Raw genomic sequence first — 57,671 nt, 5'->3', positions numbered from 1 at the left:
TCCGCCACCTGCTGCCGGGTAGCGCCCGCGGGTTCGCCAGCGAGATGAACGACGTTCGGGAGCGGTTGGAGAACCGCGAGTCGTTCACCGCGGACGACACCCTGCGCGCACTCGACACGGCGGAGCGGCTGCTGCGGGCCGTGCACGCGGACCCTGCTCTCGTCGACCAGGTCCGGGACTCGCGGCAGACGCTGCACCGGCAGGTGACGGAGGAGGAGACGAAGAAGGCGGCCCGCCGTGCGCGTGCGGTGCCGAGCGTAGCCGCCGAGGGCCTGCGGCCCTGGCGTGATGTTCTCACCCCGCACGACGATGTGGCGCGCGGTGACTTCAACGCCTCCGAGTTCGCCGCCGACCTGTGGCGGGTGGCACACGGCAAGGGCGCCGCCGAGTACACCGAACCGGAGGAGTTCTTCCAGCGGACGTACCTCACCGAGGGTCTTGAGGAACTGCTTGCCAAGTCGCTGCGCCGGATCAGCGGTGACCCGAACGCCGCCCCCGTCATCAACCTCCAGACGAACTTCGGCGGCGGTAAGACGCACTCGATGATGGCGCTGTACCACCTGTACGCTCCGGGTCTGAAGGTGAGCCGGCTGCCGCAGGACCTACAAGAGCTGATCGCCGACGCGCCCGGGGGCGGGTTGCCCGGCGGAACGGTCCACCGGGCCGTGCTGGTCGGCACCGAACTGGGCCTCGCCCAGACCAAAGCCAAGCCGGACGGCACCAGGGTCAACACGATGTGGGGCGAACTCGCCTGGGGGCTCGGCGGCCGGCAGGCGTACGACATCATCGCCGAGGCCGACCGCACCAGTACCAGCCCGGGCACCGCCCTGCTCCAGGACCTGATCGCCGCGTACGCGCCGTGCGTCATCCTCATCGACGAGTGGGTGCAGTACGCCGGTCCGCTGCTCGGCAACGACAACCTGCCCGCCGGATCGTTCGAGACGCACTTCTCCTTCGCGCAGTCCCTCACCGAGGCCGTAGCCTCCGTCGACGGGGCCCAGCTGCTGGTATCCATCCCGGCTTCCGTCACCGGTGAGATCAGCGCCGCCGACCAGTACGACATCGGCGGGGACAACAACCGCATCGCGCTGGAGCGGCTGCAGAACGTCGTCCATCGCAAGGCCGAGGCCTGGCGGCCCGCCAGTTCCGACGAGTCCTTCGAGATCGTTCGCCGCCGTCTCTTCCAGACCGCCACCAGCGAGGTCCAGGCCGAGATCAACAAAGTGGCGCGGCTCTACACGCAGTTCTACGGCACCGAGAAGCGCGAGTTCCCGGCCGGCTGCGACACCATGGACTACGAGCGGCGGATCAAGTCGACCTACCCGATCCATCCGGAGCTGTTCGCCCGGCTCTACGAGGACTGGTCCACGCTGCCCAGGTTCCAGCGCACCCGGGGTGTGCTGCGGCTGATGAGCACTGTCATCTACGCCCTGTGGCGGGACCAGAACCAGAGCCCCATGATCATGCCGGGTGACGTGCCCATACATGACACCCGCGTCAACCAGGAGCTGACGTACTACCTGGAGGACCGGTGGAAGCCGATCATCGACGCCGACGTCGACGGGCCTGACTCCACCCCGGCCTCCGTCGACGCGGAGAAGCCCGTGCTCGGGCAGCGCGGCATGAGCCGGCGCGTGGCCCGTACCGTCTTCATGGGCTCCGCGCCCCGAGTGCACGCCGCCCGCAAGGGCCTGTCCGAGCCGCACATCCGGCTCGGCATGGCCATTCCTGGTGAGCCGCTGGGGAACTTCCGCACCGCGCTCAATGCCCTCGCCGACCGCTCCACCTATCTCTACGGGGATGGCGAACGGCACTGGTACGACACCCACGCCAACATCACCCGCACTGCCAAGGACGAGGCGAACAAGCTCCTCGACGACGTCGACAAGGTGTGGGCGGACGTGGTGCGACGGCTCAGCGTGGTCCAGGGCGTGCGCGGCCAGTTCCACGCCGTTCACGCGGCGCCGCTGCCCGCGAGCGACATCCCGGACAACGACAACGCCCGCCTGGTGCTGCTGCACCCCCGCTTCACCCACCGCAGCGCCCGGGACGTGCCCGACACCGAGGCCCTGAGCTTCGCCCAAGAAGCCCTCGACCAGTACCGCTCCAGCACCCGGCAGCACCGCAACGCCCTCGTCTTCCTCGCCCCCGACCGCAAGGAGATCGAGGATGTCGCGGAGGCCGTCCGCGAGTACCTGGGCTGGAAGCAGGTCCTCACCCAGCACGTCCAGCTCGACCTGACGGAGAACCAGAGGACGCAGGCCAGGACCCGGATGGAGAAGGCCGACGAGACGGTCAGCCTCCGGCTGGGCAAGGCCTATCGCTGGGTGCTGGTCCCCGAGCAGATCCCGGGTGCGAAGATCGAGTGGGTCAACTTCAAGGTCGACCTGCAGGCCATCGACGACGCCGCGATCCAGGTCGGTGACCGTCTCAAGCGCCAGGGGATGCTCTACGTCCTGCAGGCTCCCGCCGTCCTGTACCAGCGGGTCAAGGACGCGTTGGGTCAGGAGTGGGACCGGGATGGCCACATCTCCGTCGGCCGACTGTGGGAGCTGCACACCAAGTACCCGTACATGAACCGGCTGCGCGACCGCTCCGTCCTCGACCAGGGCGTCGAGGACGTCCTCACTCACGTCACCTGGGAGACCGACGGCTTCGCCCTCGCCACCGGCCACGACCCTGCCACCGGCCGCTACCAGGGGCTCGTCCTGCCCTGCCGGAACGGCTCCTTCGGCCAGATCACCGACTCCACCCTGCTGGTGCGGGCCGACCTCGCCGTCGCCCAGGAGGCCGCCGACCTGGCGGCAGCCGCCGCCCGGCACCAGGAACCGGCCGATCAGGACGAGGATGCCGACGACGGCACCGGCACAGGACAGGGCTCCAGCGGATCCTCGGTGCCGCCCCGCCCCGCGCCCGGCGCCTCTGTTCCGGAGCCGACCCCGCTGCCCCGGGTCCCGACCCGCTTCTACGCCCATGCCCGGCTGGACACCGAGCAGTACAGCAAGCACGCCACGAAATACGCCTTCGAGATCCTCCAGCACCTCGAAGCCATCGGGGCCGACGTCGAGATCACGGTCGAAATCCAGGCGACCGCGCCCGGCGGTTTCCCCGAGGACAAGGTGCGCACCCTGACCGAGAATGCCAACACCCTGAAACTGCAAGCCCAGTTCGAGGAGGACTAGGACCAACGGGCCGGGTCGGGGCGACACTTGTCTCGCCCGGCCTGATCGTTTCGGCATCCGCCGGCACTCTCGATACGCTGGTCGGCCAACGTCGTCCGAGACCGCCACGGGGGAGCGCAGGCATGGCCGCACGCAACCGAGACAGAGTTGTCCACTTCTACGAGATCGCCGACGCCGACGCTCCCGACGGCTCCCGCCTTCCGCACCGCGACTGGGGAGCGCACATCCGCCGTCTGTGCACCCAACCGCCCGCACGGCGAACCGTACCTGTGGGCGACGACATCCTGATCGGTGCCGTCGACCCTCACCAGACAACCCCGCACCTGCTCCTCGCCAAGTCCCGCCAGGACGTACCGCAGCTCATTGACCACGTCGACGGCACGCTCAGCCGCCTCCAACTCGCCGCCGACAAGGAACTCGTGGACGTCACCACGGTGTACTTCCTGCCCTTCGGTAACGTCGTCGCCACTATGACCGGCGGCATCTCTGCCCCTCGCGCCCAGGCGCTCAAGCGCTGGCTCGACGGCATGCGCGCCGCTGCACCCGAGGTCCGCAACATCGCGCTGCGGCCCGTGGTCAACGCCCGCTCCCGGGAGAAGCTCATGCACGCCGTCGCCATCGAGAAACTCACGGTTAAGATCGCCCCCGAGCCGCCCGACAGCCCCTCCGCGCTGCGCGCCAGCTCCGATCTCGGCACCGCCCTCAGCCGCATGCACGAGGACAACCCGGACATGGTCATCACCCTGACACTCGAGGTGCCGAAGAAGTCTCGCACCCTCTCGCCTCGCCGCCGCGCCCGCGGGCACAACCGACTCCTCGATTCCACACGGGTGTTTGCCAACGACATCGAAGACTGGCTGGACAACTCCGACGCTGTCGACACCGCCGCCGCCCAGGCCCGTATGGAGGCGTGGCACAGCGAGGCCGACGACGAGAAGATCGACTTCGTCAGCGAGCGCATCACCGCGAAGTGCGTCGTACCGTTCTCCTCCGGCGACGGCCACGCCATCGACCTCCAAGTGGCCCTCGAAAAGCTGGAGCGGGTCTCCCACGAGAATGAAAGGGTGCTGCGGGCCGCTGTCAGTGCCGACCTTTAGCCTGGAGGGCAGCTGGGGCGAAAGCCCTGGTGGCGGCGCGCGGGGGAGGGGCGGAAATGCAGAGGTTGGTGGAAACAGCACGAGGACTGCTACAGCGATGGCGGTCACGTCCGGCGGCGGACTGGCTGCTGACCGCGGTCGCCCTCTGCGGGCATGGTCTGCTGGTCGCACTGACCGGACGCGGCGACATCTTCGGTGCCCCCGACCGTGAACAGCGCTTGGAGATCTACACGACGGGCGCCACCGTCGTAGCCTTGGTCGGCAGCTTCGTCACCGCGGCAATCTCGCAGTACGCAGCCGCTACGGGAAGGCGCATGCACACGCTGCGCACCGCCGGACACTTGGCATCCCAATTCCGGCGGAACTGGGTCAGCATTCTGTCGGCGACCCTCTTGATCTCGGGTGTCTGCCTATTGGCCACGGTGCTGGACACCACGGAGGCCGATCCCGGCGGCGTCCACTGGATAGTGGAAGCAGTGCTTCTGCTTGGGGTAGCCCGGTCGTATCGGCTGCTCTGGTTGTTCGACGCGGTGATCAAGGCCACAGACCGAGACCTGGCAGATAGCCCAGAACGTCAGCAGCTTCGGACGTGAGGCGCAGCGAGAGCTGGTGACGTACGGGACGTCGGCCCCCAAGCCAAGCCTCCAAACAGAACGGCACCGGCCCACAAGGGCGAGCCGGTGCCGCATCTGAATCTCAGGCGTCGATACGGGCGACCTTGCGGCCCACCTTGAGGTACAGCTCGGCACCTTCGAGTGCACCTACCTCGCTCACGACTGCGCCGAGCGTCTGCTGGACAGCAGCCTCCGCGAGCGGCGTCGTCTGCTGGTCTCCGTCCGATTCGCGGATCAGGCGAAGACCCTTCTGCTGAGCCACACGCCGGACGGCGGAGATGCTGGGAGCGAAGTCCAGGGTGCGGCTGATCAGCACCCCGAGCGTCTCCTCGGCGTGATCCTTTAGGGAGACGACGGGGAGGTTCTGGGTGTCCCCGAAGGAGCGCTTGGAGAAGCGCGCCGTGAACTCCGCACGGGCAGCGGCAGCCGCGTCGAGGCCGTGCAGAGCGGCCACCACCTCGCCGGCCAGAATGCGCTTGATCGCCATCGGGTGCGCGGTTCCCTCCTCCAGGCGCTTGGCAACCACTCGGATCTCGTCGTCCGTCCACTCTGTGAGCAGCTGGAGGTACTGCTCGGTCAGGTGGTCGGGGATGGACATCAGCCGGCCGTAGACGTCATCGGGCGATGCCGTCAGGCCCACGTAGTTGCCCTTGCTCTTGCTCATCTTGGTGCCGGTGCCGTCGGTGCCCTCGATGAGCGGGGTGGTGATGACGACCTCGGGGGTCTGGTCGGAGATCTCCATGACCTTGCGACACATCTGGAGGTTCAGCAGCTGGTCCACGCCGCCGAGTTCGACGTCGGCGTCGATGGCCACCGAGTCCCACGCCATGACGACGGAGTAGACGAACTCGGCGACGGACAGCCCGTGGCCTTCGGCGAGCCGGGTACGGAAGTCCTCGCGCTGGAGGGACATGGAGACAGGGACCCGGGCGAGGACCCCGACGAGCTCTGGCAGGGTGACCTTGTTCAGCCACTCGCCGTTGAAGCGGAGACTGGCGCGCTCGAAGTCGATGAACGGCGTGACCTGCTGCTGGTAGCCGCTCAGGTTGCGGGCGATGTCCTCGTCGGTGAGGGGCGGTCGCTCCGAGGAGCGTCCCGAAGGGTCGCCGATCTTGGCTGTGACGTCGCCGATGATGAAGACGACGTGGTGGCCCATCCGCTGGAACCGGCTGGCGATGATGATCGGTACCGCGTGTCCGAGGTGGACGTCGGGCGATGTCGGGTCGATGCCGTACTTGACGACGAACGGCCGTCCCGCCGCCTGAGCGGCTTCGATCTTCTCGGCGAGCACCGCGGCCGAGGGGATCAGGTGGTTCGCGCGCCCCTCGACCAGGGCGGCCTGCTCCTGAGGGGAGATGTCGGAGAGGTCGAGGGAGCGCCTTGCTGTTGTCTCGCCGAGCAGTCTGCGCGAGGTGGCCCGGGCTGCAGGACTCGCGGTGCCGGCCGCCAACTTCCAGACTCTGTGGCAGCACGAGCAGGGTGAGGTCTACCCCGGACCGCACTACCGTCGCGCGTACTGCCTGCTGTACCGCGCCACCGAGCCTGAGCTCGGCTTTCGCAACGCTCTGCCCGACGAGGCCAGGAAGCTCGAGTTCACCGCGTCGAGCGAACCACACAACGGAGCCCACGTGCTGGCTGTGGAGCGCGCCTTGCTCCAGCTCACGCCCGGTACGGAAGACACGGACGGGCAGGGCGTACAGCAGCGCATCCTCGACGCCTGGAAGCGCCGCCACACCGGCGGCGACCCGAACAAGCCGACACTGATGCTGGTCGGCGGCTACGCGGGCAGCGGGAAATCGGAGTTCGCTCGCTTCATATCCCAGCTCACTGGCTGGCCCGTCCTCGACAAGGACCCCATCACGCGCCCCCTCGTCGAGCGCCTCCTTGTGGAGATGGGCAGCGAGCCGAACGACCGGCACACCGACCTCTACCGGGAGAAGGTCCGCCCACTGGAGTACCAGTGCCTGCTGGAGACCGCGTACGCGAACGTCGACTGCGCGATCAGCACCGTACTCTCTGCCCCGTTCATCGCCGAGGCCACCGATCCCCGGTGGATGCGACGCCTGATCAACCGCTGCGAAGCGCGTGGCGTCACCGTCGTTGTCGTCTGGATCAAGTGCGACCTCGACACGATGCACGAGTACATCAGCTTCCGGTCCGCGGCCCGGGACAGCTGGAAACTCCAGAACTGGGACACTTACGCCGCCGGGATCGATCTCGAACTGCGACCCGTAGTACCGCATTTGACTGTCGACAACCGGCTTGTGCCGCGATTTCGCTCACGGACCAGGTGCGCCAGGTCTTCGGGACGGTGTTCCAGGAGGCAGGGCATCCTGCTGTACGGGCCGCCAGCTGCAGGCAAGGACACGATCACGGGGGCACTCACCGAGCTCGACGCGCGGTACGTGACGTTCACCCGGCTGAAGATCGGGACTGGGAAAACCAAGGGCTACCGGATGGGCACACCGGAGCAGCTGGCCGACCTAGAGGCACGCGGCGATGTCATCTACCGCAACGACCGGTACGGCAACATCTACGTCGTCGACCGGCCCGGCCTCGACCAGGCCATGCAAGGCGGCAGGACGCCCGTGGTCCACCTCGGTCAGATGGCGGGGATGGAGCAGGTGAGCACCCTCTTCCCGGCGCACTGGGTAAGGGTTCTGCTGTGGTGCTCCAAGGAGACCACCGCCCTCCGCTCGCCACAGCGGGGCGACACCGACACGGCGGCTCGGCTGGCCGCGTGGGACGCCACTCAGGCCGATCTTGCGGCCTATCCGCAGGCTCAGTGGGAGCTGCGCGTGGACACGGATACGACGGCACCCCGTAAAGCAGCGAAGAGGATCGACGACATCGTCCGCACCACGTCATCTCGCGCCTGACCGACAGGGAGGTCAGTGACCCAGCGGAGCAATCTTCTCAACTCGGGTGGCCCAGGTCTCGCTCACCGCGCAGGGCCTCCAGCGCCTCGGCGATATCCAGCCGGTCGTCTTTGTTGCCGTCCCACCGCGCGAGCGTCGCGACAGCGGCGTGCATGAGGGAATCCGGTAGGCCGGCGTCGGCGAGCAGAGCCGCTGCATCCGCAAGCTCTGGGCCCCAACGCCAAGCGCGGGCAGCAGTCTTGGGGATGTAGTCGGTCTCCACGAGGTAGCTGCGGGAGCGCTGGGCCGCGATCACCAACAGCTCGTCCGCGACTCCGTACGATTCGGCCGCTCCGTATGCCACGGCAGCGAGGACTCGGGAGACCTTCTGGTAGCTCGAGTACGCGAGCTTGAGTGCGGAGGCTTGGCCGACGCTGTCGCCCAGGACGTGGGTCCGTACATCGGTTCCCGCGAAGAGTTCGGCGATCCGGTCGGCCTGCTTGCCGGGGCCGGACAGATAGAGCGTCGGGGTCTTGCCGCCTACCGGAGGCGATCCGACCACCGCGGCGTCGATGACTGGCATCGGGGTCAGGCGGTCGGCGATGCGCTGCACGCGTGCACGCGGAGCGGCGCAACGGCGTTCGCTTCGACATAGATCGTGTCCACGCTGACGCTGGCTGTGCGGAGCTCGGCCACCTGGGCGGCGACCTCCTCCGCGGCGGCCGGCGGGCACAGGGAGAGTAGTGCGTCGGAGCGGGAGACGAGCTCGGACAGTGGCTCGGGTTGGAGACCCGCCTGCTCGGCCCGACGACGAGTTGTGTCGCTACGTCCGTCGGGGCACCACAGCATGCTGTGGCCGCGGGCCCGCAGCTGGGTGCCGAAGGCAGATCCCATGCTGCCGGGGTGCAGAAGCCCGACGGTGTTCGTCATGCTGTGATCCTTGCGTGGTCGGCGGCGTACAGAAGCAGGAGGTCGATGGCGGCGCGTGCATGCGGCACCGTGTGATCGGGCCCGGGGTCGTCCGGCAGCCAGGAGCGGCCATTATTGACCCAGATGGTGCGCAGCCCCGCAGAGCGTCCGCCGCCGATGTCGTTGACTGGGTTGTCGCCGACCATCCAGCCGCCGTCGCCCAGCACACCGCCGCAACGGGCTGCGGCCAGGGCGAAGTGCCGGGTCTGCGGTTTGCGCGCGTCGGCCTCCTCGGAGACGAAGACGCCGTCCACGCGCTCGGAGATACCGGTGGCTCGCAGCTTGGTGCGCTGGATATCCACCGCACCGTTGGTCGCCACCCCCACTCGCCAGCCAGCCTCGCGCAGCTCGTCCAAGCCATCGAGGACCTCGGCCGGGCACGACACCATAGCCGCGATGTCGGTGCAGTAGGCGCGCCACAACCCCGCAGTCGATACGGGCAGCAGGTACCGGGTGCGGATCGCGTCAAAGGTGGACGGATAGGCCCGCTCGGACACCACACCCAGGACGTATGCCTGCTCCTTGTCCTCCAGACCGTGCCGCGCCGTGAATTCGGCGGCCCAGTCGGCGAGGGTTTCCCGCCGGTCCACGAGGGTGTTGTCGAGGTCGAAGAGAACGAGGAGGCGCTGCACATCTCGCACCCTAATGCCCGAGAGCCTTAGCCGGTCCGCCAGCCGTCGAAGCGGATGTCATTTTTGCGGCGAGCACTACGCGGCAGGCCGTCCATACGCTTGCCGCAAAGATCGCATGAAACGTAGCAGGTCACGGACATGATCGCCTCAGAAGGAACTTCAAATTTGAATAGAGAGAGAAACGGAGCCGGGGGCGGGGTCATCCGCTCGCTCTCGGCGACGTCGCCGCACCTCCCCCCCATCCGGCACGCTCGTGCTCACCCAACATGAGGTCTTTCGGCCTCATGTTGGCATGACCACCCTCGCGGAATTCCGGCACCCGGCCGGACCACCTCGCCGAGAATGACCGAGGGACGCCGTCGACTTCTCTTCGGTCGAGGAGAGGTTACCCGCCCGGCCTCGCCTTCACATCCATGTGGGGCCAGGGCTGCTAAGCGAAAGGTGACCAACGGGTCACACTCCGAGTTAAGGTCGTGCGACCTCACTTACCGACAACTTTGTCTCCACAACATTTCGGGGACGGTCACCAGCTCGATGGTGACAGCGACATCCATGGGTGAGGCGACCGTGACGACGACGGTGACCATGTCGGCGAGCTCGACGGCGACCGTGACGGACACTGTTACGGCGCGCAGTGTGCTCTGTCCGAGCCCTACGTCCACCGGACCGGCGTTACGCCGGAGCCCACATCCTCTTCGGCGACGGCGATGGGGAGGTGAACGGCAGGACCTTCCCCTCTACCGCCCACCTCGCCGCCCGCGCCACCTTCGGTCCCGCGACGAGCAGCTCAGGCTGCGCGATCCTTCCAAGCGCAGCCCTCGCCACTCCTATGCCGATCTCCTTCGTCAGCCCTTGGTGCGGCAGCCCAGATCATGACTGGTTCGGGGGCTGCCACAGCTAGAGCAGTAGCCTTCGGGGCCGAGAAGGCCACTCCGCTTCCCTACCGACAGGTCCGCTACCTCCGCTACCTTCGGTACGCCGCTGGTCGGGGCACAGTTGCTGGTAGCGGCCGAGGCAGTGGTAGCGGATACACCCGCAGTGGTAGCCGATGCGAAGAGGTCTTCCCCTCCCTCGTGAGCTATCTTGTTTCCGCTGGTCGGAGTGGAGGCTGCAGCATCGGTAGCGGAGGTAGCGGACTTCGGGCCGACCGCTGGAAGGTAGCGGGACCAGGCGTCGTGTAGATCCTCTGCGTGGTAGCCCTTATGTACTCCAGCTGCCGTCTTAATGTTGCGGGCCTTGATCGGCTTGTTTTCTGCGGTGGTGTACTCGCGGAGCCTCCGGGCAAGGCCGCGGGCATCCAGCGGCTTACCCCGGAGGTCCGCCCACGGGGAGTCGTCGAGGGAGGTTAGCTTCTCGATGATCTGCGCCGTGGACATGCGGTCAGCTCCGGCAAAGATCTCGCGCAGGTCGGCCAGGAGCTTGATGCCGAGCGACCCGCGGTCGCCCGCCTGAGAGGCCCTCACCAGCTCGACGCACGCCGCGCGGGCCCGCTCCGGCCACTCACCGCCAGCCGCATCCGCGACAGCGAGTAGCGGCTCCCACACATCCGCCGGGCGGTCGGTGATGCCCTCGGGCATGTCTGGGAAGGCGCCATCGACCTTGTTGCGCACAACGCCGACCCAGTGTGCGAGCCGATCACGGAGCTGGTGGCCTTCTGGCTCGTGAGTACGGGCCCGGTACGCTTCGCCCCTCTCGCCCGGGGCCCGGCGCCGCATTCGGATGACGATGGAGCGGGTGAGGATTGTGTCGGGGAGGTCGCCGAGGCCAGCCATGGCGACGGCGGCGTACGAGGGAAACGCCTGCACCTTCTGATTGGCGCCGTCGCCAACGCACCGGTACGCCTTGCCGGAGCGGCGGTGCCCGGCGTTGAGCAGACCGCGCAGCTCCTCGTTGTCCTTGGCCTTGGGGCCGAACACGGTATCGATCTCGTCGAAGAGGACAGTGGGACGCCCGCCGTCGAGGTCGGACACCGCGCGGAAGAGAGCGGCGGGGGTGCAGTTCACTGCGGCCATAGGGTGTGGCACCAGCGTCTCGCAGATCTCCAGGGCGCGAGTCTTGCCGCTGCCTGGCTCGGGGGACAGAAACGCGATCCGCGGGGTGGACTCGAAGCAGTCGAGCAGGTGCGTGTGTGCGTCCCACAGTGTCACGGCGACGTAGGCCGCCTCCGAGGGCAGGGCGTTGAACCGGCGGTGGAAGGCCTCCACATCGTCAAGCAACGCCGAGCCGTCCGTCTCCGGCGCCACGACTTCCACGAGGTCGGCGAGCCCATATCCGGCCTGGAAGTGATCGGTGAAGTCCTTGCCTTCCTTCGCCTCCACCACCTTGACGGAGGCCGCCTTGCCGGTCAGGTCTGCGACGATCGTCTCGGCATGTGCGCGTCCGGGAACATCCTTATCCGCGACGATGACGACGTGCGCGCCGCTGAGAGTGTCGCCGTACTCCGGGCGCCACTTCGCCCTCTGCCCGGCGTTAGCTGCTCCCTCGTAGTTGCAGGTGCCGACGCCGCCGGCCTTCTCGACCGAGTGCACGTCCTTCTCGCCCTCCACCACGTATACAGCGTGGCCATCGCGGACGGCTTCGAGGACTGCGGGCAGCCGGTAGAGGACCTTGCGAGAGGCGGCGCCGCCGGTGAACACGCTCTTGTACTGCCTCTTGCCGCCGGTGAGCGGCCGGTAGATGCGGAAGGCCTTCGGGGTCCCGCGCTCCTTCACGAACAGCACCGCGCCGCGCTCGTCGGTGTACTCGTATGAGGCGACCCAGTCGACCTCGGCCGTAGCAGCCTTGCCAACGCCGGGCCGGTGCCCGTTGGGCAGGCTGAGCGCAGCCCGGATCTCCTCCTTGGTGCATCCCACGTGGCACTTGTAGAAGAAGGGGTGGCCGCCGCTGCTGGACCAGAGAGACAGCGAGGGTTTTTGGTCTTCGTGGGCAGGGCAATTGGCCTTGTACATGGTGCCCGAGCCCGTGACCGAGCTGCCATGACTGCGGAGCTTTTCGAGAAAGTCGTCGAAGGTCACACCGCACCCCCGATCCGCTCTGCGGGACCGGTCCGGTTAGTCCGGAACTGAAGCCATAGCGGCGCCAGGTCTGCGGCGATCGCCGTGTCTGCAGCGGCCGTCAGAGGCCCGTGCGCGGCCTTGTAGATTCTCAGAGACCGCTGTCGCAGCTCCGCCCACCGGTCGGCTTCGACGAGCCGGTGGCAGGGCATGCACGCGTTCCAGGCACCTGCCACGACGACGAGGACGCCTGCGACACGGCGGGTGAAGGTCCGGCACGGGTACTGCCAGGCCACACTCTGACCATTGCAGAAGTCGCACACGGCCATGTGCTCTACAGTGGAGTTCGAAGCTTCCACCGCTTCCTGGATGGGGCCCTTGCCGGGGCCCTTTCCCCTGTTCACGCCACTTCACCATCCCGGCGTCCGGCGGCCTTGGCAGCGCGGGCCCTTGACGAGGCCAGGGCGAGCCGTGCGAAGTACGCCTTACGAGCATGCGCAGCTCGGCGCGCGCGCTCTTCCGTGGTGAGGGTGCCGTGAGGGTCTACCTCACGCTCGAAGCGGTCGAGGAATGCCTTACGAGCCGGAGCGGTGTGCGCTGTGGGGTCATCGCAGGTAGCCCAGAGCGTGTGGGCAGCGATCTGGGCCAGCATGGAGCGCTCAGCAGCGCTCGCATTGCGCGAGTTCATGACAGGAGGAAGTCCAATCCTTCTGGATCTTCCCGGCCCGTCATTCGGCCTGTTGTAGGCCGCCGGTCGAAGTCACTGCCGCGTGCAGCTCGCGTCGACGGTTACACAGCGCTAAGCGCCGGACTGCCGAGACTAGCATGCGCTGTGCGGGAGCGGCGTGATCTCGACCGCTGGCTGCTGCACGCCGGTCCTTCCGAACTCACGGTAAAGCGGCGCTACGCGCCCCTTCACGGAGTCGAAGTCGAAGACGCCGCAGGTTTCGTGGCGACCTCTACCCCGCCACCAAATCAGGCCGCCCGCGTCCGTGACGTAGGCCACCTTCCGCTTGCAGGTAGCGCAGCGCAGTATCAGCACGGTTTGGGTCGGTTGGACGAACGGCGAGCCCGGCGGTGGCTTGCTACAGGGCAAGGGACGGAGATACTTCACAGGTCCCCCAGGTTGAGTCGGCGGGCCTCCTCGGCGGCGCGGCGCTCGGATGTCGAACGGGTGTATCGGTCGATCATGTCGCGGCGCGACCATCCCGCCACGGCCATCAGCCCGCCCTCGGAACCACCTCGGGCAAGCCATCGCCCGGCAGCGGTGTGGCGGAGAACATGTGGGTGGAAGTCTAGGATCCCGGCCGCATCGGCGCGCCCCTTCAGTGCGCTGTACAACGCCTGATAGGTGAAGCCCTTGCTCCTGTCGCCCAGCCACAGGTCCGGGAGCCCCGCCAGCCGGTGTGTCCGGCGGGCCCGCAGGTAGCGGTCGATGGCCCGGCCGGTCTGTGCGCCGAAGGGCACGGTGCGGCTTTTTCCGCCCTTGCCGCGCCTGACGACCGCCATGCCCGCCTTGAGATCGACATCCCCGATGTTCATAGCCACGACCTCACCCGCTCGCGCCCCGGTCTCGATCATCAGCCGGACGATCGCCTCATCACGGCGGTCACGGAAGTCCGGCCCGGTACATGCCTTGATCAGTAGCCGGCACTGATCGTCGTCGAGCTCCTGCACCACCTTGTGGTCGAGCTGCGGCGGCTTGAGGTTCACGAGCTGATCGGCAGCGATCTCGCCCTCCTCGGCGAGCCAGGCCGAGAAGCGGCGCACGGCCAGTTGCCGTGACCGCGCCGTGGATGCCTCTGCTCCCCCGTCCAGCAAGGCAGCGACGAAGGCGTTCACGGTCGGCCGGTCGAGGACCGGGGAACGCTCCGTCACTTCGCACCAGCGCAGAAGGGCACGGACTCCGTCACCGTAGGTCTTGCGCGTCTGCACGCTCTTCCGCTCGGCGGAGAGGTGAAGCAGCCAGGAGTCGAGGAGCGAGGCTATGTCCGGATTTGCGCTCATGCCGCAAGCATATGCCAAGAGGTGTGATATCTGGACTAGGAGCGCTGCGCTGGCAATACAAAGCGCCCCTGACCGATAAAACCCGAGGTCAGGGGCGCCTTCGAGGATGCGACCTAGTCGAGGTAGTCGCGCAGCACCTGCGAACGGGACGGGTGGCGCAGCTTCGACATGGTCTTGGACTCGATCTGGCGGATCCGCTCACGCGTGACGCCGTAGACCTTGCCGATCTCGTCGAGGGTCTTCGGCTGACCGTCGGTGAGACCGAAGCGCATCGAGACGACGCCCGCCTCGCGCTCCGACAGGGTGTCGAGCACGGAGTGCAGCTGCTCCTGGAGGAGCGTGAAGCTGACCGCGTCGGCCGGAACGACCGCCTCGGAGTCCTCGATGAGGTCACCGAACTCGCTGTCGCCGTCCTCGCCCAGCGGGGTGTGCAGTGAGATGGGCTCACGACCGTACTTCTGGACCTCGATGACCTTCTCGGGGGTCATGTCGAGCTCCTTGGCCAGCTCCTCCGGGGTGGGCTCGCGACCCAGGTCCTGGAGCATCTGGCGCTGCACGCGCGCGAGCTTGTTGATGACCTCGACCATGTGCACCGGGATACGGATGGTGCGGGCCTGGTCGGCCATGGCGCGAGTGATCGCCTGACGGATCCACCAGGTGGCGTACGTGGAGAACTTGTAGCCCTTGGTGTAGTCGAACTTCTCGACCGCGCGGATCAGACCGAGGTTGCCCTCCTGAATGAGGTCCAGGAAGAGCATGCCGCGGCCGGTGTAGCGCTTGGCCAGGGAGACCACCAGTCGGAGGTTGGCCTCCAGGAGGTGGTTCTTGGCGCGGCGGCCGTCCTCGGCGATGATCTCCAGCTCGCGCTTGAGCTTCGGGGCGAGCTTGTCGGCGTTGGCCAGCTTGTCCTCGGCGAACAGACCGGCCTCGATGCGCTTGGCGAGCTCGACCTCCTGCTCGGCGTTGAGCAGCGGGACCTTGCCGATCTGCTTGAGGTAGTCCTTGACCGGGTCTGCGGTGGCACCGGCGGCGGCGACCTGCTGGGCGGGCGCGTCGTCCTCGTCCTCGTCGGACAGTACGAAGCCGGCGTTCTCCGTGCCCTCGGGCTCCTCGACGGCCTTGCCGGGAGCGGCCTCCTCGAGCACCTCCTCTTCGAGAAGCTCGGCGTCGTCCTTCTTGGCGCTGGTCTTCTTCGCCGCGGTCTTCTTGGCGGGCGCCTTCTTCGCGGCCGCCTTCTTGGCGGTCGTCTTCTTGGCGGCTGCCTTCTTGGCGGGCGCCTCTTCCTCGGCGGCGGGCTCGGCGGCGGGTGCCGCCGGCGTGGCGGTGGTCGTGGGCTTCCTGGTGGTCACCGTCTTGGCCGCGACCGGCTTGGTGGCGGTGCGCTTGGCGGGACTCTTCGCTGCGACGCTCTTGCGGGTGCGCTTGGGCTCTGCGGCACTGACCATCAGCGTCACACCCTCTTCCTCGAGGATCTGGTTGAGGCTGCGCAGTACGTTCTTCCACTGAGTGGCCGGAATCTGGTCAGCTTCGAAGGCCCGACGCACGTCATCGCCGGCGATCTGCCCCTCAGCCTTTCCCCGCTCAATGAGAGCCATGACAGAGACGGACTCGGCGATCTCCGGCGGGAGCGTACGGGATGTGCTGGCCGACACGAACAACCTCTCGGAACGTTGGAAAACGGCTTCCGGCCCCGTCCACAGTGGACAGGAGCCGACCGCCGGCTTGGAGGTGGGCCGACGGCGCGGGCGGGGGCCGGGAAGATTCACAGCGCCGTCAACGGCGTCCGTATTCCCTCCGCGGCTGTCACCTCTTAGGTCATCGCGTTCTTCCCGCGAGCGTTACGCCCAATCCGCGTGGCCCGAGTCACACCCCGTAAGCGAACAAAAGAGATCAGACGCGGGCAAAATAGGTCACACCTGGTTGATACCCGGCCGCTGCGGCGGATCATGCGGCCCTTTCGCGCCGTCGGACCCCGCAGGATCGCGGGGATCCTGCGGGGTCCGACGCGGGGCGGATCACCAAACGGGCACTGCCACAGGAGGGGGTGGCACACCCGGCCGCGCCGCCCGTGGAACGCGGTCAGTGCTCGCGGGGAGCGGGCACCACGCGTTCCACCTCGGGATGGACCGTGAGGAGTTGCCGCATCGCCGCCTCGGCCGCGGCTCCGTCGCCGCTGGCGAGAGCATCACAGATGCGGCCGTGATGAGCCAGCGATGTCTCGTTCGGCCGGTCACAGCCCGCGACCGGACCGCCCGAGACCTGGAGGGCCGCGGACACGATCCCGGAGAGGTGCTCCAGCATGCGGTTGCCGGCGACCTGGATGAGCAGCGAGTGGAACTCGGAGTCGGCGCGGGAGAAGGTGAGCGCATCACCCTGGGCCATCGCGTGCCCCATGATCTCGACCATGTCCGCCAGGCGCTGCTGGACGTCCTCGCGCCCGTGCCCGGCGGCGAGGCGGGCGGCGAGCGGCTCGATCGTCCAGCGCAGCTCGCTCAGCTCACGGCGCTGGTCGTCGCGCTGCGGCCCGAAGGCCCGCCACTCGATGATGTCCGGATCAAGAAGGTTCCAGTCGCTCACGGGGCGCACGCGCGTACCGACATTCGGGCGGGCGCTCACCAGGCCCTTGGCCTCCAGGACGCGGAGCGACTCGCGGACGACGGTGCGGGAGACCTCGAACCGCTGGCCGATCTCCTCGGGCACCAGCGGGCGGTCGGCGCCCAGGTCGCCGGAGACGATCATCTGACCCAGTTGCTGGACGAGTTGGCCGTGCAGCCCGCGGCCGCGGCTGCCCGCGGCGCGCCTGCCCACCCGGCCCAGCTCGGGGTCCCCGCCGTCCCAGGCAGGGGGACCGACGCGGTCGACCGCGGGGGCCTCCGCGAAGGGGTAGCGGTCGAGTTCGCCCGGGCTCGCGAGGCCGGAGTCAGCGGAGCGGGCGGCGGTCATCATGGTGTGCGCAAGGGTACTCACGCATCCTTTGTCGGCGCCGTCTCCAACTCCCTTGAGGTCTTTGGTGAAAAGCACACGAAAGGGTGATCGCTCACCCCGTCGCAATTGACGCCTTATCGGAAAGAAATGGGCGTTCCACGGGGAGTTGTGCGCATGGCCGGACTAAGGGTTACGGACAGTCGTCACCGGAACCGGCTCCGTAGTGCGGTGAGCAGGTACGCGCCGAGCAGTGCGGTCAGCGACAACGTCAGTGCGCCGCCGACGGGTTGGGAGATCACACTGAGTGCGGCTTCCAGGTAGCGCTCTCCTCCGAAGGGCCATCGCGGCATGAGAGCATCGCGCAGCCGCATGGGCAGTCCTGCCGCGGTCCGCACGGACGGTCCTTCCAGGACCTTGTTCACCGCGGGTACGACGAGGAGCGGTACGGCCGCCACGGCGGCGAGTCCAGCCGAGGTGGACCGGAAGACGCCTGCGGCCAGCACGCCCGCCCAGGCGCAGCCGACCACGAGCCCGGTCCAACTCGCACTCATGGAAAGCCAGTCGGCGGGAACCTGGGCGAGCTCCCGTCCGTAGACGAGATAGAGCACTTCGGCGTCGCAGCCGACGGTGAGGGCGGCCAGCATCAGCGCGGTGGCCGTGGCGACGAGCAGTTTGGCGGCCAGCAGCCCCAGCCTTCGGGGCACGGTGCCCCGGTCCGCGGCCAGGGCGGGGTGGCGGAACTCGTCCCCGAAGGCCAGCGCGCCGAGCAGTCCCGCGCCGAGCGCCGCGGGCGGCAGGGGCAGCTCCTGCGGCCAGGCGGCCAGCAGGCGCGGCTGCGAGGTGTGCCCGATACGGGCGAGTACGACGGCGGTCACGGCGGAAACGGCGAGTACGGCGGCCCCGGTGAGGAACCCGGTGCCGATCCCGGCGGCACGGCGGATCTCGTAGCGGAGGGGGCGGAGCGGACTGGGGGCGGGGCGGACGGAGATGGGAGGCGGCAGAGGGGGCAGGGCGTCGAGCGTGCGCGTCGAGCGTGCGCCGGCCCGGTGGAGCGGCAGAGGTGCCGTCGTCTCCTCAGGCCGGGCCTCGGCGCTGGACAGGTGGCCGGCCGAGGAAGCGTCCAGGCGTTGGCGCGGCTCTGCGGCGGGCTGAGCGGGCCCGTCGGAGGACAACGACCCGTCGGCGGCCGGCTTCGGCGCGTCAACGGCAGGTCGCGGCTCAGCCGGGCATCGCGGCTCGGCGCCGGCGGCCACGCCTTCGGCGGTCACCGGGGTCGGTTTCGGTGTGTTGAGGGCGGAGCGCGGCTCAGCCGCAGGCCCCGACTCGGCGCCGGCCGCCCCGGCTTCGGCGGACACCGGAACCGGCTTCGGTGCGTCGAGGGCGGGGCGCGGCTCAGCCAGGCGTCGCGGGTCGGCGCCGGCGGGCACAGCTTCGGCGGTCACCGGGGTCGGCTTCGTTGTGTCGCGGGCGGGGCGAGGCTCACCGGTCGCGGGCTGGGGCGCAACGGTCGTCCGGTGAGCGTCGGTGACGGGCCCTGGTCCGGCACTCGCGCACTCCGGCTCGAGGCCGAGGTGTCCGAGCATGTCGGGCGGCGTTCGCACCGTGTCGGCGGCCCTGTGCGAGTCGCCCGACGTCTGCCCTGGTGTGCCCGTGGCCGGGTCACCGCCGACCTGCGGCTCACCTGCCTGCGCTACCCCCGCCCCGGGCCCCATGTCGCCGATCTCGTCGGCGAGTTGGTGGACGACGATGCCGTGGTGGAACGCCGTCTCGCCGATCTCGGCGCAGGTACTGCCGTACACGGACAGGCGGTTGCCGCCTTCCCGAACGACTTCGACGGAGCGCCGCGCGGTGCGGGCCTGCTTGGTCAGGAGAGCCGCCAGACGTGCCGCGTGCGGGCTGCGTACGGCGACCCGGGGACGCAGGCGGGTGCGTGAGAACTCCGCGACGTCCTGGTCGGCCACGACCCTGCCCTGCTCCAGCGTGACGACACGGCCGGCGGTGCGGGCGGCCTCCTTGGGGTCGGCCGTGGTGAACAGGACCGTGCCGCCCTGGGCGGCGTGGGCGCGCAGCATGCCGTGCAGCCAGTGGCTCTCGCGGACGGACAGACCGTCGGCCGGATCGTCGAGGACGAGCGTGTGCGGGTCGGCCAGGAGGACGCAGGCCAGGCCCAGACGGCGGTCCATACCGCGCGAGAGGGTGCCGAGGCGTTCGTCGCGCAGGCTCACGAGCCCGACCGCCTCGAGGACTTCGTCGGCACGCCGGACCGGGACCCCCGCCGCGGCACACAGCATGCGCAGATGACCGCGGACCGTGCGCGCCGGGTGCCCCGGCACGTCGCCCAGCAGCACACCGACCTCGCGCGAGGGATGGGCGATGCGGTGCAGGGGGCGGCCCCGGAAGTGGGTGATGCCACGGCCCTGTTGGAGTTCCAGCATGAGTCTGAGGACTGTCGTCTTGCCGGCGCCTGGTGCACCGAGCAGCGCGGTGACTCGGCCCGCTCGCGCCTCGAAGGAGACGTCGTCGGCTGCGGGCGGAAGCCCTTTGCGGGGATTGCTGGTCAGTCCGAAGGCCTGGATCACCCGCAGCAAGATAGCGCGCTATGTCCGATTTTCCGGGCAGCACGAGGCCTGCCTCGGGCAGGACGATCACCCTTGCCCGGACAGCGGCCGCGTGGCGTTCCGGAACCGCGTCAGGTCCGCGTCAGACCTCGGGGCGCAGCATCGGGGGGTTGAGCAGAGTCGCACCACCGGCACGGAAGAGCTGAGCCGGGCGGCCTCCCTGGCGGGTGGTGGTCCCGCCCGTGGGGACGAGGAAGCCCGGTGTGCCGGTGACCTTGCGGTGGAAGTTGCGCGGGTCGAGCGCCACGCCCCACACCGCCTCGTAGACACGGCGCAGCTCGCCGACCGTGAACTCGGGCGGGCAGAAGGCCGTGGCCAGCGACGAGTACTCGATCTTGGAGCGGGCGCGCTCCACTCCGTCCGAAAGGATCTGCGCGTGATCGAACGCGAGCGGCGCGACCGGCTCGGCGTCCCGCCCGTAGCCGCCCTGCCGCAGCAGTTCCTCCACCGGGGCCCAGCGCGCGTTGCTGGCGTCGCCGCCGGCCCGGGGCGCGGGCAGGTCGGGGGCGAGCGCGAGGTGGGCGACACTGACGACCCGCATCCTGGGGTCCCGCTTGGGGTCGCCGTAGGTGGCGAGCTGTTCCAGGTGCGCCCCGTTGTCCTGTGCGGGGACGGACGGATCGTGGACACGCAGTCCGGTTTCCTCGGCCAGCTCGCGTGCCGCGGCCTGCGCCAGGTCCTCGTCGGCCCTCACGAAGCCGCCGGGAAGCGCCCAACGCCCCTGGAACGGCGGTTCCCCCCTGCGTACCGCCAGCGCACACAGGGCATGGCGGCGAACGGTCAGCACGACCAGGTCCACGGTGACGGCGAAGGGCGGAAACGCTGACGGGTCGTAGGGCATGCGGCGATCATAGTCGTCTGCCTGACGATAAACACTCCCTTCGCCGTTCGCATCGGCGACTGATCCACTTCGGTCGGACATGGACATCACGGTGGGCTCTGGTTGTCGGACAGTTGAACGTCGTACCAGGTCACACCCCCAGTTGAAGACCGTCGGCCGCTTCTTCGACCATGGCGAGGCCGAGCCGGCTGACCCGCACGGAGAACGGGGCGCCCGCGATCCGCAGGCTGGTCAAACCGATCTCGCCCAGGGGCGCGCTGCGCATGGGGCGCAGGGTGACCGTCCCGGCCGGAGCGTCGGGGCGGATGCCGACGAGCGTGGTCAGCAGCAGCACTCCGGCGGCCGCCGAAGTGGCCGCGGGGCGGCAGGCCGCAGGGTGCGGGAGAGGGGCGCTCCCCTCCGTGCGCTGTTCCCCCGCGTACATGTCGGGCAGCCGGTGGGCGAATGTCTCGGCGGCCGCCAGTACGCCGCGCAGCAGCGAGGTCGCCTCCTTCTCGTAGCCGGCGGCGGCCAGACCCGCGACGGCGAGTGCGGTCTCCTGGACCCGTACGGCCCCGGCGCGGTGGCCGAACGGATTGAACCCCGGTTCCTTGGCGCCCAGTCCGCGCATGCCCCAGCCCGAGTCCATGACAGGGCTGCCGAGCAGCCGGGCGAGCTTCTCGGTCTGCACCTTGTCGAGCAGACCTGGCGCCAGGGCGCCCTCGCCCAGCAGGCCGGTGTCGAGGAGGTGGGCGGCGGCCGCGCCCAGGTGAGGCACCGGCCTGCCGTCCGGGGCACGGGCTGCCGCGGGCCGTCCGCCCCCGAGGTCGTCGGCCCAGAAGTCCCCGCGGAAAGCGGTCCGTAAGGCCTGCGCCCACTGCCGGAGTGCCGGTCCGCCCGTGCGGCCGCAGGCATCGAGCAGGTCGGCGCCGAGGAGCGCGGCGCGGTGGGCATGGGCCTGTGTCTCGCAGCGGAGGGGACCGCCGGGATGCGGGTCGCGCAGGTAGGTGCCATCGCCCACGGTGGCTCGCAGCCAGGTCAGACAGCGCTCGGCGGCGGGCAGCAGTTCCTCCGTCTCCTGCTTGCCGAGGCCCCAGCGGCGGGCCTCGGCGAGCAGGACCGGGAAGAGCAGCGTGGCCTCCGTACCGGTGCACTGCGGCGGAAGGTGCGGGCCCGCGTCCCGTCTCGGGCCGGGAATCATCCCGGACTGTGCTCCCGGGCCGGTGAGTTGGGTACGGGCGAGGATCCGCAGCGTTCCCGCTGCCAGGTCCGTACCGAGCGGCAGGGCCATCCGGGCGGCCACGAGCGCGTCGGCGGGGGCCAGTCCGCAGCGCCAGGGTGCCCCGGCCGCGAGGTGGGTGTCGGCGGGGTTCGCGGAATCACGCAGCAGGAGGGCCTGGAGGTCCTCGATGCTCGTCCTCAGGAGTGCGGGGACTCTCGGGTCGTCGCCTTCCGCTCGCGCGGCGGCGAGGGGGCTGGTCGCCGTACGGCCCACCGCTCGGAGGGGACCGGCGCCGTCGGGCCGCACCCGCAGCTCCACGCTTCTGCTGCCGCCCGGCGGCAGGTCGAGCTCCCACCGCAGCAGTCCCGCTGAGGCCAGGGCGTCCGAGGGGGGCGGTGCGGCTGTGACGGACGCGTTGCCGGTGGCGCAGGACCAGCGCAGGCCGCAGTCGTGGACAGTGGCGGGGAGTTCGGGTCCGGCGTGGCCCGAGGCGATCGACCCCAGGTCGGCCAGGTCCGTGCCCAGGGACACCTCGACCGGCAGACGCAGCGGACGAGGAGCCGCGCTGTGCAGGGTGATCCGTTCCGTGCCGTCCGCGAAACGGTTGCGTTCCACGACCACGTCCGGATCCGGGCCTGCCTGCGGCGACGTGCGGAGCGTGCCCACGAACCTGGCACGGTCGGCCGCGGCCATGCGGGCCTGCACGGCGAGCGGTTCCCTTCCGGCCACGCGGACCTCGCACCGGGAGAGCACCCGCCGGCCGGCGCGGTAGAACCCTTCCAGTCCTTGGCCGGTCATCTGCCCTTCCTCCGTCGAGATGGCCAGGCCGGGAAGCGCTACACAGATCATCATGGTGTGGGCGGGCGGCAGGTCGGCGGACCAGCGCAGCCCGGGGATCGTGGCGCCCCGGGGCGGCGCGGCGCGCTGCCCTGTGGAGGACGGGCCCCGGCTCGGAGCCAGGGGCGGCGAGGGCGAGCCATACCCCGACGCCGAACCAGGGCGACGGTTCTGGCCCGCCCCCTGCGGCGACGAACGGCCCCGGCCCGGTGTCGAGGGCGGGCATGAGTCCTGACCGGTGGGCAGCGAGGCCGATAACGCGCCTCCAGGGAACCTGGGCCCGAATCCGGCGGCACGTGCCGCCGGCCGCGGAGGGGCGGTCTGGGCCCCCGGCCGTGGAGCGCCGGCCCCGGGAATGCCGGGCCCCGATCCACGAGGCGGTGGGGGCCCGCCCCGGGCGTGGCGGTCGTCGGCGGCGGAGGGCGGAGTCGGCTGATGCATGGGGAGGCTTCCTCTGCGCTCTGTGCGCCTGGATCGAGTTCGGCGCCGGTGCCGGAGGGTTCCGGCGGGGCAGGGGCGGTACGGCGTCACCCGTCCAGGCGTTCCGCCACTCAGGTGAACGGCGGGAACCTCCTTCGGGTCACGCCCGTGCCACCGCCCCGCGCGCGTCGCGGCCGCCAGGAGGACACTCACTCCTCCCCCTCCGTGCCCTGGCCGGGCTGCGCGCCTTCCTCGCCGGTGTCCCCGCACGGCCCGGCCGTCTTCCCCGACGGATGCGCGCGCGTGCCGCTCGTGCGCCCACTGCCGGAGCGCGCCGTGCCCGTGGTCGCTCGCCCGGTGCGCGTGCCGGCGCCTGCGGCATGGCCAGGGCGCGGAGGACCTGCCGGAGTACGCCGACGGGGAGCCCGGGCGCTGGGGGCTCGGGCTCCCCTGCGGGCATCACCCGGGGCGGTGCCGGCGGCACCGGCACGGGTACGGCGTCGACGACGTGAGGGGATCGCCGTGGACGCGGCTGCGGGCTCCGGCTCGAACTCGGACGTAGCTGCCTCACCGCCGGCGATATCGCCGGCGGCGGACCGAGCCGGGGAGGCGTCGGTCTGCGGCTCGGAGCCGGCCGCCCGTCCGGGCAAGTCGTCCACCCTGGCCCGGGAGCTGCCGACCTGCTCGACACGGTCCTCCCCAGCCGGGGAGCCACCCACCCGCTCAACGCAGTCGTCCGTCGGGACAAGGGAGTCCTCCGCCCGCTCGACACACTCCTCGGCCCGAGCCCGGGAGCCGTCTGCCCCGGCTTCCCAGCCGTCGACCCGAGCACCCAGGCCATCGGACCGAGCCGCCGATTCGGCGGCTCCCGAGCACCCACGACCGTCGCGCTCCGCGCGCAGGCAACTGTGGATCGACTCCGGGTCGAGGCCTTCGTTGCAGGCTTGGTGCAGGAGACGGGCGAAGAGATAGTCAGGGTCCGCACCGAGGGCCATGGCAAGGGCTTCCCTGGCCTCCAGTTCATCGCCCGTGGACCATGCGACCCATCCGGCGAGAGTGAGCGGCGCCGCGGCGTGCTCGCCGTAGGGTCCGACGCAACGGCGGGCCAGCGACCGCCAGAGGCGCAGGGCGAGTCCGGCCTCGTCACCCTCCATCCACTCGGCCGCGCGGTCACGGGTCGCACGGTCCTGGAGACCGAGGATCAGCCGGGCCGCCTCGTCGTGCGCGAGAAGTTCGTCGTCGCGGAGATCCGCAAGGAGCGTGCCGTAGACGGGCTGTGCCCCGGCGAAACGGTCCAGGATCCGCCCGGCCAGTCGTAGTGTCTCGTCGGCCACGTCGGCGCGGCCGGCGTCGTCCAGGATCCTCGGGACCAGCGCCAGGCTGGCGGTGTCCAGGGCGGTCTCCTGCTCGAGAGCGGCGGCGGTCTCCCAGGGGAGCAGCCGGGCCCGCAGCTCCCGCAGCGTGCCACGCACCTGGATGCCCGCGTAGGTGGCAGCGGCCGCCAGTACCGATGTGCCGGGCAGGCCCATGGGGGCGCCCTCGGGCGGGCAGCACACTGCGTTGTCACAGCAGAACGACCAGTAACGGCCGTCGGAGATGCACAGCGCCTCGACCACGGTCACGTCCAGGGAGCCGCACTCCACGCGCAGCCTGTGCGCCAGCGGCCTCAGCCGCTCCATGACCTGTCGGCCGGACTCGCCCTTCTCCGGTTCCTGGCAGAGGAAGGCGACCATCGACTCGGGGCGGGCCCCTCGGCGCTCGCTTCCTGTCACCAGCCCGTGGGCCAGCTGCCGGGCCGCCGACGGCCAGTCGTCCGCGTTCGCGGGGATGCCGAGGCGGGCCCGGCCCCCGAACCGGCCGCGCCCGTCCCTGTCGTGCAGGGCGACCAGGACGATGCTGTCCTCCGGGCGGTACCCGAGCAGATACGGCAGGGCGTCGGCCAGTTCGGCCGGGGTGCGCAGGGTGACCTGGTGCTCGCCGCCGTGCCCGTCGTACGGGGGGCTGGGGACATGCGGTCCGGCGACGTCGCCCGCCCCCTTCAGCGGTCCGCCGTCCTTGCGCTTGCCGTGCGCGTCGGGTCCGGTGATGTCGCCGTTCTCAGAGGATCCAGTCGCTTCGCTGTGGTTCGTCATGCGGAGACGATCTCGCGGAATCCAAAGCTCCGCTTGCCCCTGTGGATAACTCCGATCAGGGACACGTCACCGCAAACAGGGGGCGCCGGATTACCTCGTGCACCGCTCGCGCTGTCAGTGCCGTCCTGTTGTATGGAACGCATGGAGCACACGAGCAACGCGGATCTCCGGGCGGCGGCCGACACAGTCCTCGCTCGTCTCGTCGGGGACGTCTCGGGAACGGCCCGGCTGCGCGAGGACCAGTGGCGGGCGATCGAGGCACTGGTCGCCGACAGACGCCGCGCCCTGGTCGTCCAGCGCACGGGCTGGGGCAAGTCCGCGGTGTACTTCGTGGCGACCTCGCTGCTGCGGGCGCAGGGCAGCGGTCCGACCGTGATCGTCTCCCCGTTGCTCGCGCTCATGCGCAACCAGGTCGAGGCGGCGGCCCGGGCCGGCATCCACGCCCGGACCATCAACTCCTCCAACACCGAGGAGTGGGAGGCAGTTCAGGACGAGATCGCCGCGGGCGAGGTCGACGTCCTGCTGGTGAGTCCCGAGCGGCTCAACAACCCGGACTTCCGGGACCAGGTGCTGCCCCGGCTCGCCGCCGCCACCGGGCTGCTGGTGGTGGACGAGGCGCACTGCATCTCCGACTGGGGCCACGACTTCCGGCCGGACTACCGCCGCCTGCGCACGATGCTCGCCGACCTCCCGCCCGGTGTGCCGGTTCTCGCGACCACCGCCACCGCCAACGCGCGGGTGACGGCCGACGTCGCGGAACAGCTCGGCACGGGCGGCAGCTCGGACGCCCTGGTGCTACGGGGCCCCCTGGACCGGGACAGCCTGAGTCTGAGCGTGCTCCGGCTGTCGGACGCCGCGCACCGGATGGCCTGGCTCGCCGAACACCTCGGTGAACTGCCGGGTTCCGGGATCATCTACACACTCACCGTGGCCGCCGCCGAGGAGGTCACCGCCTTCCTCCGGCAGCGCGGGCACACGGTCACCTCGTACACGGGCAAGACGGAGAACGCCGACCGTCAGCAGGCCGAGGAGGACCTGCTCGCCAACAAGGTGAAGGCGCTGGTCGCCACCTCGGCGCTCGGCATGGGCTTCGACAAGCCCGATCTGGGCTTCGTGGTGCACCTCGGTTCACCCTCCTCCCCCATCGCCTACTACCAGCAAGTGGGCCGCGCCGGACGCGGCGTGGAGCACGCCGAGGTGCTCCTGCTCCCCGGGAAGGAGGACGAGGCGATCTGGGAGTACTTCGCGTCGCTCGCCTTCCCCTCGGAAGAACTGGTGCGCCGCACGCTCGACATCCTCGCGCACGCGGACAAGCCCCTCTCCCTGCCCGCCTTGGAGCCCCTGGTGGAGCTGCGCCGCTCCCGCCTGGAGTCCATGCTCAAGGTCCTCGACGTGGACGGGGCGGTCAAGCGGGTCAAGGGAGGCTGGATCGCGACGGGCCGGCCCTGGACGTACGACGCCGAGCGGTACGCGTGGGTGGCGCGGCAGCGCAAGGCCGAGCAGCAGGCGATGCGCGAGTACGCGTCGACGACGGACTGCCGGATGGAGTTCTTGCAGCGCCAGCTGGACGACGAGGCCGCCAAGCCCTGCGGTCGCTGCGACAACTGCGCGGGCCCCCGCTTCACCGCAGAGATGTCCGAGGAGACGCTCGACGCCGCACGCGTGGACCTGGGGCGTGCGGGTGTCGAAGTGGAGCCCCGGCGGATGTGGCCGACCGGGCTGCCGGCGATCGGAGTGGACCTCAAGGGACGTATCCCGGCCGGCGAACAGGCCGCGCCGGGGCGGGCGTTGGGGCGCCTGTCGGACATCGGCTGGGGCAACCGGCTACGACCCATGCTCGCGGCCCAGGCCCCCGACGGACCCGTGCCGGACGACGTGGCGAAGGCCGTGGTGGGGGTGCTGGCCGACTGGGCCAAGGGGCCCGGCGGCTGGGCCCAGGGCGTGCCGGACCCACGGCCCCGCCCGGTGGGCGTCGTCACCGTCGCCTCGCGCACCCGGCCTCAGCTGATCCACTCCCTGGGGGCGCGCATCGCCGAGGTCGGCCGGCTGCCCCTGCTGGGCGCCGTCGAGTACACGGGCGACGTGTACCCGGGGCCCCGGAGCAACAGCGCCCAGCGGCTGAAGGCGCTCGACGGGGCACTGGCCGTGCCGCCCGCCCTCGCGTCCGCCCTCGCCGAGGCCCAGGGCCCGGTCCTCCTCGTGGACGACTACACGGAGACCGGCTGGACCCTCGCGGTCGCGGCCCGCATGCTCAGGCGCTCCGGTGCGCAGGGGGTGTTGCCGCTGGTGCTGGCCGTCCAGGGATGACCGCACGTCGAGGGGCGCAGCCGCCACATCCAGGCCGGGCATCGGCCCTGCGACCGGGCACCGCCGCCTGCCCGGTCGCGCACACCTCTGGACACCGCGCACGCCCGTGACGTACGAACGTGTCGTGCTCGAACGCCCCATGGGTGGCCCGGCGACGCGCAGGGTGAGGATATTAGCCGCGCATCATCTGATAACGGTCGACTGCGCCAATTGCTCGTTGCCGCATTCAAGTTCGACAGGAAGAATTGAGGTCCGCTCCCGCACGGTACGACCGCCGATCCGGTAGGGCCTCGCTGCGGTGCGCGCTCCCCGATTCCGACCCCGCCCGCAGTGTGGGCGCGTAGCCGAAGGGAGGACCGTGACCTTCGGATTCGCTCCGGCCTCGGCAGCGGCGTCGACGTCCGCCGCTTCCGCCAACCGCTTGCTCGAACCCGCGGAATGGGCCGCCGCCGGGATCCCGTTGCTCCGCAACCCCCGTGAAGTCGTCAGCGGACTGCACGCCCGGCACCACCCGCAGCCGGCGACCGCTGTCATCGCCGTGCTCGATCCGGACGAGCGGCTGCGGGCGAGCGCCTCGTTCGTCCGCCGGACGGCCCCGGCCGACGGCTGGATGTTCCGCAACGTGCTGCTGGCGCAGCTGCGCCGGATCATCCCGCACGATCTGCGACGCCGCACACCGGTACGCACCGCCGTGCTGCTCTACTGCCGTGAGGGCGACGCGCGTTGGACCGAGGAGGACGGCGCGTGGATGTGGGGGCTGCGCGACGCCTGCACCCTGCACGGGCTGCGCTGCGGGGCGTACATCACGCTGACCCGCGACGGCTGGCAGGTGCTCGGCGAGGGCCGCGGCGGACGCCGCCCTCACTCTGCGTCGGCACCGGAGCCGTTCGACACGTCGGAGGCACCGCCACCGCTGCCGCGCACCGGTGGCGCCGCTTCCGAAGTGCTGCGCCGCGCTGCGGCGGCCCGCTGAGGTCCCTGGACCAGACCCCGGCCCTGGGGCAGGCCCTCCCTGGGACATGCCGCCCCTGTGCAGATCATTCCGCACAGGGTGGGATCCGTCCGGCTGAAGGGGCGTACCCCGTCGTACGGCACACCACGGTTCCTGTGACGGGCAGTCGGAACGAGCGTCCCCAACGGCAATGAGGCCATGCGGGCAGGACCGTGCGCAGCCACGGCGCCCAGCCCTCCGGGCATGCCGAACCACCCGACGTGCGGAGCCGCCGAAGCGGCGCCTGAGGCCGGCCCCCGGCGCCCGGCAGGGCGCCACGGAACCGACTCAGACGCTCGTGCCCAGCACCGAGTTGATCCGCTGCGGATCACCGCAGACGATCAGCAGGGCGGTGGCCCGGGAGTGGGCCACGGACAGGGCGCTCGCGGCTGCGGCCTCGACACCGCCGTTGACGGCGACCACGACCACCGGACGAGACGCGGCACGGTCGGCGACGGTGGCGTCCGTGTAGAAGACGTCGTCACCGGCGTCATGCTGAGCCCAGTAGGAGGTCTCGCCGAACGACAGCTCGTGGGCGGCCCACGGGTGCTGTTCGCCGGTCGTGATCACCAGGACGTCGCCGGGGGCGCGACCGGAGTCCAGGAGCAGGTCCACGGCCTCCTCGGCGGCGTCGAGCGCGCCTTCGGCGGAAGCCGGGATCAGCTGGATCTGCGGGGTGGCCGGAGCGTCGGCACCGGCTGCGGGACCCGACGGACCGGGCTTGGCGGCTGCGTCACGCGGGGTGCGCTGCACTGGCGGCGCGGGCCGCACAGGACCGGGACGACCGGGACGCGACGGAGCCGCGGGGCGGGGGCCGGGTACGGGGCGAGGGGTCTGCGCGGTGCGGCCGCTGGCCGGAGTGGCGCGGGGACCCTGGGCACTCTCGTGAATCTGAGGCTCCTCGGGAATGAGAGGCATGGGTTGATATTTATCAAACGTTGGTACGGCCCGCGTCGGCGGGTGGCGCATGCGTGCGAACGAAACCGTCAGAAATCGAAGCCCAGCTGACCCTCGATTTCCGGAACACTTCCGTCCGTCCAGCTGCGGACCTTCTTGAGGTGCCGCCACTGGGGCAGCGCATCAAGATACGCCCACGACAACCGGTGGTAGGGGGTGGGGCCCCGCTCCGCCAGTGCGGCCTTGTGCACGGGTGAGGGATACCCGGCGTTGTCCGCAAAACCGAAGTCTGCATGGTCGATACCCAGTTCGGCCATCATTTTGTCGCGCTGGACCTTGGCGATCACCGAGGCCGCCGCGACCGCCACGCATGACTGGTCGCCCTTGATCACCGTACGGACCCGCCAGGGCGCACCGAGATAGTCGTGCTTGCCGTCGAGGATGATGGCGTCGGGGCGGACCGGCAGGGCGTCCAGGGCACGGCCCGCGGCGAGCCGCAGCGCGGCCGTCATCCCCAGGCTGTCTATCTCTTCCGGGGAGGCGTGCCCCAGGGCGTACGACGTCACCCACTTCCGCAGTTCCTCGGCGAGTTCGGTGCGTCGCTTGATGGTGAGCAGCTTCGAGTCGGTGAGACCCTCGGGCGGCCGGCGCAGTCCGGTGATCGCCGCGCAGACAGTGACGGGACCGGCCCACGCGCCGCGCCCCACCTCGTCGACACCTGCAACGATCTTCGCTCCGGTCGTGGCTCGAAGGGAGCGCTCGACGGTGTGGGTAGGCGGTTCGTACGGCATGGCGACCCTAGGTTACGCCGCCCGGAACCGCCCGCGACACCCCGGTAGGCCCTCGCAGCGCCCCGACGCTCGCCGGCCCCCGGTCAGGCGCCGCTCGACTGCAGCAGCGGAACCATCAACTGGTCGATCATCTCCTCGATTTCCTGGTCCCGCCATTCACAGCCGCACATCTTGGAGCGGTACATCATCATCGCCGGGATGGCGTCGAAGACGTATCCGTTCGCGGCGTCGGAACGTACCTCCCCTCGCCTGATCCCCCGCTCGATGACTTCCCGCAGCATCTTGATGGTGGGCTCCACAACCCCGTCGAAGATCACGGCATGGAAGCGCTCCGCCTGCGTCGTGTCGCATTCGTGAATCACCGAGCGAAGCGCGAAACCCGGGCGGGAGAACATCGCGTCGCGGGCTCTCCGGCACAGCGTCAAGAGGTCCTCACGCACACTCCCCTCGTCCGGGACCGCGTCGAAATGCGGCAGCCCGGCGCGCAGGGCGTCGGCGACGAGGTCCTCCTTGGACGGCCAGCGCCGGTAGACGGCCGCCTTTCCGGTCTGGGCACCGGCGGCAACGCCTTCCATCGTCAGGCCGTTCCAGCCGACGGTGCTGAGTTGGTCCAGCGCGGCGTCGAGGATCGCGCGTTCGAGTACGGCGCCGCGGCGGCGGGCCGCCGTCTGAGCGGGGGCGTCCGCCCAACTCGGGGTAACCATCGAACTCTCTCCAACGAGCAGATGAAGCGGGGATTTCGGGGTTGGGGGGCGTGCCGGACGGCGGCAAAGGGGGACGTGCCGCACGACGACGCCACAAGTGAACGCTTGCGTTCACTGTCGGGGACTCACTACCTTTGACGCGACAGTGAACGCGAGCGTTCACTAACGCACTCGTGGGGGACCCATAGTGACAACCTCTCCATTGCTCAAGGACGAGAAGCCAGGTACGGCACGCCGGGAGGGACACCCCGGCATCGCGCTCACCGTCATCGCGGCCTGCCAACTCATGGTGGTACTCGACGCGACGATTGTGAACATCGCACTCCCGCACATTCAAGACGCACTCAAGTTCAGCACCACCGACCTCACCTGGGTCGTCAGCTCCTACACACTCACCTTCGGCGGTCTGCTGCTCCTCGGCGGCCGCGCCGGTGACATCCTCGGGCGCCGCAGGGTGTTCATGACCGGCATCCTGCTGTTCACCTTCGCCTCGCTGCTCGGCGGGCTGGCCCAGGAGCCGTGGCAGTTGCTGGCCGCGCGGGTCCTCCAGGGCGTGGGAGGCGCGATCGCGTCGCCCACCTCGCTGGCGCTCATCACCACCACGTTCCCCGAGGGCCCGGAGCGCAACCGGGCCTTCGGTGTCTTCGCCGCGGTGTCCGCGGGTGGTGGTGCCATCGGCCTGCTCGCGGGCGGCATGCTCACCGAGTGGCTCGACTGGCGCTGGGTGCTCTTCGTGAACGTGCCGATCGGTGTGCTGATCGCCGTGCTCACCCCGCTGTACATCAGCGAGTCCGAGCGGCACACCGGACGCTTCGACATAGCGGGGGCGGTGACCTCGACCGCGGGCATGGCATCCCTCGTCTACGGCTTCATACGGGCGGCGGACGAGGGCTGGCGGGACAGCCTCACCATCGGGTCCTTCGCCGCCGCGGTGGTCCTGCTGCTGGCCTTCGGGATCATCGAGTCCCGGGCCAAGGAGCCGATCACCCCGCTGCGGATGTTCACCGACCGGAACCGCTCGGGCACGTACGTGATCATGCTGAGCCTCGCGGCGGCGATGTTCGGCATGTTCTTCTACATCGTGCTGTTCGTACAGAACGTGCTCGGCTACAGCCCGATCGAGGCGGGGCTCGCCTTCCTGCCCGTGACCGTCGTGATCGCGCTCGGCGCGGGGCTGTCGCAGCGGTTCCTGCCCGTGCTGGGTCCGAAGCCCTTCATGCTCCTGGGCTCGGCGCTCGCGGCGATCGGACTGGCCTGGCAGGCGCTCATCAGCTCCGACAGCTCGTACGTCGGCGGGGTTCTCGGTCCGATGCTGGTGTTCGGCTTCGGCATGGGCCTGAACTTCGTCACGCTGACGCTCACCGCCGTCTCGGGAGTCGCCCAGCACGAGGCGGGCGCCGCCTCCGGGCTGCTCAACACCACCCAGCAGGTGGGCGGATCGCTGGGTCTGTCCATCCTGACGACCGTGTTCGGCACGGCGACCAGGGACGAAGCGGAGAAGCAGCTTCCGCAGTTCATGGCCGAGGGCTCCCCCGAGCAGAAGGCGGAGTTCGCCACGACGCACCAGTTGCCCGCGCCGTGGGGGCACGAGGTGCTGGCCCAGGGCATCTCCGCCGCCTTCGTCCCGGCCGCGGCCATGGCCGTCCTCGCCCTGGCCACCGCCTGGTTGGTGATCCGGGTCCGCAAGAGCGACCTGGAGGCGCTCTCCGGCTCGGCCGGGCCGGGGCTGGGCTGACGCGAAGGCACCGGGGGACGGCGTCGGCGGCTCACCGGCCGGCTCGTAAGGAGCCTGCCGGCGGCCGCCGCGCCGGTCCGTGACCAGCTGCGCATGTCCCAGGCGGCGTGCGCACTCGTTCCACCAGTGGAGCAGAACGGTCAGCAGGACCTCCATGATCACCCCCGTCGCGCTCCCTGTACGCACCTTCAGCGTGGGCCACCTCATGGCTCACACCGCGGATGTCACGACAACGAGCGGGAGGTCACGTAGAGTTCCCGACGCGCACGGAGAGTTTCGGATGCGTACGGTGAGTTCTGATGACCAGCCGATTTCCGATGACTGGACCCCGTGCGGAAGAGCTCTGACCGCTAGACCGACGCAGGCACCCAGTCCGGCAGCGGCTCCGTCCGCGCCACCCACTCGGCGGGCGGCGCCCCCGTCTTGCCCGAGGCGATCACGCCGCCCACGATGGCACAGGTGGTGTCGACGTCCCCGCCGACCTGGGCGGTCGTCCAGAAAGCCTGCTGGTAGTCACCGAGACTTCGCGCGGCCGACCAGAGGGCGAAGGGCACGGTGTCGTGGGCGGTCGTCCGCCGTCCGCAGCCCAGTACCGCCGCGACCGTGGCCGGGTCGGCGTAGTCGAGCATGTCCCGGGCCCGGCGCAGTCCCGCGCCCACCGCGCTCTTCTTCGGCACGAGATCGATGACCCCGTCGAGGAGGGCTTCGGCATCAGGCGGCCCGCCGGGGGCAGCGGCGAACGCGGCTGCCGCGGAGACGGCCATGGCACCGACGACGGCCTCGCGATGCTGGTGGGTGGTGTAGGCCGAGATCTCCGCCTGGTGCGTCGCCTGCTCCGGGTCGTCCGCGTACCAGGCGCCCAGCGGGGCGATCCGCATCGCGGCGCCGTTGCCCCAGGACCCCTGTCCGTTGAAGAGCGCGGCGGCGAGTTCGCGCCAGCCGCCGCCCTCCCGGACGAGCCGCAGCAGGCGGTTGACCGCGGGACCGTAGCCCCGGTCGGCATCGTGGTGCTCGGCGAAGGAGCGGGCCAGGGCGTCCTGGTCGATGCGGTGGTGAGCGACCAGGACGGCGACGACGGAGCCGGCCATCTCCGTGTCGTCGGTCCACTGCCACGACCCGGAGGGAATCTCGCGGCGCTTCAGCAGCGGGTAGTTCACGGGCACGAAGTACTGGGAGCCCAGGGCGTCCCCGACGGACAGTCCGCGCAGGCTGGCAAGTGCGCGGTCCAGGCGCCCCTCGGTGGAGGAATCAGCGGTCATCGGCCTGCCACTCTATCCAGTGATCCCGTAGGGCTCGGGATCTCGCCAGCGGTCGAACGGCCGGTCCAGCGTGTACTTGCCGTCGTCTCCCAGAACGAGCATCCGCACCTCGCCGTTCCCCGGGTTCGACAGCGACTCGAACTCGGCGACCGTCCAGTGGAACCACCGCATGCAGAACAGCCGCATGGCCAGACCATGGGTGACGATCAGGACGTTCGGCGGATGGTCGGGATCCTCGAAGCTGCGGAACAGGCTCTCCAGGAAGCCGCCGACCCGGTCGTAGACGTCGGCGCCGGACTCGCCCTGGGCGAAACGGTAGAAGAAGTGGCCGTACGCGTCGCGGTAGGTCTTCTGGAGGCGGACCTCGTCACGGTCCTGCCAGTTGCCCCAGTCCTGCTCGCGCAGCCGGGGTTCCTCGCGTACCCGTATGAGCCCGGGGTCGAGGCGGAAGGCGCGCAGCGTCTCGTGCGTGCGGCGGTACGGGGAGACGTAGACGCTGACGCGCTCGCCGCCGAACAGCTCGCGCAACTGCTCGCCCGTCGCCTCCGCCTGCCGCCGGCCCCGCTCGGTCAGCGCCAGGGCGTGGTCGGGTTCACGCTCGTACACGGAGTCATCAACATTGCCCGTTGACTCGCCGTGCCGGACAAGGACGATGCGCCGTGGTCGTGCCATGCCAAAACCCTAGATCGGGTAGGACCCCATCGAGCACTCGTACCGCGCCCATACAGCGTAGGTCACACACATTCCGCACCACAGATCACACAGGTCGCACGCTGGTCCGACCGGAATCAATCAGTCCGGTTCGCCCGGCCCACCCGGACCTCAGACCGTCCAGCTCGGCTCCATGTCCACGACGTCCCCGGTCAGCGCTGCGACGTCCGCCTCCGTCTGGGCTCGCAGGGCGAGTCGCTCGACGCGTTCCGTGCGGTACTTGCCGTGCTCGGCGGCCGACCGCCACATCGACAGCACCATGAACTCGTTCCCGGGTGCCTCGCCGAACAGCCCGCGCACCATGCCGGGCGAGCCGGCCATCGCCGGGTTCCAGACCTTCTCCTGCATCAGCACGAAATGCTCGACCCGCTCCTCGTGGACACGGCAGAGCGCCACGCGCAGCAGGTCGGCGTCCGTGAAGCGCGGTTCGAACCCGGTCTTCACATCGAAGCGGTAGTCGAAGAGCCTGATCTGGGCGTCCTTGAACGTGCCCGACTGGGCCGACGCGAGCCGGTCGTGGGAACGCGCCATGAAGGAGTCGTAGAAGGCGCGGCTCTCCCAGAACGCGAAGATGTGCGCCACGTCCGGCCGCCCCCTGCTCCAGCCACCCCCCTGTCCCCGAAACCCCGGCTCCCCCAGAAGCCCCGCCCACTTCCGCTGCCCCCGCTCGAAACCGCGGCGGTCCACCACAGTGCAGCGAATCCACTTGACCAGCACCGCGCCATGGTAAGGCCACGGAGCGTGGCGCCGGTCACTCTCGGCTGGACCGCTCTCCGGCGCGCGCACCCGCACGCGTGGCAGGATGGACAAACAGTCATGGCTGCCCGGCAGTTGAGGCGGACGGGCGGGTCGGTACGGGGAAGGGGACGCTGGTGGACGGGCTGAACAAGGGGCTGCGCAAGGTCGAGATCGCGGTGCGGTGGGATCCCAGTCCGGCGGGGCAGCCGTCCACCGACCTGGACCTCGTCGCGGCGACCTATCTGGCGGACGCTCCTCACGGCGATCCGGCCTATCTGGTGCACTTCGACAGCCGCTCCCCCGATGGCACCATCTATCTCAACCGGGACAGCAAGGACGGCCAGGGCTTCGGCTACGACGAAGTCATGACGCTGGAACTCGACCGGCTCGACGGCCGGTACGCGCGCGTGGTGGTCGGTGTCGTCATCCAGCAGCGCCCGGCGGAGCGCACGTTCGTCAGTGTGGTGAACCCCGGGCTTCGCATCCGCGAGGGGTACACGGTCCTGGCCGAGGACGACTTCGGCGGTGTCCTGGGGGCCACGGCGACGACGGTCGCGGAGTTCGTCCGGGACGGCTCCGGTCCCTGGGACTTCCGCCCCGGCCTCCGTGGTTTCGAGGGTGACCCCGTGGACTTCGCCAGGACAATGGGTGCCGCGCCCCGGCCCTGAGTCCTGCCCGGAGAGCCCTCGGGAACCAGGGGTGAACTCGGTCTTCCCGGACGGCTGAGACTGCGAGGCCCGGCTGGTCGACGGCCGCTGGGTCGAACGCCGTCCCCGCCGCCCGGACGTGGAGCGCCAGCTCCGGACGGAGACCCGCCCGCCGCCCTGGCTCGCGCCGCAGCTGCCGCTCGCCGTGCCAGTGCCAGTGCCAGTGCCGCACATCGTGTCGGACGATCCGCTCACTGTTCGGCATTTCATGGTCCCGGGTGAACCCCTGGAGGAGCTGGATGCCTCCCAGGGACGCACCTTGGGACTCTTCCTGTGGGCTTTGCACCGGGCGGCTGCCGGCGAGGCCGTGCGACGCGGCGTGCCACCCGCGCGGGAGGTGCTCCAGGAACGCGCCTGGCTGGCGGACGACTTCCGGACGCGCCACCTGCCCCTCCTGCCGCCGGACCGGCACGACCCCGCCGCCGCCCTGCTGGAGGCCGTCAGCGCGCTGCCCGCCGATGCCCTCGTCCACGGGGATCCCGGACCCGAGCATCTGCTGGCCCAGGACGGCGCCCTCACCGGTGTCATCGACTTCGGCGACGCGCACATCGGAGACCACGCCATCGACCTGGCATGGGCGCTCAACGGCAGCTCACCGGCGTTCGCCGCCGCCTACGGGGCACAGGCGGCGTTACGCGAACGCTCACGGATATGGCACTGCCTGGGCCCCTGGTACGAGGTCGCGCACGGGTTGGACACCGGTGACCAGGACACCGTCCGGTCGGGGCTGAACGGCGTGCTGGACAGGCTTCCCGGCATCGGCGGCCCGTGACGACAAGAGGGGCACCGGCCCGAAGGCGGTGCCCCTCTGTCATCGGCTCAGGCGCTCGGCGTCAGCTGCAACCGCTGGTCGAGCCGCAGCCCTCGCAGATGTAGCAGGAACCGGCGCGCTGCATCTTCGTACCGCAGGAGAAGCACAGCGGAGCGTCGGCCTGGATGCCCAGCTGCATCTCCACCAGTTCGGCGCTGGTGTGGGCCGTCTGCGGGGCGGGCTTGGCCGCCTCTTCGTTCTTCGGCGCGGAGACGGCCTTCAGCTCCTGGGCCCGCGGCGCGGACTGGGCCAGGCCCTCCACGTCGACCTCGTCATCGCCGATGGTCTGCTCGTACGAACCGGTCTCCAGGTGACGCTGACGCTCCTCGGCCGAGTGGATGCCGAGCGCGGAACGCGTCTCGAACGGCAGGAAGTCCAGCGCCAGGCGGCGGAAGATGTAGTCGACGATCGACTGCGCCATCCGCACGTCCGGGTCGTCCGTCATGCCGGCCGGCTCGAAGCGCATGTTCGTGAACTTCGAGACGTACGTCTCCAGCGGGACGCCGTACTGGAGGCCGACCGAGACCGCGATGGAGAAGGCGTCCATCATGCCCGCGAGGGTCGAGCCCTGCTTGGACATCTTGAGGAAGACCTCGCCCAGACCGTCGTCCGGGTAGGAGTTGGCGGTCATGTAGCCCTCGGCGCCGCCGACAGTGAAGGACGTGGTGATGCCGGGACGTCCCTTCGGGAGGCGCTTGCGGACCGGACGGTACTCGACGACCTTCTCGACCTTGGCCTCGACGGCCGCGGGCTCCTCGGCCTTCTCCTCCCACTTCTTGGTGGAGAGCGGCTGGCCGACCTTGCAGTTGTCGCGGTAGATCGCGAGCGCCTTGACGCCCAGCTTCCAGGCCTCGAAGTAGATCTCCTCGACCTCCTCGACGGTCGCCGTCTCCGGCATGTTGACCGTCTTGGAGATGGCGCCTGAGATCCACGGCTGGATCGCGGCCATCATGCGGACGTGGCCCATCGGGGAGATGGCCCGCTCGCCCATGGCACAGTCGAACACCTCGTAGTGCTCGGGCTTGAGGCCCGGGGCGTCGATCACGTTGCCGTGCTCGGCGATGTGGGCGACGATCGCCTCGATCTGCTCTTCCAGGTAGCCGAGGCGGCGCAGGGCCTGCGGCACGGTGCCGTTGACGATCTGCATCGAGCCGCCGCCGACCAGCTTCTTGAACTTGACCAGGGCGAGGTCGGGCTCGACACCGGTGGTGTCGCAGGACATCGCGAGGCCGATGGTGCCGGTCGGGGCCAGCACGGACGCCTGGGAGTTACGGAAACCGTTCTTCTCCCCGAGGCGCAGGACGTCCTGCCACGACTCGCTGGCGGCGGCCCACACCGGGGTGTCCAGGTCGTCCATGCGGACGGCCTTGTCGTTGGCGTCGGAGTGCTGCTTCATGACGCGCTTGTGGGCGTCGGCGTTGCGGGCGTACCCGTCGTACGGGCCGACGACCGCGGCGAGTTCGGCGGAGCGGCGGTACGCCGTACCCGTCATCAGGGAGGTGATGGCGCCGGCGAGGGAGCGGCCGCCGTCGGAGTCGTAGGCGTGGCCCGTGGCCATCAGCAGGGCACCGAGGTTGGCGTAGCCGATACCGAGCTGGCGGAACGCGCGCGTGTTCTCGCCGATCTTCTGGGTCGGGAAGTCGGCGAAGCAGATCGAGATGTCCATCGCGGTGATGACCAGCTCGACGACCTTCTGGAAGCGCTCGGCCTCGAAGGACTGGTTGCCCTTGCCGTCGTCCTTCAGGAACTTCATCAGGTTCAGCGAGGCCAGGTTGCAGGACGTGTTGTCCAGGTGCATGTACTCGCTGCACGGGTTCGACGCGGTGATCCGGCCGGACTCGGGGCAGGTGTGCCAGTTGTTGATGGTGTCGTCGTACTGGATGCCGGGGTCGGCGCAGGCCCAGGCGGCCTCGGCGATCTTGCGGAAGAGCTGCTTGGCGTCGACCTCCTCGATGACCTCGCCGGTCATCCGGCCGCGCAGCCCGAACTTGCCACCCTGCTCGACGGCCGTCATGAACTCGTCGTTCACACGGACCGAGTTGTTGGCGTTCTGGTACTGGACGGACGCGATGTCGTCGCCGCCCAGGTCCATGTCGAAGCCCGCGTCGCGCAGGACGCGGATCTTCTCCTCTTCCTTGACCTTGGTCTCGATGAAGTCCTCGATGTCGGGGTGGTCCACGTCGAGGACGACCATCTTGGCGGCGCGGCGGGTGGCGCCACCGGACTTGATCGTTCCTGCGGAGGCGTCGGCGCCGCGCATGAAGGAGACCGGACCGGAGGCATTGCCACCGGAGGACAGCAGCTCCTTGGAGGAACGGATCCGGGAGAGGTTCAGGCCGGCACCGGAGCCGCCCTTGAAGATCATGCCCTCTTCCTTGTACCAGTCGAGGATCGACTCCATGGAGTCGTCGACGGACAGGATGAAGCAGGCGGAGACCTGCTGGGGCTGCTTGGTGCCGACGTTGAACCAGACAGGGCTGTTGAAGCTGAAGATCTGGTGCAGGAGGGCGTAGGCCAGCTCGTGCTCGAAGATCTCGGCGTCGGCCGGCGAGGCGAAGTACTTGTGGTCTTCTCCGGCCTTCCGGTACGTCTTCACGATGCGGTCGATCAGCTGCTTGAGGCTGGTCTCACGCTGCGGGGTGCCGACGGCACCGCGGAAGTACTTGCTGGTGACGATGTTGACCGCATTCACCGACCAGAAGTCGGGGAACTCGACGCCACGCTGCTCGAAGTTGACCGAGCCGTCGCGCCAGTTGGTCATGACGACGTCACGGCGCTCCCAGGCCACCTCGTCGTACGGGTGGACACCAGGGGTGGTGTGGATGCGCTCGATACGCAGGCCCTTGCTCGCCTTGGTGCTCTTGGCGCGGGAACTCCGTGCCGGACCGCTCGCCGTCTCTGTCATGCCGCCTCCCTGTACGGGCGAAAACGCCCTGAAGTGCCCCGTTGTTCCCGTGGCACGGTGTTCTGTCTGATGCTGCGGGCACCCACTCACATCGCCCGCAACAGGTCTTCCCATCGCCGCCGCCCGGCCGGGCCCGGAGCTGCCGTCCAGGTCCGGCCCGCCGGTCAGTCGGCGGCGCCTGCGGGCTCCGGGACGTGTCCCGTCCCTCCGGGCCCGCGGTCGTCTTCCTGGCTCCCCGCCCCCGCGTCCTCGCGGTCTCCGTCGTCCGCGTCGGAGCGCCCCGTCTCTTCCCTGAGCTCCGCGATGGCCGCCTCGAAGTCCTCGAGCGAATCGAACGCCCGGTAGACGGAGGCGAAGCGCAGATACGCGACGAGATCGAGCTCCTGCAATGGGCCGAGTATGGCCAGTCCCACGTCATGGGTGGTCAGCTCGGCGCTTCCGGTGGCCCGCACCGCCTCCTCGACCCGCTGGCCGAGCTGGGCGAGCGCGTCCTCGGTGACGGGCCGTCCCTGACACGCCTTGCGCACACCATTGATGATCTTGGTACGGCTGAATGGTTCGGTGACTCCGGACCGCTTGACCACCATGAGCGAGCAGGTCTCCACAGTCGTGAAACGACGGGAGCAGTCAGGGCACTGGCGGCGCCTGCGGATGGACGTGCCGTCGTCGGTCGTACGACTGTCGACGACACGGCTGTCGGGGTGCCTGCAGAAGGGGCAGTGCATGAACTCCAACCCTCCTCACAGCAGACTCATAAGCATCGCTGGGCCTCTTGCGCCCCACGAAGCAGCCCCAAGCATAGGCGATGACCATGGGCGCGAAGACCCGGGGGACCACAACTTGTGGGCTGCTGCAGCAATCCAACCACTAGATGTGGGGATTGGCTCATACACGCACGCCATACGCGCGTGTCGCGCGCGTAGACGCGGGTGACATGCGATCGGTCCAGCCGCGCCCACCTCATACGCTCTCGCCGGCACCGCCGCACAGGAACGGCCGGCTCCACCGGCCGCATCCGTACGCGCACAGCCGTATCGCCGCGGGACATGCGGAGATACCGTGGGCGCCACGAGAAGGAGACGTGGGACTCCCGCACAGAAGGGGGCCGATCCCGGGGCGGGAGAACGCCGGATGGCAGACTGAAGCAACAGCCCCGAGGTGATCACCCCGGCGGTGAAGAGTACAGCAATGGGCGCTTTTGCCCGCCAGGGGAAGCGGTAGCCAATACACCCGGACACATGATCGCGTCAGAAGATTCGCGATTTTTCACTCGAACGTGTGTTTGGCGCAACCTTTCGAAAGCAACTACCGTTGTGCAGCAGGGAGACCATCGAGAGGGGCCGACGTGACCACCACCGCAGACAGTGCCGCCATCACTGCCCAGGACCGCTCCCAGGGCCGACTGGAGCCGGTTCACGCGATGAACGAAGCCACGAACCCTGAGGGGCACAAGCGCTCCCTGCCCGGGCGACCTCCCGGCATCCGGGCGGACAGTTCCGGACTCACCGACCGCCAGCGACGCGTGATCGAGGTCATCAGGGACTCCGTGCAGCGACGCGGCTACCCACCGTCCATGCGCGAGATCGGCCAGGCAGTAGGCCTGTCCAGCACTTCTTCCGTCGCACATCAGCTGATGGCACTGGAGCGCAAGGGCTTCCTGCGCCGCGACCCGCACCGCCCGCGAGCGTACGAGGTGCGCGGTTCCGACCAGGCCGCCTCCGTGCAGCCCACGGACACCGCGGGCAAGCCTGCCGCGTCATACGTCCCGCTGGTCGGCCGCATCGCCGCCGGTGGGCCGATCCTCGCCGAGGAGTCCGTCGAGGACGTCTTCCCCCTTCCCCGCCAGCTCGTCGGCGACGGTGAGCTGTTCGTCCTGAAGGTCGTCGGCGACTCGATGATCGAGGCCGCCATCTGCGACGGCGACTGGGTCACGGTCCGCCGCCAGCCGGTCGCCGAGAACGGCGACATCGTGGCCGCGATGCTCGACGGTGAAGCCACCGTCAAGCGCTTCAAGCGCGAGGACGGCCACGTCTGGCTCCTGCCGCACAACGCGGCCTACGAGCCGATCCCCGGCGACGACGCGACCATCCTCGGCAAGGTGGTCGCCGTACTGCGCCGCGTCTGAGACCGCGCACCGCGTCGGGTGGGCCCCATCGGCCCACCCTCTGACCGGGCCCCGGGACCCCTGCGCCGGTTCCGGGGCCCTGCGCTGTCCGGGGCTCCGGTAGCTCGATCGGGTGTCCGCTGCGCGCCCTGGCTAGGCGGTGTCGGGGGCCCGGGTAATGCGATCGCGGTGTCCGAGGGATTCCGGTTCGCGGTGCCCGGGAGCTCCGGCATTAGGTGCGCGGTGTCGGCCCGGTACTCCTGGTGTGGAGGGCGCCGGCCCACGGCTCCGTCGCCGCAGCCCGGCCCCGAGGCTCAATCGGCTTCCGCCTGCCGAGCCACCGCGTCGATCGCCGCCAGCGACTTCCGCACCTGGTTACGGTCCGTCGTGTACCAGAAGTCGGGCAGTGACGCCTTCAGATAGCTCCCGTACCGGGCCGTCGCCAGACGCGGGTCCAGTACGGCGACCACACCGCGGTCGCCCGACGCCCGTACGAGACGGCCGGCGCCCTGGGCCATGAGAAGCGCGGCATGGGTCGCGGCGACGGCCATGAAGCCGTTGCCACCCGCGTCCTCCACGGCCTTCTGGCGGGCGCTCATCAGGGGGTCGTCCGGGCGCGGGAACGGGATCTTGTCCATGACGACCAGCTGACAGCTGGGTCCGGGGACGTCCACGCCCTGCCACAGCGACAGGGTGCCGAACAGACAGGTCTGCGGGTCGGCCGCGAAGTTCTTGATGAGCTCGCCCAGCGTCTCCTCGCCCTGGAGGAGAATCGGGAACTCCGGGATCCGAGAACGCAGTTCCTCGGCGGCCAGCTGAGCGCCCCGCATGGAGGAGAACAGGCCCAGGGTGCGGCCGCCCGCCGCCTGAATGAGCTCCGTGAGCTCGTCGAGCATGTCCCCGCGGTCGCCGTCCCGCGCGGGGCGCGCCAGGTTCTTCGCGACGTACAGGATGCCCTGCTTGCGGTAGTCGAAGGGCGATCCGACGTCGATGCCCTTCCACTGCGGGACGTCTTCGCCCTCGGTGCCTTCGGGGGCGAGCCCGAGGGACGCGCCGACGCCGTTGAAATCGCCGCCCAGCTTCAGCGTCGCGGACGTCAGGACCACGGAGCGGTCCGCGAAGAGCTTCTCCCGCAGCAGCCCCGAGACGGACATGGGGGCGACGCGCAGGGAGGCACCGAAGCGGTCGTGGCGCTCGTACCAGACCACGTCCCATTCGGAGCCGTTCGTGATCCGCTCCGCCACGTCGTGCACATTCTCCACGGAGGCCAGCGCCTGCTTGCGGACCGCGTCCTCGTCCTGGACGGATTTGTCGCGGGTCGTGCCGATGGCGGAGATGACGGTGCGGCACGCGTCGCGCAGTGCCATGAGGGCGTAGCCGAGATCCTCCGGGATCTCCTCCAGGCGGCCCGGCAGCGCGAGCTCCATCAGCCGCTCAAAGCCCTCGGCGGCGGTCTGGAGCTGGTCCGCCGCCTTCTCGTTGACGAGTTTCGCGGCCCGGCGCACCGCGCGGTTGACCTGGCCGGGGGTGAGCTCCCCCGTGGCGACTCCGGTGACGCGCGAGACCAGCTCATGTGCCTCGTCCACGATCAGCACCTCATGCTGCGGGAGGACCGGGGCGCCCTCGATGGCGTCGATCGCGAGCAGTGCGTGGTTGGTGACGATGACCTCGGAGAGCTTGGCGCGCTCGCGGGCCATCTCGGCGAAGCACTCGGCGCCGTATGCGCACTTCGAGGCACCGAGGCACTCCCTCGACGACACCGACACCTGGGCCCAGGCCCGGTCCGAGATGCCGGGTGTGAGGTCGTCGCGGTCGCCGGTCTCGGTCTCGTCGGCCCAGTCGCGCACCCGCAGCAGGTCCTGACCCAGCTTGCTGGTGGGCGCGGCTGCCTCGAACTGGTCGAAGAGGCCCTCCTCCTCGTCCTGCGGGACGCCCTCGTGCAGACGGTGCAGGCACAGGTAGTTCGAGCGGCCCTTGAGCATCGCGAACTCCGGGCGGCGGCGCAGCAGGGGGTGCAGCGACTCGACCGTTCTCGGCAGGTCGCGCTCCACCAGCTGACGCTGGAGGGCCAGGGTGGCGGTCGCGACGACGACACGCTCCCCGTGCGCGAGCGCGGGCACCAGGTAGCCCAGCGACTTGCCGGTACCGGTGCCGGCCTGGACCAGCAGGTGGGAGCCGTCGTCGATCGCCTCTGCGACGGCTTCGGCCATGGCCACCTGACCGGGGCGCTCCGTACCGCCGACGGCAGTGACGGCAGCATGCAGGAGTTCGGGGAGTGAGGGCTTCGTCATAGCGCGACCACCCTACGACCCGGCACTGACAAACGGGTGATCAAGTCGGGGACGGGTGACGGGATCAAGGCCTTGGGCTCCTCGGTGCGGGTGGCTCGGATGGGCGGACGGGGGTGGGGCGAGTCGTGGTTGAGCGGGGCGAGCCGAAAGCGGGGCGGGGCACCCCCGGGGGTGGCGCGAGCTGTGAGGGGCGATGGCGTGGCTCGGTCCCGGCCGTCCGATGTGGCGGCGCGCGGAGGGGCCTGCGAACGGCTCGAGCAAAGCGGATAGGCCGGCGAGCGGAGCGGCTCGAGAAAATTTGTGGCTGGGTGGGAACCGCGGCGGCGCGGGCCGCGTTCAATGAGTGATGACGCGGTGACACAGCGCTACATCACATGCCGAAGGGACCGGTCTCGGACCATGAGGGCTGCTCGCTTGTCGGGCAGGTCGACCTCGGCGGAGAACCGGAAACCGGCGGTCAGGAAGGCGGCGATGGAGGGGGTGTTGCGAATGTCGGGTTCCGCGATGACGCGCGCGCAGGAGGGCCGCCGCGCGAGTACGAGATCGGCCACGGCTCGGAGCAGCAGACCGCCGAGACCACGTCCTCTGTCGACGACGGTGCCGATCAGGAGGTGGAGCCCGGTGTCGTGAGGCCGGGCCGGATAGTGGCGGGCCAATGGGTCCAGGTCCGCCCGGTAGATCTCCCAATAGCTCATCGGCGTTCCGCCCAGCACGCCGATGCACGGCACGCTGCGTCCGTCGCCGGCCAGCTGGGACAGCACGTGGTCCTCGGTCACTTTCTGGGGACCGGACAGCTCCCAGAACGCCGCAGCAACGGGGTCGTTCATCCATCGGCTGATGAGCGGAAGATCGCGTTCGGCGCGCACGAGGACGAGGTGGAAGACGCCCACGGGTGTCTCGGTCGGGCCCCAGTCGGCGATGCGGTCGAGGAGATCGTCCGTGCCCTGGTCCGGTCCCCGGACTCTGCGACTGCTGGGCGCCTCGTCCGCGATGAGGGCGAGGAGTTCGTCGGGGAGGCGTAGGTCCATGGTGTCTTCGCCCTGGCCGCCCGCACCGGCATCCGCACCGCGGTCCGTACCGGGATCCGTACCGGGGTCCGCGTCGGCTCCCGTGCTGGAGTCGCCCCGGCAAAGGGCGTCGGTACCGGCGTCGAAACGGGCGTCGGAGCCGGCACAGGCATTGACTACGGCCGTCGCTGGGACATCGGCACCGGCACCGGCACCGGCATGGGCGGTCGGGTCGGCGGAAGGCACCAAACGCTCCTCTCAGGAAAGGGGTGAGGCATGTCCTCAGGGACGAAGGAGGTCGGTTGTGTTCAGGGACGGTCAGGATGATCAGCGGTGCAGGGGGTTGGCGATGGTGACGTAGACCGACTGGGTGTCGACCGGTCCGACGAGTTCGTCGAGGCCGTGAAGCCGGGTCAGCAGGTTGGCCTTGCAGCGGAGCACGGGTGAGTCGAGCAGCCGGGCCGGCAACGAGGAGCGCAGCCTGGCCGGGCCGACGGCGACGTTTCCGAGGAAACGGCGGAAGGCGGCGAGCAGCAGCCGCTCGTCGGCCAGCGCTTGGGAGCCGAAGGCACCGATGAGGCCGAGGACGTTGTTGACCGCCAGGTAGTAGACGAAGCGCTCGTCGGTGACCTCGTCGCAGACGAACGTGTCACTCCGCTCACCGACGCCGGGCAGCCGGGCGTCGAGGTCCGCACGCCGGGACTCGCGGAAGTAGTAGCCCTGGTTGTCTCGGTAGCGGCCACCCGCGGGCCATCCGTCGGGATCCAGCAGGAGCAGGGTGTTCTGCTGGTGAGCCTCCAGGGCGATGCCGGCCTCACCGTCCAGCCAGAGGACGGGACGCACGACGTGGTGGAGGTAGCGCAGGAACCACTCGACGGCGACGGCTCCGCAGGGCCGCCCGGTCCGGCGGGCGAGACGCGTGACGACTTCGGCCAGCCGGGATCGCAGGACCGGGCCGTGGGTCTCCAGGCGGCCGGGAGTCGTTCCCGGCCGTGCAGGGAAGCTCGGGCGCGGCGAGACGAATCCGGCAACGCAGGAGACATCGTCCGAGGGGCTGAACGGGTTGTGGCGGATCACCACGTCCAGCCCGGTCAACGGGGCGCCACCGGAACCTCCGGTGCCATCGGAACTCTCGTACCCATCAGAGCCAACGGACCCGGCGGACCCGGCGGACCCATCAACAGCGATCCACGCCGGGTCGCGAACGATGTCGAAGCACGGGTGAACGGCCCGCCATTGCTGCGCCAGTCCGCTGCGGAGCAGTCGGTGGACCTCGACGCCGCGGTGGAGTTCCTTACGGAGGTTCTCGCGACGGGAGTTGGTGATGCGCAGGCCCAGCGACAGCTTGAGCATCGCGGGGGCACCGGACCGGTAGACGGTTCGTACGGAGGAGGTGGGGTGCCACGGAGTGCCGTGGGTGCCGAGGTCGCGGAGCAGTCCGCTGTCGAGCAGGGCGGCGATCTCCGGGCGGTGCCGGACCTCGCGTGCCTGCCAGGGATGGATGGGTAGGAGGGCGTACCCGTCCGGCAGAGGCAGGTCTGTCCCGGCCAGGCGTGCGGTGAGTCGGGCGGCGGCGAGAGGACGGCCGCGTTCGGTCCAGGCGGAGTCGGTGGCGAGGACGGAGGGGGCGACAGCCAGCCAGTGCAGGGGGAAGGATCCGCGCGACTCGGGCGAGTACAGCCGTGCTTCAGCCTCGGAGAGACCCTCGCGGCTCTTGGGGGTCGGGTGCAGGGGGTGTCCGAGGACGAGTGACTGTTCCGCGGTGAGGAAGAGGTCGGGGCCGTCGACCGGAGGTTCACGACGGCCGCTGAGGAAGGAGGTGACACGGCGGAGGGAGTCGGCGACACCCGCGACGAGTTCGACGCCGTCGACGCCACGACGGTCACTACCGCGGCCATGACCATGGTCGCTGCCCTGGCCCTGGGCGTAGCCCTGGCCGTCTGCGGGCGATTCCCTGGAGAGCAGGGCCGCGACTGTGACGGCGTCGGCCGGTGGGGCGTGGTCGGGGGCGTCAGCCAGGCGCGGGAGACCGAAGCGGTGGCAGCCCGTAGGGGACCAGTAGCGGACGGGGACGACCAGGGCTGTGCCGCTCGCGGGCAGGGGGATCCGGAGAACCCCGTCCGCGGGGGCGGGCTGGTCGGTCTCGCGCACCCAGCAGCGCACCAGCGTCTCCACGGCTGCTGCCTGGGCGACGCTGTGCGGGTCGGGGTGCTCCAAGAGGTCAGTGACGTCCCCCGTCTTGCCGTCCGGCACCGCACCGCTCCGCACCTCCCCGGGCTGCGCCACCCCTGCCCCCTGGCACGGGACCGCGGAGACCACCGAGTTCGCCAGGTTCACCGAGTCGGCGGGGCTGCCCGGCACCCCCACCCCCCGGACGTCAGCAGAACCTCGCCCCGGCGTCGTGGTGTGGTCGTCGGGCTTGGGGATGGCGTTCAAGGCAGGTACCTCGTTGGGTGGTTCCGAGACAGCGGAGTTGAAGGCTCACGGCATGGGCGCTCACGGCACGCGCGCTCACGGCATCGAGGCTGACGGCGGTCTACGGCGCCGCTGCCGTGCCCCCGCCGCACCGGGCCGCCGCCCGGACAGCGTCGGCCAGGCGGTCCTGGACGGCGGCCGCCTGTTCGTCGGTGATCGTCAGGGGCGGCAGCAGCCGGACGACGCCGGCGTGCCGGCCGCCCAGTCCGACGATGAGGCCACGTCGCAGGCACTCCCGCTGGACCTCGGCCGCCAGCTGGGGGGCAGCGGGAAGGGGCTTCCCCGCCGCTCCCACCGCCTGCCCGACTTCCCTCGTCGCGCCCTCCGGGTCCACGAACTCAACCCCGATCATCAGCCCCCGCCCCCGCACCTCCCCCACGCACGGAAAGTCCCCGGCCAGCCCCTGGAGTTGACTCAGCATGCGTGCCCCGACCGTCGCCGCGCGTTCGGCGAGGTGGTTTTCCCGGACGTGGGTGAGCGTCGCCGTGCCGGCGGCCATGGCGAGTTGGTTGCCTGGGAAGGTGCCGACAGCGGCGCCGGGTTCCGGGACGTCGAGGTCGTCTCGATGGACCACGACGGCCAGCGGCAGGCTGCCTCCGATGGCCTGGGAGAGGACCATCACATCGGGGGTCACTCCGCTGTGCTCCACGGCCCAGAAGGCGCCGGTCCGCCCGACACCCGTCTGGATCTCGTCGGCGATCAAGGGGACGGACCGTTCGGCGGTGAGCTGCCGCATGCGCCGCAGCCAGGCGTCCGGTGCGGGGATCACCCCGCCCTCGCCCTGGACGGGCTCGACGATCATCCCGGCGGGGAGCGAAGCTCCCGACCCGGGGTCGTCGAGGACGGATTCGGTCCAGCGAGCGGCGAGGTCGGCCCCGCGCTCGCCCCCGACGCCGAACGGGCAGCGGTAGTCCTGCGGGGAGGGCAGGCGGGTGACGCGGACGTCGTGCGCGGCGGCGGAGGCGTCGAATGCCCCGGCCGTCCTTCCGTGGGAGGCGCCGGTGAACGCGATGAGGCCGGTTCGTCCGGTCGCCGCGCGCACCAGTGCGCAGGCGGTCTCCATGGCGTCGCTGCCGGTGGGTCCGCAGAAGAGCACGCGGGCTCGGTCGGCGAGTCCTGGGGGCAGGGTGCGCAACAGCTCGGCGATGAAGGCGTCCTTGACGGGCGTGGCCAGGTCGAGGGCGTTCAGGGGCGTGCCGGAGTCGAGGACCTTGCGGATGGCTTCCAGGACGACCGGGTGGTTGTGCCCGAGGGCGAGCGCGCCGGCGCCGGAGAGGCAGTCCAGATAGCGGCGGCCGTCCGCGCCCTCGATGGTCAGTCCCCGCGCCCGCACCGGCACGATCGGCAGGGCACGGGCGTAGGTGCGGGCCGCGGGCTCGCGCGCCGCCTGGCGGCGCAGGATCCCTTCGTGTACGGCGCGCGCTCCCGCTGCCGGACCGTCGACGGCACTGGGGAGGGCCCTCACCGGCATACGCCCCACAGCGGCCTCCTCGGACGCACATCCCCCATGGGTGGATTCCGCCACGACTTCCCTGACCTCCCACTGGGCACGGGCACGGAGGACCGCACACGGACAGCGGACCCCCCACCGCTACCAACCCCGGTCCGCTCACCGGGTTACGGGTTGTCTCAAGATCCTTTCCGTGACGGAACTGTTGCGGTTCCGTCAGGCCGCCCCCACAGCCACCGCATAGTGTGTGGTGCCGTTCCAGGACACCGTGAACTCGGCCTGAACGCCTCGTGAGTCGGCGGAAACCAGAGCCTCAAGTACCGGTTCGTCCATGTTCGTTACACATCAGGGGGAGTCACATCATGCGATCCACACGGCCGTCGTCCACCACCAGCCGAGGGGGCGGGGCGCGCCGCGGGAACTCCCCCGTGCTGGCCGCCGTGGCCCTCGCCTCGGCGCTCGCGCTGACCGCCACCGCGTGTGAGTCGGGCGACGCCGCGGCGGGCGGTGAGGCATCCGCGTCGGCCGGCGCCTCCGACGACGGCAAGCTGCGGATCCCGGACGACATCAGGGACCGTCTCCGCGAGCACGGGATCGACATCGACAAGTGGAAGAACGGCGCCTGGAAGAACTGGGACCGGGACGACTGGCTGCGCGAGGCCAACGAGTACATCAACCCGATCATCGAGGGGCTCTGGGACCCGGACCGCATGCGGGACGCCGAGGAGCCCGACCAGGGCGTGGACGACAGCGACCTCTCCGGCGACCAGGGCGTGACCGATCCCACGCCCGACCCGGTCGAGGCGCAGGCCGTGCCGCCGTCGTACCACGCCAACGCGCCCACGGCCGGGAAGGTGTTCTTCGACTCCCCCAAGGGATCGGCCGTCTGCTCGGCGACGGTGGTGAAGGACCCGGCCCACCCGGGCAAGTCCAACCTCGTGTGGACGGCGGGCCACTGCGTGCACGCGGGCAAGAAGGGCGGCTGGTACCGCAACATCGCGTTCGTACCGTCGTACAACGACGACGGCAAGCCGGTCGCCGAACTGGAGAACGCCACCAGGCAGGACGTCGCTCCCTATGGCGTCTGGTGGGGAGACTGGGCGCAGACCTCGGACCAGTGGATCGAGCAGGGCGGCTCGACGGGCGGGGACGGCGCGCCCTACGACTTCGCGGTCATCCATGTGACGCCGGAGAAGGGCAGCGGCGGCAAGTCGCTGGAGGAGACGGTCGGTTCGGCGCTGCCGGTCGACTTCAAGGCTCCCGCCGTACCCAAGGTGAAGAGTGTCACGGCGATCGGCTACCCGGCCGCGCCGCCGTACGACGGGCAGAAGCTGTACCGGTGCCAGGACCAGCCGGGCCGGCTGTCGCTCACCGCGTCGGATCCGACGATGTACCGCATCGGCTGCACGATGACCGGCGGTTCGTCCGGCGGAGGCTGGGTCGCGACGGGCTCGGACGGCAAGCCGGCGCTGGTCTCCAACACCTCGATCGGCCCGGTGACGGCGGGCTGGCTGGCCGGTCCGCGCCTGGGTGAGGTGGCCAAGGGCGTGTACGACTCGGTCAGCGGGAAGTTCGCGGGCCGCTGACCGGCAGGCCGATCACCATCGGCGGTGGGGTGGGACGCCTGGTACTCCGGCAACGCCCCTGGGACACCGGCAACACACCTGGCGCAACGGCAACACACCTGGCGCACCGGCAACGCACCAGGCGCAACGGCCCGTGGGCTCACGGAAACCTTCACCGCCCCACCCCGGTACACCCTCAACTCCACGGGCATAGTGGGGTTTCGCGTCGGCGGCGCCGACGCCCATACCCATGACACGCACACACAGCACCACACTGTCACGCACCAACGGGGGTCATCGCACCATGCGTTCCACACGTACGCCCGCGGCACCGAGGCGCGGGCGGCGCACCGTTCTCGCCGCCACCGGGCTCGTCGCCGCCCTGGCGCTCACCGTCACCGCCTGTGAGGGTTCGGCGGACTCGGCGAGCGACAAGCCCGACGCCACCACGTCGCAGGCCGCGGACGGCGGCGGCAAGGTCACGGTCCCGGCCGACCTCGCCGGCAAGCTCAAGGAGCACGGGATCGACGTCGACCGGTGGAAGGACGGCGGCTGGAAGGACTGGGACAAGGACAAGTGGCTCAGTGAGGCCGAGGACTTCGTCAACCCGGTGATCGAGGGCCTGTGGAAGCCGGAGCGGATGCAGTCCGCGAAGGAGGCCGACAAGACGGTCACGACGAAGGACGCGTCGGCCGGCCAGGGTGTCAGCGACCCGGATCCGGCGCCGGTCCAGGCGCAGGCCGAGAAGACGCCGTACCACAGCAACGCCGCACCGGTCGGCAAGGTCTTCTTCGACTCCCCCGAGGGCCCGGCCGTCTGCTCCGGCACGGTGGTCAAGGACGTCAACCACCCGGGCAAGTCCAACCTGGTGTGGACGGCGGGCCACTGCGTGCACGCCGGCGGCAACGGCGGCTGGTACCGCAACCTCATGTTCGTCCCGGCCTACAACGACCTCGGCAAGTCCGAGGCGGAGCTGAGCAACGCGGACCCGACCGAGGTGGCCCCGTACGGCAACTGGTGGGCGGACTGGGCCTCGACCTCGAACCAGTGGATCCAGGGCGGTTCGGAGACGGGCGGTGACGGAGCGGCTTACGACTACGCCGTGCTGCACGTGAAGCCCGAGCAGGGTGCCAAGTCCCTGGAGGAGACGGTCGGTGCCGCGCTGGACGTGGACTTCTCCGCCCCCTCCGCGGCCGAGGCCGCCAAGATGGGCGCCTGGGGCTACCCGGCGGCGCCACCCTACAACGGGCTGAAGATGTTCAAGTGCGTCGACGTCCCGGGCCGGTTCTCGCTCAGCGCGAGCCTGCCGACGATGTACCGCATCGGCTGCTCCATGACCGGCGGTTCGTCCGGCGGCGGCTGGTTCCGGGTGCTGCACGGCAAGTCCGTCCTGGTCTCCAACACCTCGATCGGCCCGGCCGACAACAGCTGGCTGGCCGGCCCGCAGCTGGGCCGCGACGCCGAGGCGCTCTACCAGAACATGAGCAAGACGTACGGCGGTCGCTGACCGGGCAAGCATGCTGAAGGCCCGCCCCCTGCGGACAGGGGGCGGGCCTTTTCGCATCAGGGCAGGAGCGCCGGAGCGCCCGAGCCCGTCAGAGCGCCGGTGCCGGGACGTACGGCGCGAGCTCCGCCGCCAGTTCCTCGTGCACCCGCACCTTGAGCAGGGTGCCCTCCGGGGTGTGCTCCTTGGAGAGGATCTCGCCCTCGTCGTAGGCACGGGCGACCAGCTTGCCGTGCGTGTACGGCACGAGCACCTCGATCTCGACCGACGGACGCGGCAGCTCGTTGTCGATGAGCGCGAGCAGCTGGTCGATGCCCCGGCCGGTGCGGGCCGAGACGGCCAGGGACCGCTTCTCGACGCGCAGCAGCCGCTGGAGCGTCAGCGGGTCGGCCGCGTCGGCCTTGTTGATCACGACGATCTCGGGTACGTCGGTGGCGCCGACGTCCCTGATCACCTCGCGCACGGCGGCCAGCTGCTCCTCCGGATTCGGGTGCGAACCGTCGACCACGTGCAGGATCAGGTCGGACTCGCCGACCTCCTCCATCGTGGAGCGGAACGCCTCGACCAGGTGGTGGGGCAGATGGCGCACGAACCCGACCGTGTCGGCCAGCGTGTACAGCCGGCCGCTCGGGGTCTCGGCCCGGCGCACGGTCGGGTCGAGGGTCGCGAACAGGGCGTTCTCGACCAGCACGCCCGCGCCTGTGAGGCGGTTGAGCAGCGAGGACTTGCCGGCGTTGGTGTAGCCCGCGATGGCGACCGAGGGCACCTTGTGGCGCTTGCGCTCCTGGCGCTTGATCTCGCGGCCGGTCTTCATGTCCGCGATCTCCCGGCGCATCTTCGCCATCTTCTCGCGGATCCGACGCCGGTCCGTCTCGATCTTGGTCTCACCGGGACCACGGGTGGCGAGGCCGCCGCCCTTGCCGCCGCCCATCTGCCGGGACAGCGACTGACCCCAGCCGCGCAGCCTCGGCAGCATGTACTGCATCTGCGCGAGCGCGACCTGCGCCTTGCCCTCTCGGGACTTGGCGTGCTGGGCGAAGATGTCCAGGATCAGGGCGGTCCGGTCGATGACCTTGACCTTGACGACGTCCTCGAGATGGATCAGCTGGCCCGGACTGAGCTCACCGTCGCAGATGACGGTGTCCGCGCCCGATTCGAGGACGATGTCACGCAGCTCCTCGGCCTTGCCGGAGCCGATGTAGGTGGCCGCGTCGGGCTTGTCGCGGCGCTGGATCACACCGTCGAGCACCAGCGCACCGGCCGTTTCCGCGAGGGCGGCGAGCTCCGCGAGGGAGTTCTCCGCGTCCTGCGCGGTTCCCGTGGTCCAGACGCCGACGAGCACGACCCGCTCCAGGCGGAGCTGGCGGTACTCGACCTCGGTGACGTCCTCGAGCTCGGTGGAGAGGCCCACCACACGGCGCAGGGCCGCGCGGTCGGAGCGGTCGAACTGGTCGCCGTCCCGCTCTCCGTCGATCTCGTGGCTCCAGGCGACGTCCTCTTCCATCAGGGCATCGGCCCGAAGACCCTCGGGGTGGCTGTGCGCGAAGCGCTGGGTGTCCTGGGAAGGGGAAGAAGAGGAGGTCATTGGATCCTTACGTAGCTGGGAAACCGTTTGCGGCGGCGGAGCGCTGCGAGCTTTCCGTCACCGGGCATAACGCGCGAGCATGCCGGGAGATTCCCGGCGCTCCGTGCCGCGCCGACCTGAAGATAGTCGCACGGCACGGGGCGTCTCGTCACCGTGTTATCGAGCGGCCGGTTTGGCGGGCACGGCGGACTTCGCGGGTGCGGCGGCCTCGGCCGGCGCGGTCGGCTTCCAGTCCGGGTGCCCCGGCATCGGCGGGGTCTTCTCCCCGTACAGCCAGCCCTGGAAGAAGCCGTCCAGGTCGCGCCCGGAGATCTCGGCGGCGAGCCGGACGAAGTCCTCCGTCGTGACGGTGTCGTCCCGGTACCGGCCGGCCCAGGCGCGTTCCAGGCGTTCGAAGGCCGGGCGCCCGATCTCCTCGCGCAGTGCGTACAGCACGAGCGCGGCGCCGTCGTAGACGTTGGGCCGGAAGATGCTGGTCTTGCTGCCCGGCTCGGGGGCCTTGGGGGCGGCGGGTGGCCCGCCCGCGGCACGCCAGCGGTCGGAGGCTCCGTACGCGGCCTTCATACGGTCCCGCATCGGCCTGTCGGACTGTTCCTCTGCGTACAGCGCCTCGTACCAGGTGGCGTGTCCCTCGTTGAGCCACAGGTCGGACCAGGTGCGAGGGCCGACGCTGTTGCCGAACCACTGGTGGGCCAGCTCGTGGACCATGACCGACTCGACGTACCAGGCGGGGTAGACGGACTCGGTGAACAGCTCCCGCTCGAAGAGGGAGAGCGTCTGGGTCTCCAGTTCGAAGCCGGTGGAGACGTCGGCCATGAGCAGGCCGTACGTCTCGAAGGGGTAGCGGCCGACCTTGCTCTCCATCCAGGCGATCTGCCCCGGGGTCTTCTCCAGCCAGGGTTCGAGGGCCTCGCGGTACTTGACCGGGACGACGTCCCGTACGGGGAGCCGGTGGGGGCCGGTGCGGTGCAGCACGGTGGAGCGGCCGATGGAGACCTGGGCGAGCTCGGTGGCCATGGGGTGCCGGGTGCGGTACGTCCAGGTGGTCGACCCGCCGGATCTGTTCACCCCGGCGGGCAGCCCGTTGGCGACGGCCGTGTGACCGTCGGGTGCGGTGACCCGGATGGTGAACATCGCCTTGTCGGAGGGGTGGTCGTTGCAGGGGAACACCAGGTGGGCGGCGTCGGCCTGGTTGGCCATGGCCAGGCCGTCCGCGGTGCGCACCCAGCCGCCCTCGCGGCCCTCGGCGGGCTCGGGGTCACTGGTGTGCCACACGGTGATCCGCATCCAGTTGCCGTCCGGCACGGAGTCCTCGGGCGTGATCACCAGGTCCTCACCGGCGGTGCTGAAGGTGGCGGGCTCGCCGTCGACCTCGACCGAGTCGACGGTGCCGTGGGCGAAGTCCAGGTTGACGCGGTCCAGGTCGGCGGTGGTCCAGGCGTCGATGGTGGTCACGGCCCGCAGCGGCTCGCTGTTGCTGCCGGGATAGGTGAAGGAGAGGTCGTACGACGCGACGTCGTAGCCGGGGTTGCCCAGGTACGGGAAGAGGCGGTCGCCGACACCGAGGGGGACGGCGGGGGCGCTCGCGGCGACGAGGCAGACGGAGACGACGGAGGCGAGCAGCGCCGCGGACGTCCGCCTACGGCGGGCGCGGGTACGGGGGTGGGCGCGGTGGGGGGTGAGGCGCATGCCTCACGGCTATCAGCGCGCGGGTGCGCGACGCGGACGACGCGCGTCCGGCCCACCCGAACCGGGGACCGGGGCCTGCGCCGGGTGCCCGCCGCGCGTCGGATGTCCGGCGCCGTGGCGAGCTCGGCCGCCCCGTAATCCGGTGGCCGACGCCCGTGCAGGCTGCGGCCCCGTATCCGGCCGCCGACGCCCCGTCGGGCAGGCGACCCGAATCCGGTCGCCGACACCCAGGCAGGCAGCCGACCCGAATCCGGTCGCCGGCCCTCCCCCCGTCGGGCCGCCGACCGGTGCCCGGGCACCGGCCCTGGCGGGGTCAGCCACCCCGCATCCGGGAGCCGGCGCCCACGCGGGCGGCCGACCCGTACGCGGTGACCGGCGCCCAGGCGGACTGCCGGCCCATACCCGGCCGACGCCCACGCGGACTGCCGACCCGGTCCGGGGGCCGGCGCCCTGGGGGGGGCTCAGCCGCGCTGTATCCGGTGGCCGGAGTCCACGCGGGCTGCCAGGCCATGCTCAAGGGGCCGACTCCCACGCGGACTGCCGACCCGGTCCGGGAGTCGGCGGCCTGGCGGGCTCAGCTGCCCTGTGTCTGTGGTTGGGCCCTGCTGACGTCGTAGACGCCGGCCACGTTGCGCATCGCGCGCATGAGGGCGGGCAGGTGGGCCGCGTCCGGCAGCTGCACGGTGTACGTGTGGCGGACCTGCTGCTGGGTCGGGGGTTCGACCGTCGCGGAGACGATCTCGGCGCCTTCGATGGCCATGGCCTCCGTGAGATCCGCGAGCAGATGGGGACGGACGAACGATTCCGCGACCAGAGTGACCCGGCACTCGGTGGCCTCACCCCAGCGCACACCGACCTCCGCGCGCCCCGCGTCCTTCATACGCGCCACCGCGGCGCACTCGACGCGGTGCACGGTGACCGCTCCCCCGCGTACGGCGAAGCCGGTGATCTCGTCCGGCCGTACGGGCGTACAGCAGCCGGCGAGCCGGACGGTCGCGCCTGGCCGGTCGGTGAGGACGTTTCCGGTGGCAGGGCGTACCCCCGCCTGCTCGGAGGCCGGATCGGACGCCTCCGTGGTCGCGGGCCGGACAGCCGCCGCACGCTCTTCGCCCTGCCGGTCCCGGTCCCCCCGGGCCCCGGTCTGCTGGGCCTCGGCCTGGGCCGGGTGGGCGGCCAGCCACCGCTGGATGGCGATCCGGGCCGCGGGCGTGTGCGCGTGCTCCAGCCACTCCCGGGACGGCTCGGACGCCGGGTCCTGGCCCATCAGGAGCTGGACGGTGTCGCCGTCCTTCAGGACGGTGCTCAGCGTCGCCAGACGGCCGTTGACGCGGGCGCCGATGCACGCGTGCGCGTCCTCGCCGTACTGCGCGTACGCGGCGTCCACACAGCTCGCCCCCTCGGGCAGGCCGAGCGTGCCGCCGTCGGGCCGGAAGACCGTGATCTCGCGGTCCTGGGCGAGGTCCTCGCGCAGGGTCGACCAGAAGTGGTCCGGGTCGGGCGCCGCCTCCTGCCAGTCGAGGAGCCGGGAGAGCCAGCCGGGGCGGGTGGGGTCGACGCGCTCGCCGTCGGCCGGGTCGTCGGGGGCCGGTGCGTACGGGTTGCCGAGCGCGACGACGCCGGCCTCGGCGACCTTGTGCATCTGGTGCGTGCGGATGAGGACTTCGACGACCTGGCCGTCCTCACGGGCGACGGCCGTGTGCAGCGACTGGTACAGGTTGAACTTCGGTACGGCGATGAAGTCCTTGAACTCCGAGACGACCGGCGTCAGGCAGGTGTGGAGTTCGCCCAGGACGCCGTAGCAGTCGGCGTCCTCGTTGACCAGCACCAGCAGGCGGCCGAAGTCGGAGCCGCGGAGCCGGCCGCGTTTACGGGAGACCCGGTGTACGGAGACGAAGTGGCGGGGCCGGATGAGGACGTCGGCCGGGATGTCCGCCTCGCGCAGCACCGTGCGCACCTCGTCGGCGACCTCGGCGAGCGGGTCGTCCGTGCGGGCGGCGTTGCGGACGATCAACTCCCTGGTGTGCGCGTACTCCTCGGGGCGCAGGATCGCGAAGACGAGGTCTTCCAGTTCGGTCTTGAGCGCCTGGACGCCGAGCCGTTCGGCGAGTGGGATGAGCAC

Annotated in this window: 38 protein-coding genes and 1 pseudogene (2 of these 39 cut by a window edge); 12 read left to right on the top strand and 27 right to left on the bottom strand. The window is 70.3% G+C overall.

From position 1 onward, the window contains the following. The 3 genes from ACFZDA_RS00450 to ACFZDA_RS00440 all read left to right on the top strand — a co-directional run. Positions 1-3,182, top strand: the 3' portion of a protein-coding gene (locus ACFZDA_RS00450; RefSeq protein ID WP_391072691.1) for a DUF499 domain-containing protein. It extends 211 nt beyond the left edge of the window; the window shows 3,182 of its 3,393 coding nt (coding positions 212-3,393); the start codon falls outside the window, past its left edge; it ends in the stop codon at positions 3,180-3,182. Positions 3,183-3,304: 122 nt separating this feature from the next. Then, entirely contained in the window at positions 3,305-4,279 is a 975-nt protein-coding gene (locus ACFZDA_RS00445; protein ID WP_391072688.1) for a hypothetical protein, read from the top strand. Between the two features lie 56 nt (positions 4,280-4,335). Continuing rightward, positions 4,336-4,872: a hypothetical protein gene (locus tag ACFZDA_RS00440; RefSeq protein ID WP_391072685.1), complete on the top strand. Its 537-nt coding sequence runs from the start codon at positions 4,336-4,338 to the stop codon at positions 4,870-4,872. Positions 4,873-4,975: 103 nt separating this feature from the next. On the opposite strand, the gene tyrS is transcribed toward ACFZDA_RS00440, so the two are convergent. Beyond that, on the bottom strand, positions 4,976-6,343 hold the full coding sequence (tyrS, locus tag ACFZDA_RS00435) for a tyrosine--tRNA ligase (RefSeq protein WP_391072683.1): 1,368 nt from the start codon (positions 6,341-6,343) through the stop codon (positions 4,976-4,978). On the opposite strand from tyrS, the gene ACFZDA_RS00430 reads away from it, so the two are divergent. Further along, a complete protein-coding gene (locus ACFZDA_RS00430; RefSeq protein WP_391072680.1) occupies positions 6,306-7,772 on the top strand; it encodes an AAA family ATPase in 1,467 nt (488 codons plus the stop codon). The genes tyrS and ACFZDA_RS00430 overlap by 38 nt on opposite strands. 37 nt (positions 7,773-7,809) lie before the next feature. Here ACFZDA_RS00430 and ACFZDA_RS00425 read toward each other — a convergent pair whose 3' ends face one another. The 11 genes and pseudogenes from ACFZDA_RS00425 to ACFZDA_RS00375 form a co-directional block, all read right to left on the bottom strand. Next, positions 7,810-8,364, bottom strand: coding sequence for a DUF1932 domain-containing protein (locus ACFZDA_RS00425; protein WP_391072677.1), 555 nt, complete (start codon positions 8,362-8,364; stop codon positions 7,810-7,812). Beyond that, positions 8,340-8,681, bottom strand: coding sequence for an NAD(P)-binding domain-containing protein (locus ACFZDA_RS00420; protein ID WP_391072674.1), 342 nt, complete (start codon positions 8,679-8,681; stop codon positions 8,340-8,342). Before ACFZDA_RS00420 ends, ACFZDA_RS00425 begins: the two co-directional genes overlap by 25 nt. After that, positions 8,678-9,352, bottom strand: a complete 675-nt coding sequence (locus ACFZDA_RS00415; protein WP_391072671.1) for an HAD-IA family hydrolase — start codon at positions 9,350-9,352, stop codon at positions 8,678-8,680. Before ACFZDA_RS00415 ends, ACFZDA_RS00420 begins: the two co-directional genes overlap by 4 nt. Before the next feature lie 1,013 nt (positions 9,353-10,365). Then, positions 10,366-11,595 (bottom strand): annotated as a pseudogene (locus tag ACFZDA_RS00410) (DUF3631 domain-containing protein); the annotation flags it as partial. Positions 11,596-13,455: 1,860 nt separating this feature from the next. Then, entirely contained in the window at positions 13,456-14,352 is an 897-nt protein-coding gene (locus ACFZDA_RS00405) for a tyrosine-type recombinase/integrase (RefSeq protein ID WP_391072669.1), read from the bottom strand. Between the two features lie 113 nt (positions 14,353-14,465). Then, the gene (locus ACFZDA_RS00400; protein WP_391072666.1) at positions 14,466-16,004 is read right to left on the bottom strand and encodes an RNA polymerase sigma factor; all 1,539 of its coding nucleotides are present in this window, start codon (positions 16,002-16,004) and stop codon (positions 14,466-14,468) included. Between the two features lie 427 nt (positions 16,005-16,431). Then, complete coding sequence (locus ACFZDA_RS00395; RefSeq protein ID WP_391072664.1) at positions 16,432-17,319, bottom strand: FCD domain-containing protein; 888 nt, start codon at positions 17,317-17,319, stop codon at positions 16,432-16,434. Positions 17,320-17,480: 161 nt separating this feature from the next. Next, the gene (locus ACFZDA_RS00390; protein ID WP_391072661.1) at positions 17,481-19,856 is read right to left on the bottom strand and encodes an ATP-binding cassette domain-containing protein; all 2,376 of its coding nucleotides are present in this window, start codon (positions 19,854-19,856) and stop codon (positions 17,481-17,483) included. 121 nt (positions 19,857-19,977) lie between these two features. Continuing rightward, the gene (locus ACFZDA_RS00385; RefSeq protein WP_010034909.1) at positions 19,978-20,736 is read right to left on the bottom strand and encodes an NUDIX domain-containing protein; all 759 of its coding nucleotides are present in this window, start codon (positions 20,734-20,736) and stop codon (positions 19,978-19,980) included. A gap of 130 nt (positions 20,737-20,866) precedes the next feature. Beyond that, complete coding sequence (locus ACFZDA_RS00380) at positions 20,867-22,735, bottom strand: glycogen debranching N-terminal domain-containing protein (RefSeq protein ID WP_391072658.1); 1,869 nt, start codon at positions 22,733-22,735, stop codon at positions 20,867-20,869. 668 nt (positions 22,736-23,403) lie between these two features. Further along, a complete protein-coding gene (locus ACFZDA_RS00375) occupies positions 23,404-25,326 on the bottom strand; it encodes a DUF4192 family protein (protein ID WP_391072655.1) in 1,923 nt (640 codons plus the stop codon). 141 nt (positions 25,327-25,467) lie between these two features. On the opposite strand from ACFZDA_RS00375, the gene ACFZDA_RS00370 reads away from it, so the two are divergent. Then, positions 25,468-27,633 (top strand): RecQ family ATP-dependent DNA helicase, encoded by a 2,166-nt coding sequence (locus ACFZDA_RS00370; RefSeq protein WP_391072652.1) that lies wholly within the window; start codon positions 25,468-25,470, stop codon positions 27,631-27,633. Positions 27,634-27,991: 358 nt separating this feature from the next. Continuing rightward, the gene (locus ACFZDA_RS00365) at positions 27,992-28,606 is read left to right on the top strand and encodes a hypothetical protein (protein WP_086564991.1); all 615 of its coding nucleotides are present in this window, start codon (positions 27,992-27,994) and stop codon (positions 28,604-28,606) included. A 306-nt stretch (positions 28,607-28,912) separates the two neighbouring features. Here ACFZDA_RS00365 and ACFZDA_RS00360 read toward each other — a convergent pair whose 3' ends face one another. The 3 genes from ACFZDA_RS00360 to ACFZDA_RS00350 form a co-directional block, all read right to left on the bottom strand. Next, the gene (locus tag ACFZDA_RS00360) at positions 28,913-29,542 is read right to left on the bottom strand and encodes a hypothetical protein (protein WP_391072648.1); all 630 of its coding nucleotides are present in this window, start codon (positions 29,540-29,542) and stop codon (positions 28,913-28,915) included. 68 nt (positions 29,543-29,610) lie between these two features. Beyond that, positions 29,611-30,312: a ribonuclease HII gene (locus ACFZDA_RS00355; RefSeq protein ID WP_391072645.1), complete on the bottom strand. Its 702-nt coding sequence runs from the start codon at positions 30,310-30,312 to the stop codon at positions 29,611-29,613. Between the two features lie 83 nt (positions 30,313-30,395). Beyond that, positions 30,396-31,016 (bottom strand): TetR/AcrR family transcriptional regulator C-terminal ligand-binding domain-containing protein, encoded by a 621-nt coding sequence (locus tag ACFZDA_RS00350; RefSeq protein WP_391072642.1) that lies wholly within the window; start codon positions 31,014-31,016, stop codon positions 30,396-30,398. A gap of 187 nt (positions 31,017-31,203) precedes the next feature. Here ACFZDA_RS00350 and ACFZDA_RS00345 point away from each other — a divergent pair, with 187 nt between their 5' ends. Further along, a complete protein-coding gene (locus ACFZDA_RS00345) occupies positions 31,204-32,751 on the top strand; it encodes a DHA2 family efflux MFS transporter permease subunit (protein WP_391072639.1) in 1,548 nt (515 codons plus the stop codon). Positions 32,752-33,101: 350 nt separating this feature from the next. Here ACFZDA_RS00345 and ACFZDA_RS00340 read toward each other — a convergent pair whose 3' ends face one another. The 3 genes from ACFZDA_RS00340 to ACFZDA_RS00330 all read right to left on the bottom strand — a co-directional run bounded on the left by ACFZDA_RS00340 (position 33,102) and on the right by ACFZDA_RS00330 (position 35,438). Continuing rightward, entirely contained in the window at positions 33,102-34,010 is a 909-nt protein-coding gene (locus ACFZDA_RS00340; protein ID WP_391072636.1) for an ADP-ribosylglycohydrolase family protein, read from the bottom strand. A gap of 12 nt (positions 34,011-34,022) precedes the next feature. After that, entirely contained in the window at positions 34,023-34,682 is a 660-nt protein-coding gene (locus ACFZDA_RS00335) for a histidine phosphatase family protein (protein ID WP_059417402.1), read from the bottom strand. 150 nt (positions 34,683-34,832) lie between these two features. Then, a complete protein-coding gene (locus ACFZDA_RS00330) occupies positions 34,833-35,438 on the bottom strand; it encodes a DUF4937 domain-containing protein (protein WP_391072634.1) in 606 nt (201 codons plus the stop codon). Between the two features lie 155 nt (positions 35,439-35,593). On the opposite strand from ACFZDA_RS00330, the gene ACFZDA_RS00325 reads away from it, so the two are divergent. Together ACFZDA_RS00325 and ACFZDA_RS00320 are read left to right on the top strand one after the other, a co-directional pair. After that, complete coding sequence (locus tag ACFZDA_RS00325; protein WP_391072631.1) at positions 35,594-36,127, top strand: TerD family protein; 534 nt, start codon at positions 35,594-35,596, stop codon at positions 36,125-36,127. A 73-nt stretch (positions 36,128-36,200) separates the two neighbouring features. After that, the gene (locus tag ACFZDA_RS00320; protein ID WP_391074518.1) at positions 36,201-36,938 is read left to right on the top strand and encodes a phosphotransferase; all 738 of its coding nucleotides are present in this window, start codon (positions 36,201-36,203) and stop codon (positions 36,936-36,938) included. 61 nt (positions 36,939-36,999) lie between these two features. Here ACFZDA_RS00320 and ACFZDA_RS00315 read toward each other — a convergent pair whose 3' ends face one another. Together ACFZDA_RS00315 and nrdR are read right to left on the bottom strand one after the other, a co-directional pair. Then, the gene (locus ACFZDA_RS00315) at positions 37,000-39,882 is read right to left on the bottom strand and encodes a vitamin B12-dependent ribonucleotide reductase (protein WP_391072628.1); all 2,883 of its coding nucleotides are present in this window, start codon (positions 39,880-39,882) and stop codon (positions 37,000-37,002) included. Positions 39,883-40,046: 164 nt separating this feature from the next. Continuing rightward, positions 40,047-40,607: a transcriptional regulator NrdR gene (nrdR, locus tag ACFZDA_RS00310; protein ID WP_391072626.1), complete on the bottom strand. Its 561-nt coding sequence runs from the start codon at positions 40,605-40,607 to the stop codon at positions 40,047-40,049. A 620-nt stretch (positions 40,608-41,227) separates the two neighbouring features. Between nrdR and lexA the strand changes: the two genes are divergently transcribed. Beyond that, positions 41,228-42,007, top strand: a complete 780-nt coding sequence (gene lexA / locus ACFZDA_RS00305; protein ID WP_030845416.1) for a transcriptional repressor LexA — start codon at positions 41,228-41,230, stop codon at positions 42,005-42,007. A gap of 293 nt (positions 42,008-42,300) precedes the next feature. Here lexA and ACFZDA_RS00300 read toward each other — a convergent pair whose 3' ends face one another. The 4 genes from ACFZDA_RS00300 to ACFZDA_RS00285 all read right to left on the bottom strand — a co-directional run bounded on the left by ACFZDA_RS00300 (position 42,301) and on the right by ACFZDA_RS00285 (position 49,230). Then, positions 42,301-44,277, bottom strand: a complete 1,977-nt coding sequence (locus tag ACFZDA_RS00300) for a helicase C-terminal domain-containing protein (RefSeq protein WP_391072621.1) — start codon at positions 44,275-44,277, stop codon at positions 42,301-42,303. 365 nt (positions 44,278-44,642) lie between these two features. Further along, on the bottom strand, positions 44,643-45,305 hold the full coding sequence (locus tag ACFZDA_RS00295; protein ID WP_391072618.1) for a GNAT family N-acetyltransferase: 663 nt from the start codon (positions 45,303-45,305) through the stop codon (positions 44,643-44,645). A gap of 306 nt (positions 45,306-45,611) precedes the next feature. Beyond that, positions 45,612-47,720 carry an IucA/IucC family protein gene (locus tag ACFZDA_RS00290; RefSeq protein WP_391072615.1) on the bottom strand — a complete coding sequence of 703 codons (2,109 nt, stop codon included), beginning with the start codon at positions 47,718-47,720 and terminating at the stop codon, positions 45,612-45,614. 100 nt (positions 47,721-47,820) lie between these two features. Beyond that, complete coding sequence (locus ACFZDA_RS00285; RefSeq protein WP_391074515.1) at positions 47,821-49,230, bottom strand: diaminobutyrate--2-oxoglutarate transaminase family protein; 1,410 nt, start codon at positions 49,228-49,230, stop codon at positions 47,821-47,823. A 341-nt stretch (positions 49,231-49,571) separates the two neighbouring features. Here ACFZDA_RS00285 and ACFZDA_RS00280 point away from each other — a divergent pair, with 341 nt between their 5' ends. Both ACFZDA_RS00280 and ACFZDA_RS00275 read left to right on the top strand, forming a co-directional pair. Further along, positions 49,572-50,795: a trypsin-like serine peptidase gene (locus ACFZDA_RS00280; RefSeq protein WP_391072611.1), complete on the top strand. Its 1,224-nt coding sequence runs from the start codon at positions 49,572-49,574 to the stop codon at positions 50,793-50,795. A 283-nt stretch (positions 50,796-51,078) separates the two neighbouring features. Continuing rightward, positions 51,079-52,281 (top strand): trypsin-like serine peptidase, encoded by a 1,203-nt coding sequence (locus tag ACFZDA_RS00275; protein WP_391072608.1) that lies wholly within the window; start codon positions 51,079-51,081, stop codon positions 52,279-52,281. An 88-nt stretch (positions 52,282-52,369) separates the two neighbouring features. On the opposite strand, the gene hflX is transcribed toward ACFZDA_RS00275, so the two are convergent. The 3 genes from hflX to ACFZDA_RS00260 all read right to left on the bottom strand — a co-directional run. Next, positions 52,370-53,863, bottom strand: a complete 1,494-nt coding sequence (gene hflX / locus ACFZDA_RS00270) for a GTPase HflX (protein WP_391072605.1) — start codon at positions 53,861-53,863, stop codon at positions 52,370-52,372. 156 nt (positions 53,864-54,019) lie between these two features. Continuing rightward, the gene (locus ACFZDA_RS00265; protein ID WP_391072602.1) at positions 54,020-55,552 is read right to left on the bottom strand and encodes a M1 family aminopeptidase; all 1,533 of its coding nucleotides are present in this window, start codon (positions 55,550-55,552) and stop codon (positions 54,020-54,022) included. A gap of 574 nt (positions 55,553-56,126) precedes the next feature. After that, positions 56,127-57,671 carry the 3' portion of an HD domain-containing protein gene (locus ACFZDA_RS00260; RefSeq protein WP_391072600.1) on the bottom strand. The gene runs 648 nt beyond the window's last position, so 1,545 of the gene's 2,193 nt are visible here — the last part of the coding sequence; the start codon falls outside the window, past its right edge; the stop codon is at positions 56,127-56,129.

This window comes from Streptomyces sp. NPDC007991 (assembly GCF_042958445.1).
Lineage (GTDB): Bacteria > Actinomycetota > Actinomycetes > Streptomycetales > Streptomycetaceae > Streptomyces.
Note: the sequence above shows the minus strand (reverse complement) of the source record. Positions and strands in the feature narration are given on the sequence as shown.

What these genes read in the sequence shown, in the direction of transcription:
- ACFZDA_RS00385 (WP_010034909.1), bottom strand. Translation starts at nt 20,736, where the DNA reads ATGCCCTACGACCCGTCAGCGTTTCCGCCCTTCGCCGTCACCGTGGAC.
- ACFZDA_RS00440 (WP_391072685.1), top strand. Translation starts at nt 4,336, where the DNA reads ATGCAGAGGTTGGTGGAAACAGCACGAGGACTGCTACAGCGATGGCGG.
- ACFZDA_RS00360 (WP_391072648.1), bottom strand. Translation starts at nt 29,542, where the DNA reads ATGCCTCTCATTCCCGAGGAGCCTCAGATTCACGAGAGTGCCCAGGGT.
- ACFZDA_RS00420 (WP_391072674.1), bottom strand. Translation starts at nt 8,681, where the DNA reads ATGACGAACACCGTCGGGCTTCTGCACCCCGGCAGCATGGGATCTGCC.
- ACFZDA_RS00375 (WP_391072655.1), bottom strand. Translation starts at nt 25,326, where the DNA reads ATGACGAACCACAGCGAAGCGACTGGATCCTCTGAGAACGGCGACATC.
- nrdR (WP_391072626.1), bottom strand. Translation starts at nt 40,607, where the DNA reads ATGCACTGCCCCTTCTGCAGGCACCCCGACAGCCGTGTCGTCGACAGT.
- ACFZDA_RS00300 (WP_391072621.1), bottom strand. Translation starts at nt 44,277, where the DNA reads ATGACGAAGCCCTCACTCCCCGAACTCCTGCATGCTGCCGTCACTGCC.
- ACFZDA_RS00350 (WP_391072642.1), bottom strand. Translation starts at nt 31,016, where the DNA reads ATGGTTACCCCGAGTTGGGCGGACGCCCCCGCTCAGACGGCGGCCCGC.
- ACFZDA_RS00275 (WP_391072608.1), top strand. Translation starts at nt 51,079, where the DNA reads ATGCGTTCCACACGTACGCCCGCGGCACCGAGGCGCGGGCGGCGCACC.
- ACFZDA_RS00405 (WP_391072669.1), bottom strand. Translation starts at nt 14,352, where the DNA reads ATGAGCGCAAATCCGGACATAGCCTCGCTCCTCGACTCCTGGCTGCTT.
- ACFZDA_RS00380 (WP_391072658.1), bottom strand. Translation starts at nt 22,735, where the DNA reads ATGACCGGCCAAGGACTGGAAGGGTTCTACCGCGCCGGCCGGCGGGTG.
- ACFZDA_RS00355 (WP_391072645.1), bottom strand. Translation starts at nt 30,312, where the DNA reads ATGCCGTACGAACCGCCTACCCACACCGTCGAGCGCTCCCTTCGAGCC.
- ACFZDA_RS00280 (WP_391072611.1), top strand. Translation starts at nt 49,572, where the DNA reads ATGCGATCCACACGGCCGTCGTCCACCACCAGCCGAGGGGGCGGGGCG.
- ACFZDA_RS00340 (WP_391072636.1), bottom strand. Translation starts at nt 34,010, where the DNA reads ATGACCGCTGATTCCTCCACCGAGGGGCGCCTGGACCGCGCACTTGCC.
- ACFZDA_RS00295 (WP_391072618.1), bottom strand. Translation starts at nt 45,305, where the DNA reads ATGGACCTACGCCTCCCCGACGAACTCCTCGCCCTCATCGCGGACGAG.
- ACFZDA_RS00315 (WP_391072628.1), bottom strand. Translation starts at nt 39,882, where the DNA reads ATGACAGAGACGGCGAGCGGTCCGGCACGGAGTTCCCGCGCCAAGAGC.
- ACFZDA_RS00445 (WP_391072688.1), top strand. Translation starts at nt 3,305, where the DNA reads ATGGCCGCACGCAACCGAGACAGAGTTGTCCACTTCTACGAGATCGCC.
- ACFZDA_RS00285 (WP_391074515.1), bottom strand. Translation starts at nt 49,230, where the DNA reads ATGCCGGTGAGGGCCCTCCCCAGTGCCGTCGACGGTCCGGCAGCGGGA.
- ACFZDA_RS00265 (WP_391072602.1), bottom strand. Translation starts at nt 55,552, where the DNA reads ATGCGCCTCACCCCCCACCGCGCCCACCCCCGTACCCGCGCCCGCCGT.
- ACFZDA_RS00335 (WP_059417402.1), bottom strand. Translation starts at nt 34,682, where the DNA reads ATGGCACGACCACGGCGCATCGTCCTTGTCCGGCACGGCGAGTCAACG.
- ACFZDA_RS00370 (WP_391072652.1), top strand. Translation starts at nt 25,468, where the DNA reads ATGGAGCACACGAGCAACGCGGATCTCCGGGCGGCGGCCGACACAGTC.
- hflX (WP_391072605.1), bottom strand. Translation starts at nt 53,863, where the DNA reads ATGACCTCCTCTTCTTCCCCTTCCCAGGACACCCAGCGCTTCGCGCAC.